The following is a 57,671-nucleotide window of genomic DNA, read 5'->3' on the forward strand; positions in this document are numbered from 1 at the left end:
AGTCTGAGTTCTGCGGTGAATAACATCAGTAATCTGCAACGCGATGCGCTGCAATGGAATGGTAATGCTTATGATGCCAGCCATGGCTCCGGCGCTGCCCAGAAGATTACTAACGTGGCCAACGGTACACTTAGCAGTGGCTCTACCGATGCTGTTAACGGTGACCAGCTGTATAATCTGTCCACCTCACTGAGCAGCAATCTTTCCACTGTGACTGCCGGTAACAATACCGGACTCTCCACTACCAACAGTAATGTCTCTACTTTGTCTAGTAGTCTGAGTTCTGCGGTGAATAACATCAGTAATCTGCAACGCGATGCGCTGCAATGGAATGGTAATGCTTATGATGCCAGCCATGGTTCCGGCGCTGCCCAGAAGATTACTAACGTAGCCAACGGTACACTTAGCAGTGGCTCTACCGATGCCGTTAACGGTGACCAGCTGTATAATCTGTCCACCTCACTGAGCAGTAGTCTTTCCACTGCGACTGCCGGTAACAATACCGGGCTCTCTACTACCAACAGTAATGTCTCTACTTTGTCTAGTAGTCTGAGCTCGGCAGTGAATAACATCAGTAATCTGCAACGCGATGCGCTGCAATGGAATGGTAATGCTTATGATGCCAGCCATGGTTCCGGCGCTGCCCAGAAGATTACTAACGTAGCCAACGGTACACTTAGCAGTGGCTCTACCGATGCCGTTAACGGTGACCAGCTGTATAATCTGTCCACTTCACTGAGCAGCAGTCTCTCCACTGTGACTGCCGGTAACAATACCGGACTTTCTACTACCAACAGTAATGTCTCTACTTTGTCTAGTAGTCTGAGTTCTGCGGTGAATAACATCAGTAATCTGCAACGCGACGCACTGCAATGGAATGGTAATGCTTATGACGCCAGCCATGGTTCCGGCGCTGCCCAGAAGATTACCAACGTGGCTGCCGGTCAGCTGGCAGACGGTTCTACTGATGCAGTCAATGCCGGACAGTTATACAGTATTTCGTCTTCCATCATTAGCAGTGTATCAAGCTCAGTTGATCAGGTAGTTACTGAGAGCAGGACAACGATAGAAACGATGAACAAAGATATCAAAGCTGCTCAGGATGATATTAAAACTGCTCAGGATGATATTAAGACCTCAAAACGTTTGATTGACGAATTGCAGAAGAACTCAGTACATTTTGACGATGGTACAACAGCCTTCTCAAATCAGCTGACTCGTGACGCAAGCAACGAAAGAACCATTAGTGGAGTTGCAGACGGACGAGTAGACGCAACGTCTAATCAGGCAGTAAATGGTCGTCAGCTCTATTCGCTGTCCACTTCCACCTCAACCAGTCTGTCCAGTCTGCAGGATCAGCTTCACCTTGCTTCCGGCACCATACCGGCAGGAATATCCACAACATTGAGCTCATTACAGCTTAATGCCCTGCAATGGAACGGGTCAGCTTACGATGCCAGTCATGGCTCCGGCACTGCCCAGAAAATTACCAATGTTGCTTCTGGTGATACAGGCCAGAATTCAACAGAGGCAGTGAATGGCAGCCAGCTGTGGCAAATGAAAAATGAATGGAAACAGGATTTACAAAGTCTTTCCAGCTCAGTGGATAGCAAGCTGGCACAAAACAGTGGCGGCGGTAATGCTTCTGCGATCAATGAAGCAACTGAAAAAGCCAATCAGGCTATTTCTGATACCCAGAAACTGTCTGCTTCAACAGCTGATGCGCTGTCTGCAGTAGCAGCCAGCCTGGGCGGTAATGCCAGCTACAACCCGCTCACCAGAGCCGGCACAGGTGGTTTCACTGCACCAAGCTATACAACCAGCAATGCTGATGGTACTGCGGTAACAGCCAATAATGTAGGCGATGCCATTAACAATCTGTATAACGGCGGCAGCAAATATGCAAAAGTTAATTCCACTCAGGCTGTGGCTTCAGCAAGCGGAAGTGATGCTATTGCTGTAGGCGGTGCAGCAGCTGCCAGTGGTAAGGCTGCTGTAGCTATTGGTTCACAAGCAGCAGCCAGTGCAGAAAACGGCGTAGCTATTGGTAATCATGCCAGCGTTACTCAGAATGGCGGAATTGCGCTGGGTGCCAACTCTGTGGCCAATACGGCAGCAGGTATTAATGGCTACATTCCGGTTAGTGCCACAGCACAACAGGCAAGAGCCATTCAGGCAACCACCAGCACTCAGGCCGCTGTGTCTGTGGGTGACGCCGCCAATGGTGTTTACCGTCAGATTACAGGAGTCGCTGCCGGTACTGCCGACACTGATGCAGTCAATGTGGCACAGCTGAAAGGCGTTAATGCCCGCATGGAAAATATCAACCGCTACGTCAATGATGTTAACGACCGCGTACATCGTGTAGAACGGCGTGCCTATTCCGGCACTGCTCTGGCCATGGCACTGTCTGGTGCTTATCTGCCACAGTTAAATGCCGGTGAACAGACAGTAGGTGTAGGCATGGGTTCATATCATGGTTATGCTGCAGTTGGTATTAACTACAAAGCCACAAACAATACCGGTAAGTTCTCATGGGGTGCAGGTGTCTCCACTACCGGACGTGAAACCGGCTTTAATGCAGGTATAGGCTATAAGTGGTAATCATCAGATAAATAGCTTCAAAATCGGGCATACACTGGTATGCCCGATTTTTTTGCTGAAAATAACAAATAAAAGCACTGAAAAATTATATTATCCTGATACTGAAGACTGAATGATGAAATATCAGTTTTTTTAGTTATATCAATCCACTTCTAATACCAATAAAACAACACTTTAAAAAATAAAACTCTTAACCGTTTATAAGAAATAATGCAAATACACTAAATCGAAAAATATGCTGCGAGTTTCTGTATATTACCTGTTTGTATTATTCAATAGTCATCACAGCCTGTTCAGCGAATATGGCTACAGCTAAAGATATTCTGTCCTGTATACAATAATTAATTACACAATCGTCTGCTTAATCTCGCATTTATCATAAAAATATGCAAAATATATAATAGCCGGCAATACATGCCAAACAAGTAAAAACTGGCTTTTCAGTCATAAAACAGACTTAATAATCCGGATAAACAAACCAATTTTACCCGGAATGAAAATGCATATCAGATAACTCATACATATATATGAGTCAATAATTGACAGTTCCCTGCTTTAGCGGCAAGATAAAGACGTTACGTTCAATAGCGTAACCAGCTTTGACAGGCTGAACAAAGAGGCAGACTTTTTGCTACTTACCAAAAAAGTAGCGTTTGTCTGTAAAAACCCATTGCCACCGCTTTTTTCATGGTGGACAGTGGCAGGGAGGCTTTACGCCTACCGGTACTCTTTGTCCGTCTGTCAACCCTGCCATTTGTCTGCCGCCATCTGTGTTTAACAGCACACTTGCGGTCTCATGATTAAAGAGAAGGGCAATGATATGAACATCTACAAAGCAAATCTCCCCTTTCAGAAACCACAATCTAACCTGTTTGTCCAAAAACTACTGACAATCAGGTGTCGTCCTGATACACAGATATACTACATACTTCATACAATTACTCATTCAGCATAAAATACAAAGGGAGAATAAACAATGAAACTTCTTGCGCCTGACAAGAATGCGCTATCCACAGCATTGCACGACAACCTACAACTGCAATACCCCTTTGCACTTTATTATATACAACAAACTACATCACTCGGCAGCCAATGGCATAACGAACCAGAGGAAATTACCGAATATACAGCCTATATCCTGTCACCCTATATCATCAAAGCCGACTCAGACTGGCAGGATAGCGGGTTGCTGGTTTTCAAGCCCTGTAACAGCATCATCAGTGCCGAAACCCTGGTATTTTCATTCTGCAAACAGCATAACTGGGAACCCCTGCTCTGGCAAGGGATAGAACCCATAGCACAACAAATATGGCAGGCAGTACACAGAACCTAATCATTTTCTGCTTATAGTAATTTCACCATAGGCGACTATTTTCGATAACTGTTTATTCATACCACCAAACCAGCCCGAACAGTTTTCTACTTCAAACTAACACATACCAATTAAAGTACTATCCGGAATCTGTTCCGGCTGATCATTTCCATAACCAGCGCTATCACAACCACAAGCTTAATTTAACATTACTTAACTTATATATCAATAGTTTGCCTACACCATAACAGCAAATAATTTAGAAATTCCTCCATCAGTTTTCCGGTTGGTAACGACCAGATTAAGATTGATAACAGCTGAAACCATTTCCAGCCGGCGTTTTCAGCTTTTTTAATCTATATATTTATTAATAAAGGATATATTCAATTGTCAATTTAGATTTGTTATTTATAAGACACTTTTACGGACAACCTCAAAAAATTACTGTTATTTGCACCACAATAAATAACAATAAACACCAGTAAAAAACATAATTTAATTATTTTCTAACATTGGTAAAAGGAGTATATTGATAATCCTTATCAATTGATATGCAGTCATATCTGATTCAATTTGTCTCAATATGAATAAAATAGGGAAATTATAAAATGCTGTTACAAAAAATTGCTATCGCCAGTGCCGCTCTTGTATCAATGGCAGCCTTTGCTCAGGAATACCCCATGGGCAAACCTATTATTAAAAACGGAATGGAAATTTCCGGTGTATATCTGCCGCCTATTACTATGGACACTGATGGCATGGATCACAGTAATATGCATTTGCCGGCCAGCAAATCCGACGTGCACATGGAAGCCGATATTCATGCAACAGAAGGTAATCCTAACGGCTTTGCCGAAGGAGACTGGATTCCCAATCTGAATATAGAATACTCCATTACCAAACTGACTAAAGGCAAATTCGAACATTCAGGTAAATTCATGTCTATGGTTGCCAATGATGGTCCCCACTATGGTGACAACATCAAACTGAATGGTCTGGGCAAATATCGTGTTACCTACCGTATCTCCCCACCAACAGCCAACCAGATGGCTCGCCATATTGACAAAGAAACCGGCGTAGCTCCATGGTTCAAACCATTTGAAGTCAGCTGGGATTTTGATTATGCCGGTGTAGGCCGCAAAGGCAGCTATTAATCGCATTTAGCTGGCTGTGATCAGGGATTATTCTAGCTTCAACTGGCTGAATAATCCCTTATTACATTATTACTGCCACAACACCTTTCACTGTAAGAATATCTGTTATGAAAAAATTTCTTCTTATCTTATTGGGTTTATGCAGTCTTATGTTTTCATTTTCAGCCATTGCTGACGATAAAGTCACCCTGGAACTGAAAATGAAAGATGGTGATCTGATTCCCCTGACCCTCAATGCACCAGCCAACAAAATTATTCGCATTAAGGTTACCAATATTGGCAAAGGTCCCGTCGAGTTTGAAAGTACTCAGCTGGTCAAAGAAAAAGTACTCGCCCCGGGTGCTTCATCAGTAGTCGTCATCGCCCCGAAAAAACCCGGTACCTATATCTTTTTCGATGACTTCCATCTGAACAAGCCCAAAGGGCAGTTAATAGTAAAATAAAAGCAGGAAATACAATGGGACAAACAATTTTTGTCGTCTGGCGTGAATGTTTCGAAGCATTACTGGTTGTCGGCATTATTTATGCATGGATTAAACGTAATCCTGACAGTAGTCATGGTATGCGTTATTTGTTTGGCGGTGTCGGGCTTGGCGTACTGATTTCTGTCATACTGGCATTAATCATCAACGGCGTATTCAAAGCGCTTACCGATGATCATCAAACCATGTTTATGATGGGCATGTCTGCTGTTGCCTGCATACTGATTGTGCAGATGGTGTACTGGATGAACAAACACGCCCGAAATATGAAATCATCCTTGGAACAGGAAATGGCACAACAGGTAGCCCGCAATTCATGGTGGGGAGCTCTGTTTATTATAGCCATTGCCATTGCCCGTGAAGGCAGTGAAATTGTCGTATTTCTGTCCGGCCAGATTATGCAGCTGAACAGTCAGAATTACTCCGGTTTCTGTCTCGCCGTACTTATCGGCATAGCAGTATCTGCCCTGACATTTTATGCTTTTATTCTAACCAGCCGCTTCATCCAATGGAAAAAGTTTTTTACCATAACCGGTATTGTCCTGTTATTTCTGGCCATTTCATTATTGCTGAGAGCTGTTGAAGACGGTACCAATATGCTGCTGGAGCATGATGTATCAATTCCTGATTTCCTCATTAGCCCGGCATGGGATACATCACATTTTATTGACGATAGCGGTCTGATTGGCAGTTTTGCTTCCTCACTGTTTGCCTACCGCTCCCAGCCAATGTGGATTAGCGTCATTACTTTTGGTGTATTCTGGTTATTAATGGCTATATTGTTTTTAAGGAAAAAATCCAAATAAGGCAAAACCTGCTACATATCTGATTTACTTACTTTGGGCATGTGCCGGTTATTTCTTCAGCATATGATTTACCGGCACCATTCAATCATGATTTGAGTGTTTTTATACAGCCTTATCCTTCTCTAGCATTACTGATAACTAGCTCAGGCTGAAAATCATGCCCCAGCACTTAACACCCTTACCAACCATATCTATTACTTGCTGCAATATGGTGAATACGAACAAAAGATATATCACGTTTGTCCCCCTTCTGTCACAATAAAAAGTAATCGGTGCAATGCTTCATCAGTTGCTACCATTGCACTGAAAAACCCTGTATAAATTTCAATCGGAACAGGTCTTTAATCAATTAATTTTAAAATAAAACGAGATATAGAATGGAACAAACCTTTTTTATTGTCTGGCGTGAATGCTTTGTAACACTGATTGTTGTCGGCATTATTTACTCATGGATTAAGCATAATCCGGACAGCAAAAGCGGAATGCGCCATCTGTTTAGCGGCTTGATACTTGGTGTACTGTTCCTGGCAGCAATTATCGGTGGTGTGTTCAGATATATTCCCGATAAAAATCAAAAAATGCTTATGATGAGCATATTGCTATTGATTACTTTACTGACATTTTTAGTAGTGTTTTTGATGTTTGACTATATCCTGAGCATGGGATCAGCACAGGAACAGATAAAAGCTCAGCAGATGGCACGTTCATGGACAGCAGCCATGTTCATAGCAGCACTTACCATTGCCTGTGCAGGCAATGAAGTTATCTTATGGTTGTCCGGTCAGATCAGACAGCTGAATAATCCTGATTATACTAATTTATGCCTTGCGGTCATTCTCGGCATTGCAGTATCTGCCCTGACATTTTATCCATTTGTTGTAATCAGCCGCCGCATGCAGTTGAAAAAATACCTTATCATAACCAGTATTATAATGTTAGTTCTGAATTTCCCCCCATATGTCAAAGCAGGTGTATATCTGTCGGCACACAATGAACCCCTTCCTGATATTATGATGTGGCCGGCAGTGAAAATCTCACATTTTATTGACAATAGCTTTCTGTCCGACAGCTTTCCTGACTTAATTTCTGCCTATAATTCGCCGCCTGTATGGTTTAGCATCATTTCATTTATTAGTATTCTGCTATTAATCGCCATACAGCTCTTCTTAAGGAAAATTTTAAATGACACAGAATAAGTTCTGTACACTATTTATTATTTGCTCTTTACTGGTGCCTGCCATTGCTGTAGCACATGGTTTAAGGGCACCAATTATCAATGATTCTAATGCTGTAGTCGCAAAAGGGGATATTCCCACTCCGGAAAAATACCAGTCAGCAATTCGTAATTATCAGCAGGAAGTTGTACTGCAACTAAAAACCACTCAGCAATATCTTAATGCGATTGAGAATGCCTGCAAAAACGGACAGCTGCAACAGGCGCAACAAAATTATATCCGTGCCCATCAGAGTTACGAACAAATACGGGTTATCGTTAAACTGTTTGGTAATGCCGACCAGAATATTAATTCGCGCGCTGATTATTATCTGCAAGGTACCGATGATCCGAATTTCAGCGGTTTTCACCGTTTAGAATATGATTTATTTAAACTCAAAGACCTACAGCAAGCACAGGCAGAAAACAGCAATCTGCAATATGAAATTATTGATTTACAAAAACGTGTAGCTGCCGATGATCTGGATATTGCCAAAATAGTTCAGTCAGCATCCGACTTTCTGGAAATGATTCTGCAAACCAAACTTGCCGGCAAAGAAAATCAGTATAGCCACAGTGATCTGGCCGATATCCATGCCAATGTAACCGGTTCAGCACAAATCATCCAGCATCTGCAGAGCTTTATTCCGGCAGAGCAGCGTAAAACACTGAATCATGGTTACCAGCAGATTTTTGCCATTCTGCAGCATTATCAACTGCCCCAGAACCAATTCCAAAGTTTCAGCCGGCTCAGCCAGACAGATCACGATATCCTGTACTCCTTACTAAGTACGCAGACAGCACGGCTGGCCCAGCTTAGGGCGCAACTAAATATACGTGTTTATTATAAATATCCTCATTAAGGTTCAAGTTATGTCTAAAAACACTTTCAGACATCAGCCTGTCTCAACTGCTTCGCCTGAAGACAATCCGGCCAGCACTACGCGACGCAATAGCATGAAAATGCTGCTGGCCGGAGGGCTGGGTTTCGCCAGTCTTGGCGCCGTCAAAGCAGCCAATGCGGCCGGCAACTGTACTCATGATTACAATCAGGCCGTTGATTACTGGGGTAGCCATCAGGCCGGCGTAATCACCCCCGACACCAAAGAAGCTATCTTTGTTGTCTTCAACATTACTGTAAAAAACAAAAAAGAGCTGCAACAGTTATTCCAGCGGATTTCACAACGTATTGCCTATCTCACCAGACCACAAACACTCACAGCAGGAAAAAATGACCAGCTTCCTCCGGCAGAATCCGGGCTGCTTGGTCATAATCTGTCTCCCGACTCACTGACAATTACCCTGGCCGTGGGTGCCAGCCTGTTTGACCAGCGTTTTGGTCTGTCTCTGCTCAAACCCAAAAAACTGATTCCTATGCCCCGCTTTCCCAACGACCGGCTGGAAAAAGCATGGTGCGGCGGAGATTTATCAATCCAGTTCTGCGCCAACAGCCGCGAAAGTGTCATTTATGCCCTGCGCGATCTGATTAGTCATTGTAATCAGTATATGGTGCCGGTATGGAAAATGGACGGATTTCTGCCGGCCAGAGATATCGACAATCACACTACCGCTATTAATCTGTTTGGTTTTAAAGACGGTACCGGTAATGGCTCCATTAGCGATAGCAAACTGATGGATGAACTGGTATGGGTAACCAAGAATAACCAGGAACCGGCATGGTGTCTGGGCGGCAGTTATCAGGCAATCCGTCTGATTCGCTTCAATCTCGAATTCTGGGACAGAACCCCGCTCGAAGATCAGGAAAATGATTTTGGCCGTTACAAAACCAGCGGAGCACCCATTGGTATGCAGCATGAAATGGATGACCCGAAAATGAACAGTGACCCTCATGGCGACCGCATTCTGTTTGATTCACACATGCGCCGTGCAGAACCACGTATTCCTGAACGGCACGTAGCCAAACTGCGCCGGCGCAGTTTCAGTTACTCGCTGGGTGTATTACCCAATGGTCAACTTGATATGGGTCTGATTTTTGTTGCCTATCAGAACGACCTGAAAAAAGGTTTTATTGATACCCAGAATCGCCTGAATGGCGAACCGATGGAACGTTATATCAAACCATTCGGCGGCGGATTTTTCTTTGTTTTACCGGGAATGGCCAAAGAAAATGACTATCTGGGCAGACTGTTGCTTGAAGGATAAACTGTACCAAAACAGATGCTTATAAAGCCTAAAAAATAAAATACTGAAATAAAAGAGCACTACAGCATTAACTGTAGTGCTTTCATTTATCTGAATTATCACTAAATAAATCAGCAATTCCTCAGCCACATAATATTTTATCTACAATTTCACGACTATCTTTGGACAGCCCGTCATGTTTTTGAATCCGCTGTAACTGCTCAGCCATCAAGGCTTTGCGTTGCGGTTCCAGCCTGTCGTACAGATTAAATGCCTGTACCAGACGAGAAGCCACCTGCGGATTAAACCCGTCAATGTGCAATATATGCTCAGCAATAAAACGGTAACCACTGCCATCGGCTGCATGAAAGTGCTGAATATTACGGCTAAAGCTACCCAGTAAAGAACGTACCTTATTCGGATTTTCTAAGCTGAAAGCGTGGTTCTGTAATGCTGCCTGCACCTGTTGCAGAGTATCCGTACGCTGGCTGCTGCCTATCAGAGTGAAATACTTATCCATGACCAAATCATCATGAGCATGGCGCTGAGCAAACTGGTCTAATAACTCATTACGCTTTGTATCAGCCAAATGATTAATGGCCAGAAGCATTCCGAATTCATGCGTCATATTGGTAGCACGCTGCGGATACTCGGCAGCAATGCTTTGCAATAATTCTGCTCTGGCCTGTACGCCCCATTGCAGTAAAGTATTGCGCAGGCTGCGAATACCGGCCAGATCAGGATGGTATTCCTGCGGGGCAGCATGTTTACTGTTCTGCTCCTGCTCATCAGCCCACTGACGCCAGTGTGTCAGTGTATCCTCCATACTGCAAGCCAGATCCTGCAACAGTGCCTGACGTGCACGAACATACAGCTCGGGATTAATACTCTGAGCATCTTCCCACAATTCTGCTTCAGCCGGCACCTGCAACAATACTGCCTTATACGCCGGATCAATATCAGCATTCAGTGCCGCCGTAATGGCCTGAGCCAGCGCAGCATGATGTGGTACAGGCTGACCAGCTTCAAGCGCAGCCAGATTTACCGTAATGGCACGCCGGTACAGAGTTTGTGCTGCTTCCCAGCGGGCAAAAGAATCACTATCATGCGCCAGTAACAGCATTAAATCAGCATCACTATAGGGATACTCCAGTCTCACCGGAGCACTGAATTCGCGCAATAATGACGGTATGACTTCTTGTGTTACATCATTAAAGACAAAAGTCTGCTCAGCCTGATTAAATACCAGTACTGTTTCTTCAACCACAGAATCACTGTTATCCAGCCGGAACGAAACTGGTGAGCCATCTTTACCGATTAAACCGGCTTTTACCGGAATCACCATTGGCTGTTTTTCATTCATATCCGGTGTGGGCGGAATAGATTGCTGCAAATGCAGACTAAATGTACGTTTTTCCGCATCATATTCACCACGTGCTTTAACCTGCGGTGTACCGGCCTGACTGTACCACAACGCAAACTGTTCCAGATTAACACCATTGGCATCGGCCATAGCCGCACGAAAATCGTCACAGGTAACAGCCTGTCCGTCATGCCGCTGGAAATAAAGCTGCATTCCTTTCTGAAAACCGGCTTCACCGAGAAGAGTATGGTACATACGTACCACTTCGGCACCTTTTTCATACACAGTCAGTGTATAGAAATTATTCATTTCCTCGTATGAAGCCGGTCGTACCGGATGTGCCATCGGACCGGCATCTTCCGCAAACTGCATACTGCGCAATACCCTGACATTATGAATACGGCGTACAGCCCTGCTGGCCCGGTCGGCTGAAAATTCCTGATCACGAAAAACGGTCAGCCCCTCTTTCAGCGACAACTGAAACCAGTCCCGGCAAGTGACCCGGTTACCTGTCCAGTTGTGGAAATACTCATGCCCGATTACACCCTCTATCGCCTCAAAATCAGCATCTGTAGCTGTATCACTGCTGGCAAGCACATATTTGGTGTTGAAAATATTCAGGCCCTTATTTTCCATGGCGCCCATATTAAAATCACCAACAGCCACCACCATAAAAATATTTAAATCATATTCCAGATTAAAGCGCTCTTCATCCCACTGCATGGCATGCTTCAGCGACTCCAGAGCAAAACCTGCCTTAGCACGGTCTTCCGGACGGGTATAAAATTTCAGCGCCACTTCTTTACCGCTACAGGTAGTAAAACTGCCTTCGAGCACCGCCAGCTTGCCTGCCACCAGAGCAAACAGATAGCTTGGCTTGGCAAACGGGTCACGCCAGCATACCCAGTGACGGCCATTATCCAGCTCACCACTATCAATCAGATTACCGTTAGACAGCATAACCGGATACTGTTCTTTGTCACCAATAATAGTGGTGGTAAACTGGCTCATGACATCCGGACGGTCAAAGTAATAAGTAATTTTACGGAAGCCCTCCGGCTCATTCTGGGTATACAGATTATCACCGGATTCATATAAACCCATCAGCGTTTTATTTTGTGCCGGATACAGTCTGGTCGTGATTTCCAGTACAAACTGTCTGTCCGGTACAGTATGAATAATCAGCTTTTCATCTTCCACAGCATACTCATGCGGATATAAGGATTTACCATTTAAAACAATCTGCAATAGTTCCGCACTGCCATCAAGCACACAAGGTTTTTGCGTCTGCTTTGGTACAACAGTCATACGATTGATTACTGTGGTATAAGCTTCGTCCAGAGTAAAAGTCAGATTAATATCTACCACCGCAAAATCCGGTGCCTGATAATCTTTAAGATAATGAACCACTTTTTCTTCACTCATCATTAACACTCTTTATTCAAATCTGTTTTGGTTATTGTACGACTGCCATCAATACAATCAACCTCATCATGCCCTGTCCGGCAACATAATTATCTTTAAATACGGCCATGTTCGCCGTTCTCAATTCCTGCCGGCTATTAATAGCAGAATTGGCAATTATTATTCATATTTAACCTGATAACGACCACCGTTATCAGAACTATCATTTTTTTTCAGCATAGATAACAATAAAGAGGCAGCTGCTGATAATGCCATCCATATAGCAACAAAACAGATAACCGGAAAATAACTACCGCAATATACCCGCAGCAAACCACCAAGCCAGGCGGTTAATAAACCGCTAATCTGATGAATCAGAAAAAATGCACCAAAAATAAAGCCTTTATACCGATAACCGAAAATAGAACCGGCCAGACGGGATATAATAATGACGGTTCCCATATAAGTTATTCCGAAAAAAATCCCGAACAGCGGTACCATCATTGGTTCCGACCACAGAGCCAGTGCCATGAGCGTTATACAACGCACGATATACAGCAGACACAGCAATAAAGGCAGAGATACTTTTTTAGCCACCAGATAACCAATCAGTACACTGCCCACGGCTTCCGCCAGCCCCAGCAAACTCAGTGAAGTACCGGTAAACAGATTGGCGGTTTCATTCTGGCTTAATATTTCCTGTATTGTCGGAACATAATGTACATCAATAAAAATCATTGACGTACCGCAGCCGGAAAAAGCTAAGGCAGACAGCACAAACCGACGGTCCAGATACCAGTAACGAGGTAAAGGTGTGGTAATATTCGGGCTGACCGGCTTAGGCTTAGGCTTAGGCTTAGATGATATATTTGCTGACTGCACTGCTACTTTTTCAGGCACCCAGATACCTTCCATCCAGTTCAGCAATGCCGGAACAATAGCCAAACAGGCAAATACACCGGCCAAAATAGCACAAAGCATCGGCCATGAAATAAACCCGTCCAGATAAATCCACAGAGGAGACAATATCATCAGACCGGCAGCGATGCCGTTAGTGGCCAGCACATACGCAAACTGGCGCCGCTCAGGTATTACATATCTGTCAATCAGAATACTGACCGGTACAAAAGTCAGTGCAGCAACCGCATATGCAGCCAGCAGCAGAAACCCCAGCACAAAAGTCATGAAACTGTTACTAGAGGAAAATAGTAAAAAGGCACAGGCAGCAGCCAGCATTCCCGATAACAGAACATGACCAGCACCACAACGGTCACATAGCTTACCGACTAATGCTGAGTAAATACCTTGCGCAAGGCCAAAAAAACCACCAACCAGAGCCATTGTTTCAATACTCACAGCATAATGATCTACCAGACTGGTAAAATAAACCTGATAAACCCCTTTTATGGCTGTGCTGATAAACATCACAATAAAACCATAGCCCACCACTAATCCGGTCTGGATTGCGCGCATGGACAAGCTCTCCTTCCTTATTTATCTGTTATTATGTCTTTTTATACCGGTCTAAAACCGGTAACACCATCACCTTAATACAACAGCCTCTCATTCTCAACAACTATATTCAGATATTGCCGGCAACAACAATAAACTGTGATAAAGTATTACAAATTCGAACCGGTATGTACCGGTAAAAATGCTTATATCAATAAATGTATATAAACATAGTGATGAACCAGTCTGTGGTTAGCAGCATATATATTTATCATAATTAACTTTATATCAACGTATACACTTCTAAAAATAAAACCATGTTTTCTATTTTTGTTTTGTTTTCCAGTCTGTAAAGGATACACCATGAGCCGACCACCTGAGTTAAAACGCACACTGAAAAACCGACATTTACAATTGATTGCTATTGGTGGCGCAATCGGCACCGGTCTGTTTATGGGTTCAGGCCGTACGATCAGCCTGGCCGGACCATCTGTGTTGTTTACCTATGTCATCATCGGCGCATTTCTGTTTTTTGTGATGCGTGCCATGGGCGAACTACTGCTGCACAATCTGCATTACAAATCTTTTGTCGATTTCACTACCGATATCCTGAATCCGACTGTAGGTTATTATGTAGGCTGGTCATACTGGTTTTGCTGGGTAGTGATTGGTATGGCAGATATCGTAGCGATTACCGGCTATACTCAGTTCTGGTGGCCGGAAGTGCCATTATGGCTGCCTGGCATTATCTGTATTGCCATCCTGCTGGCGCTGAATCTGTTATCTGTCAAACTCTTCGGCGAACTGGAATTCTGGTTTGCCCTGATTAAAATTCTGGCGATTCTCGCGCTTATCGGCTGTGGCGGCTATTTATTACTAACCGGCTTTACCAGCCCCAGCGGCATTCAGGCTAAAATCAGCAACTTATGGTCTTACGGCGGTTGGATGCCTCATGGCTGGTCAGGTTTTTTTGCCGCATTTCAGATTGCTATCTTTGCTTTTGTCGGCATTGAGCTGGTTGGTACTGCTTCAGCCGAAACAGATGATCCAAATACCACCCTGCCGGCTGCCATTAATAAAATACCGGTACGTGTCATTATTTTCTACGTACTGGCACTAACCATTATTATGACGGTTACCCCGTGGAATATGGTCGCCCCCGACCGCAGCCCGTTTGTCAATATGTTTACCCTGATTGGCATCAGTGCTGCGGCCACTATTATTAATTTTGTTGTACTCACCTCTGCACTGTCTTCCGCCAACAGCGGTATGTATTCTACCGGCCGTATGCTGTACGGCCTGTCGAAAAACGGCGTTGGCCCGAAAGCTTTTGCACAACTGTCCGCCAGCGGGGTACCGCAAAACGGTCTGTTATATTCCTGTGCTCTGCTGCTGATTGGTGTTGGTCTGCTTTATGCGGAAGGCGACGTGATGAAAGTATTCACGATTGTCACCACCGTATCCAGTATTTGCTTTATTTTTGTATGGGCAGTCATTCTGATTGCCTATCTGCGCTATCGCCGGCTTTATCCTGAAGCGCATGCGCGCTCAGTTTACAAAATGCCTCTGGGTATACCCATGTGTTATGCCACTCTGATATTTTTCGTTTTTGTCCTATATCTGTTCAGTCAGGATAAAGATACGCTTACCGGTCTGGTCGCCACACCAGTGTGGTTTATTCTGCTGACCATGTTCCTGCCTTTATATCGTCAGCAACTGAAAAAACGCATTACCTATACCGATACAGACCATCCGAATCATTAGTATCCAAAAATCTGTCCTGATTAATTACTATATGCATCAATTAAACAGGACAGAATAATCAATAAAAGACCTAAAGCGTATATACGCTTTAGGTCTTTTATTGAATACTAATCTTAATCCGCTTGCTGCTCTTCAATTCGAAATGTTATTGGGAGAATTCTCCTTATTCGGCAACTGTTAAGCAATAACCACTAAGCCATTTCACACATGCTCAGTATTCAGTAACAAATGAAAACATAGTTAAGCATAGTGCCAGAAAGGCTGTCCGACCTGAGGTGTAGAAGCCTGTGCATTGTCTCGCGGTACTACCGGCTCCGCTTCATAAGCCATTCTTCCTGCATTAATAGCCAGTGCAAACGCTTCTGCCATCATCACCGGCAAGCCACTACGTGAAACCGCGGTATTCAGCAATACCCCGTCAAAACCCCACTCCATTACTTTTGCCGCATGCGAAGGTAAGCCTAGCCCCGCATCAACAAGCAGAGGAATATCCGGTAAGCGTTCACGCAGGACATGCAAGGCATATTCATGCACTGGTCCCAGACCGGTACCAATCGGTGCAGCCCATGGCATCAGTGCCTGACAACCGGCATCCAGCAAGCGACGGCAGGCAATCAAATCTTCAGTACAATATGGAAGTACCTTGAAACCCTCTTTGATCAGGATTTCGGCTGCACGCACCAGCTGAAATACATCCGGCTGCAAGGTATCATCATCACCAATCAGTTCAAGCTTAATCCAGTCTGTCTCAAATACCTCGCGAGCCATCTGCGCAGTTGTTACCGCCTCATCTACACTCAGACAACCGGCAGTATTAGGAAGAATCGGTACAGCCAGCTCCTGCAACAATCCCCATAAACCCTGCCCATGCTCTGCCGAAGTTGCGCTCTGCCGGCGTAAAGCAACCGTAATCATAGCCGGCTGCGCTTTCCTTACTGCCGTACGCAGTACTTCGAGTGTGGGATAAGCAGCAGTGCCTAACAACAAACGACTATTAAACTCTTCATCATAAAGTTGTAAAGCCATATTCACTTCCCCCGTTAACATAAAAAATAAAAATCTTCTAACTACAAGCTATAAAGGCAAACTGCACAAAGTATTTATACTTTATAACAAAAACAATAACTTTTCACTTATTTTCACTTAAAACGACATTTGTTATTATTACCCAGTGCATATACATCTAATTATCATAATTAATATTTTTATTTTAAATATCAAAGCACCGCACACATAGCTTTTATCATGATAGGAAACAAAAACCCTGTGTAATAAATGTCATGGTAAATATCAGTCCTAATAAATGAAAACGTTTGCAGCTTCTCTTTCTGCCGGCATGGTTACGACAATTCAATTTATCCTAGCCATCAAGCAAAAAATTTCAGAAATATCTAAGAAAACAAATAAATTCTTAATTACTACAACCATCCGGAAAACAGCAAACACAGCCATTCATATCAATTTACCATAACAATACAATTCTGAAATTATTGACAATAATTTTCCTAGTCTATACTATAATTAACAAATAGTAAGGTCACTAACTAATTTATAGAAATAACCGTATGCAACTTGAAAACCGTTATTTATCCTTTTGTAACGTTCTGGAAAAAGAAAAAATTGCAGATCTGGATAAAATTAAGACATGCTTTACTCTATTATCAGTTGCAAACACTATTGATATTGAATGCGCCAAACGTCTGCAGCAATTTCATTTATCTGAAAGCAGGCTGATTATTTTAGTATTGTTAAAAGAATATCCTGAGCTGTCATTACAAGAAATTGCTAAATTATTAGGCATAACCAAAGCATCAACAACAACACTAATCAGCTCATTAGTTAATGAAAAACTGATTTCAAAAAGAACTGCCAGTCAGGATAAAAGAATTTCCCTCGTCTCATTAACTGATACCGGCACTAAACTGGTTAAAGAAATTCTGCATCAGCACAGCCAGTGGATAGAAAAAATAACCCAAAATTTATCTGCTGAAGAATTAACGATATTTAAAAAAATTCTGCAACAAATTCATCAAAACGTTTCACAACAGGAAAGTCATAATGAAAATAATTGAAGAACTAAAATCAATACAGCAAGATATGTTTACCCAGTTACCTGCAGAAGTATTGAATGTAATGGGAAATTCATTATCAGAAATGCTTACGCAGAATTTAGATTGCCATGCCATAAAAAGCGGAGATACCGCACCAGATTTTTCTCTGGTAGCGCCAAATAATCAAAAAATCGAACTCTATAAATTACTGGAGACAAAATCAGTCATTCTCAGTTTTTTCCGGGGCAGCTGGTGTCCGTTTTGTGTTAAAGAATTAGAACACTTTAACCAAAATCTGAAATTAATCCTCGATACTCAAGACGTTCACTTTATCGCTATTTCTCCGCAAAAACCTGATATCAGCGCTCAATTAATACAGGAACACAATATTAATCTGACTATTTTATCGGATACGGGTAATCAGATAGCCAAACAGTACGGTCTGGTATTTACCTTACCTGAGAATGTCAGAAATTTATACAAAAACTTAGGTGCAAATCTGCCTGATTTTAATGGCGATGACAGTTATCAGCTGCCCATACCAGCCACTTATATTATCGACCAAAATAAAAAAGTTATCTTTTCCTATATCAATGTCAATTACATGGAAAGAGCTGACACTTCGGAACTAATCAAAGCACTGAAAAAAGATTAAGCCTGCCATCATCATGATTTCATCCATCACAAAGCACCAAAGCCAGCAGGCTGAAGTGCTTAACATAATGCCCGTGCATGTCTGTATCATCAGGAATAGCGGCTAAATAATATTTTCCCGATTGTTACAGATATACACGGGCATCGTATCCTGTCTTAAGCATATAAGCCGGTACATCATGCATAAATCAGATGAGTTTTACTGAAACTCCGGATCCGGTTTTTCGGTTAGGCGGTTACGCAGATCGCGGCGGAAGATTTCAATTGTCCACATCCATAATAGCGTACCAACAAGTTCAGAAAACAATTCATCAAACGGCAGATTCCATGGTGCCGGAGATAAATTCAGCACCGGCAGCATAATACCGTGAAACAGAATGGTTACACCAATACCAAAAGCCAGACCCTGCCATAATTTAACTTTAGGAAAAATTTCAGCAGCCATACAGTAAATAATAGCCCATACAATTGAAAACAGAATATGTATGGTACTACCACCCCAGTTCACTAACTGATCTGAATAGATGTAAACCATGCTGTGAATATCAATACCCATATCCTGAATCATCTGAATGGGCGGTGCTATACGATCCGGGGTTCGTGGCGGCATTATTCCTTCCGTACCTGATTTCACAAATGCAGAAACCAGACCGCCCATAATACCGGCAAAAAAGGCTACACCGTAATTGCGACTGGATGGTTGTGTGCGAGTAAACAGATTAGACATAATTATTTCCTCTTAATGTAATAATGATTACTGTTTTTTTCTATTAATTAACCCAAAATTGGGGTCGCAAGTGTAAATGCATATTTAATGCTAAATCAAGTAAATTTACCCTCCGAATATCTCTCCAGCAGAGCATAAATAACTGTTTAAAAATCTGAATGGCTGTTTAATCAGCAATATACTGATTTTGTATACCGGAAAATCCAAATACCTCTCATCGAATTTTCACTGCTCAAATCACCAATTCATTTACAGATAAACAAAGTAAATTATTCTTCCCGGCAGATATATACTGGCTGTTGCCAGATAAGCAAAAACCCTGTATCAAACAGGGTTTTCAAAATAAAACTTAACTACCAGCGGGTACTACCCGCCCACTACCGGTCTGACAATATCCACTTTATCCTGCGGCTGCAACTGATAAACAGAATATTGTTTTTTAGATATAAAACAAGTATTTACAGAAACAGCAAATGGTGATTCCGGCATCAGCTGCTCCAATAGATCAGCCACAGTATTACCATTAAAATCAATTACATCATCATTAACACTAATATCCATTAATCTGTTTCTCCATTGTCATTTTCCGGTAAAACATCAATATGATAGCGTGCCGGCGCATCCGGAATGGATTGCTGCTGCATTAAGGCCTGTAATACCCGTACTGTCGCAATACTTACTGCCGGCGAAATCATAAAACCGTGCCGGAACAGACCATTTACAGCCACTACATGATTTTGCTTATCATAACGTATTTCCGGGCTCTCGTGATTAAGTGTCGGGCGCAGTTCGGCCATACTTTCCAGTATCCTTGCCTCACCGAATGCCGAATGAACAGTATGCAAAGCAGACATCAACTCCAGACCGCTGCGCACACTCAGATTACTGTCATCTTCACTTTCAATCTGTGTAGCACCGATAACAAACAACTTATTCTGTTTGGGTGCAATATAAATAGGATAGCGCGGATGCAATATCCGTACCGGACGATTAAGCTCAATATCAGGCGCATAAACCCGCAGCACTTCTCCCCGTACCCCGCGCAGACGGCTATGACCATGGCTATTCCAGTTACTTTTGCCGCCATAGCCGCGGCAATCCAGCGTCCAGTGAGCCAGACCGGCACATTCAGCCAGATCACTGCTCTGCTCCCAGTGACAGCTAACCTGCTTTTGCTCGAGCACATCGGCCAGAGCCAGTAATGTCTGGCGATTATCCAGCTGCCCCTCGGTCGGTAAAAACAATCCCTGCTTAAAACGACCGGCCAGCTGTGGTTCATGCTCACTGATTGCCTGTTTATCCCACATCTGCCAGACGCTGTTATCCTGATGGGCACGCTGCAAGTGATTAGTAAATTGCTTTGCTAAGGCACGATCCTGCGGATGCCATACAATCAATGAACCATTTTGCTGCATAAATACCGGTGTCGGAAACGAATCCACCCACTGGCGCCAGACGGGCAGACTGGTATAACCCAGTTGTACCACAAGCGGCGTTGCTTCTACTGCCTCGGCTGTAGGTGCCAGCATAGCTGCCGCTGCAAAAGCAGCAGCACCTTCACCATTACGTTTACCGGCATTAAATAATATTACTTTACAACCCTGCTCTGCCAATAACCAGGCAGTCAGACGTCCCAATAAACCGCCTCCCAGCACTGCAACATCATATTGTTTCATCGTGCACCCATTTTTGTTGACTAGAATCTGTATTCAATTTCAGTCTGCATCCGGTACCATCAGCACCTCATCCAGATAAAATATTACACGGTTTTCATTTAACCGTTCCTTGAATAAAACTATCTTAGCAGGTATAACTTCATATTAATCGTCACAAGTATGCATCATCATGGCCAAGGTTTTTCCGTTACACCCGAAACATCCCGAACGAATCTGCTGGGGTTGTGATAAATATTGTCGTGCTGATGATTTGCAATGTGGTAATGGTTGCATCCGTATTCCGCATCCCTGCGAAGATTTCGGCGAGCAATGGTATCTGGACGGAGACTGGTCTGGCTTGCTTTCAGAAGCACAGCGCGCACAGATTGCCGCCGCCGGTAAACCCTCTTTACCGGAAGAGAAACCACATAAACCCCATATCAAACTGGCGTTAAAAAAATAAGCTGTCCCTAATGTAACAGCAAATACATTTCCCTGTCAGAACCTATGTCGCAAAAAAACAATTTCTTTAATCCAGCTCATAATTTGATACACACAAGCATATGGTGCACATCATGCTAAGTTAATTCAGCATGAACCGGACTGACCATCAAACTAAATTTATGATTAAAAATCATATTGATATACTTGCAAACCAGATACAAGATTGAAAACATACCGGAAAAATTACCACGCTATCCATATTACAGAAAATAGTGGCTGTGCAATACAAAATAAAATGATTCTGAATGACGATATTACAGTATAAAAACTGTATTCTGGTAAAATTCCAAACCTGTATATATTATATTTATTTAAAATAGTAGATTCTTTCAGCTAAACCAATACCTGAAACAATATTGCAAATAGTGACCAGCAGCAGGCAGCAACCAAGCCGGCATGTGCGCACAGAAATGATTCTTAGTTCAAAATAACAGCAGATAAAAATAAAACGCCTGCAAATGTCTGCAGGCGAGTATTTAATACCGTAATATTTCCTCTATCTTCAAATTATGCCTCTGTATTCTTGGCTTTTTTCAGATCATCGTCTGTGTAATAGACTGTAATTTATGAATTCAATTTTGACAATAGTTTGTAAATATATAGCACCAAAAGACAACAATCTACCTTTTTATAACTAAAATTAGAAATAATATTTCTCAAAAGAATAGATTTATTAAAAGTTATTACCAAAAATGAAAAACAGACAAATGATATTACTATCATCTGCCTGCTATATAACAAAATTACAATGCCTGCGGGTTTGTAATATCCCGCTTAGTTCATCTGTACTGCCTGAATTGCCGTCAGTGCAATGGTATACACAATATCTTCAATCAGGGCACCACGTGACAAATCATTTACCGGTTTATTCAGACCCTGCAACATCGGACCAACACTCAGCACATGTGCACTGCGCTGTACTGCTTTGTAAGTAGTGTTACCCGTATTCAGATCAGGGAATACAAATACAGTTGCCTGACCGGCTACTTTGCTGTCCGGTGCTTTCTGTTTGCCCACACTTGGTACGCTGGCAGCATCATATTGTAAAGGTCCGTCAATATGTAAATCAGGACGTTTTTGCTGTGCCAGTTTGGTCGCTGCGGTAACAGTTTCAACATCAGAACCACTGCCGGATGAGCCAGTAGAATATGAAATCATTGCTACTTTGGGTTCAATACCGAATGCTTTAGCAGAATCGGCAGACTGAATAGCAATATCAGCCAGCTGTTCGGCTGTAGGATTCGGATTAACAGCACAGTCACCATATACCAGAACCTGATCCGGCATCAGCATAAAGAATACACTGGATACCAGACTGGCCCCCGGCGCAGTTTTAATCAGCTGCAAAGCCGGACGAATAGTATTGGCCGTTGTATGTACGGCACCGGATACCAGACCGTCTACATCACCGGTAGCCAGCATCATTGTGCCCAGAACTACCGTATCCTGTAACTGTTCAGCAGCCTGTTCCGGTGTCAGACCCTTGCTCTTTCTCAGTTCTACCATTGGAGCAATATAACGTTCACGGATACTGTCAGGATCAATAATTTCCAGAGATGCAGGCAAAGTGATGCCTTTAGACTGAGCCACTGCTTCCACTTCTGCTTTTTTGGCCAGCAGCACACAACGGGCGATACCTTTATTTTCACAAATTGCAGCCGCAGCAATAGTACGCGGTTCATTGCCTTCAGGCAGAACAATGCGTTTATTCGCCGCACGGGCACGTGCCATCATCTGATAGCGAAACGCTGCCGGTGCCAGATGTGTTGCTACAGGTTTCGCCAGTTCGCTACCCAGCACGTCTGCATTTAATTGTGCCGCTACCGCTTTAGCAGCTTCCTGTGCCTGTGCAACCTGTACATCTGCCGGTACAGTAACCAGACCGATACATTCCAGCTGCTTACCATGTTTAGCCAGTTCAGCCTGAACATCCGCCGCAAAACCGGCAGACGGTACATTCTGTGCATCAGCAGTTAAAATAAATCCACTGATTTCAGTATGTCCATGTGCATAATCATGCAAAGTCAGTTGTAATTGCGCAGCCACCTCCGTTGCTGTCTGACCGGCCACTGCTGCTACCAGAATTACCCGGGCATTCAGTGCAGCCGCAATTTTCACATTCTGTGCCGGCAGATATGTACGACCTGCTTCAGGTATTGCACCTTCAATAACAACCACATCGTGTTTAATTTCGTCCATCTCGTGGAAAGCAGCAACAAATTCTTCTACTACATCATCTGCCTGTCCCTGATATACACGTTCATCCAGACTGCTTAGAGATTGCGGTACCGGTAATTTCTGATTCAATACAGCCTGTACAAGTTCAGATGTATTATCCTTAGCCACATCTTCAGCAATTGGTTTAAAGTACAAAGGCACGTGACCTTTTTGTACAAATACCTGCGCCACGCCCAAACCTACAGCAGTTATATTTGTCTGAGTTCCTGTCGGCACCAGCAAAAATTGTGACATAAACATCCCTTTCATTTAAATTACACTAGCAGCAAATACTGCACTTATCTTATCGTTAACGATTATAATTTACTTCGCTGCGCTATATTATAAGTTACATCAACTTTTGCATGAAAAAACATAAGCCGGCCGGATATCACAGCCTGTTACCAATTTTTAAGCAATGAGCAGCATAATCATTACCAGCATAGTACCGTTAATTTCTATTATTAAAATGTCATATTAAACATTAGCTTAAACTAAAGAGAATCATCCATATCTGTAAAATGGATTTTCAGCTAATAAAAATTTATTAATAACACTGCATAAATGCCTATTGTTGCTATCGCTGAGTTCCTTCGCTGATATTTATTTTATATCGCTGATTTCGTATTTCTGTACTTTCTGTTTTTTGTGTACGCTTTTGATAGGTTCTATCCATGCATCATTTATGTACATCACTTTCAGAGCATGATTATGACAAACTATTAATCATTTATTTCTGATTTAACTTTTAGCAGGATACTCATGATGAAAAAACTCTCCTTATATACCATTGTTTTTGCTTGTCTTGCTTTATGTACTTTATATTTATACGGAAGGAGTAATATGGTCAGTTCAACAACCGGAGCAACTGCATCTAAAACATCAGCAGATAATACTGCCGGATTAACCACCGTAGCAGCTTCTTTTGATGCGCCCACAGGCATTGCTTTTGATAGCTCAGATGCCATGTATGTTACCAACTGGTCTGGCAATTCAATCACTAAAATAACCGCCAACGGTGAGCGTAAAACTATTTATTCCAATATTTCTTCTCCTGCCGGTATTGTAATTGATGCAGAGGATAATATTTACGTATCATCATACAGTGATGACTATATTCTCAAAATAACTGCTGACGGCAAAGCTGAAAAAATTTCTGATGGCTACCATACCCCGACAGGTATTGCTTTTTCCAATTCGGGAAAATTACTGATTACCAACCGTTCCACCGGAGAAATTGTGGCTCTTGATTTAAATAACGGTCGCAAAGAAATTATTGCACGCGGCCTATCCACACCCGTTGGAGTAACACAGTTACCCGATAACAGTCTGGTAGTTTCCCAGTATAGCGGCCGCCTGACCTTAATCAGCCCGGATGGTCAGCAAACAGAGCTGGGTAAAGATTTCACCCGGCCGGGAGTAGGTATTGTCACCGTTTCGCCGAATATGGTTGCCGTGATTGATAATGGCGCTGATATGGTTCGCACAGTTGATATTAAAACCCGCACAGTACGTAAATTAGTTACCTCTTTACCGGGGGCAGTAGCGTTGGCTTTACATCATAATCGCTACTACATAGGTACATGGCAGGATGGTACTGTTTATGCTTTTAATCCTAAATAGTTCAAACCAGACATTAGTTTCAATAACTGTTCAAACCAGTTTCTAAAACAAAACCTGAATGGCTTTATTAGCCATTCAGGTTTTGTTCTTACATAAGTATCTTTTAATCATCAGATACCGATCCGGAAATTTCCTGATCACAGAATTGTTACGTATGTATTTCCGGTTGTCTGATAATTAAAAATAGTTTTTAAACAACTATAGATTTGCCAGTGCTCTGCTCATTTCAGTAAAGTCTCCGCGCATCTGATACCACAGATTACTACGTGCCTCACTAAACTGCTCTTCACGACTAAGCAATGTACCTTCTGTAAATGCTGTGTATTTTCTGGGAACATGTCCGTCAAACCAATAATAAGTTTGCGATGAAGTACTTTTTCCTCTATAGCTGCGGTTTAGTTCATATAGTCCGCTAGTATGCACTTCAGCATTCATTACCGCTTCATTAATCGTCTTCACACTATATTGTTTGAAATAAAAATCTTCATAAACAGATTGCTCAACCATATTACCATTTTCATCAGCTACCTTTTTTGTACCCACTTTCAGATTTTCATATTTATCATCCGTCTCAATATTATCCTTATACTGCTGAAAATGACCGCGGGTCATATTTACATCAATCACCAGATTAGCCGATCCAGGGCTGTTTACAAAGCTGACATAGCTTGCCTGGAGTACGGAACGTATCTGGTAGGCCAGATAGTCATTTCCGCGGATAAATATCTGTACCTGTCCTTTTTGTTCATATACACCAGCCTGTCTGGTAGAATCTTTATAGGTGTTACCATAAGGACTATACACATCACTGGCCGCACGGAACAAAGCCGCTGCCTGCCGGTATTCACTCAGTAGTCTTGCTTTGCGCACAATACCCTGCGCTTCCTGATAGTGACTTTCCGCTTCAGCAGTACGCCATTTTTTTTCATAAATAGCAGCTAATTTGGCACTGTCCTTATAATTGCCCAAAGGCAGATAAACATCATGAGCTTTGCGAAAATTATTCGCTGCCTCTTTATAATTTTTGTCTCTGACATTAGCCTGTGCTTCAGTGTAATATTCCTGAGCAGCAGTTTTATAATACATGTTCTGATTATCATCAGCGCGCTTTTTAATATCCTTATAATTAAAATACTCATAGCCCTGACGGTATAATTTAGCCTTGCGCAAATAATCTGCACTGTTTGAAGCTACAATTTCATTAGCCTGCTGATAAAACTGTATAGCCAGAGATTCTTTCAGACCATCTACTGTATACAGACTTAAATATTTTTCAATATAAGTGCTGTAACTTTTATCTGCCAGCTCAGTTTTCATCGCCAGTAACAGCTGATAGCTTTTAATCCGTAAGTCATAATCAGAAACGGTAGCCTGTTTAATATTTTTTTGCGCCATTTCCACTAAACCGCTAACAGTAACCTGCAAATACAGAATATCCTTGTCCTTCCATGGCTTATTCTTTTGCTCAAGCTTCTTAGCCTTAGTGTTGAAATTATTAGCCAGAACTTTCACTCCGCCTACATAATCACCGGTTTTGAACTTGTCCTCCGGCTTAACCGGTAATGTACAGCTTGCCAGCAACAGACATAAAAAGACCAGTAAAATTTTTTTCATTTTTCGATCTCCAGAGGCGCGAAAACAGGCGCATGATAAAATACAAAAGGCGCATATTAACACTAGTTAACAAAACAAACAAATGCCTTTACTTTTATCCTGATTTCATTCTGTGTATAACATCATCCCACCGTCGCAATTTCGGTATATCTACCTAAATGATTTATAATTAAGTTAAAATAGAAACTGCAAACAGCATTAAAACATTTAAACTGATAATATATTGCCGTAGCTGTATCAGCTAAAGACAACAGATAATGCTATTTAAGAAAAGAAACCCATATTACAATCCGGCTAAAAGTCATCATACACCTTATGGTTTCTGCAATCTGGAACCTACAGTCATCAAACCCCTGGAAGTCTATCGCTGGAACTGGGAAAGGCATATCCATCATCTGCCTAAACCGCCGCAAAACGGATATGAGCATTTTGCACGCGACTGGTATCAGAAACCGGACTTTACACTGAGCGGCAACCGGCTGTGGTGGATCAGCCATGCCACACTGCTCATACGTTTACAGCAATGTACCATTATTACCGATCCGGTATTTTCACAGCGGGTATCACCAGTAACATTTGCCGGCCCCAAACGCCGTACTCAGCCTGCAGCCAGTATTGCCCAACTGCCTTCAGTGGATGTTATCGCACTGTCACACAACCATTACGATCATCTGGATAAGGCAAGTATCCGCCAGTTAGCCGAACGTTTTCCGTCCATCACTGCCATTGTTCCCCTAGGTTTGAAAAATAAACTGGAACATATGGGCGTACGTAATGTCATTGAACTGGACTGGTGGGAACAGGTGACGATTAAAGATATCCGGTTTCATGCTGTACCGGCACATCACTGGAGCCAGCGCGGCATTTTCGACCGCAATCATACTCTGTGGTGTGGCTGGATAATGCAGACAGCCGCGGGAAGTACTACCTATTTCAGCGGAGATACAGGTTTCAGCGAGATGATGTTCCGGCAGATTGCCGAGCGATTTGCCCCAATAGACATGGCTGCAATCCAGACAGGAGCTTATGCACCCCGCTGGTTTATGCATAATCAGCACATAGATCCTTATCAGGCAGTAACAATTTTTCAAATACTACAATGCCGTCAGGCCGTTGGCATGCACTGGGGTGCATTTGAACTGGCAGATGAACCCATAGATGAACCACCACAGCTACTAGCTCAGGCCTGTGAACAACAGCAGCTGGACAACAGCCGTTTTGAAAGTATAAAAATGGGAGCCAGCCGTCCCATTCCTGATTTAATTAAACAATAATAAGAAATTTCATCCCCAGCATATCGTTCTGAACGGAACTCACAGATTGTAAAATAAAAAATATTATCTTAATTTTATTTAAATTTCAGTCTGCTACACCTAAAATACGGACTAACCAATTGATTGCCGTAGTAATCAGTGCAACTTTATAAATATATATGCAAAATAGTATGCATTCTTAACTTGAACAAATGAATACTGATAAAAACTATCACATTAAAAATTCTGTTTAAGCTAAACCACTTTATTTATTTTTATTTTCACACCTGATTACGCAAATCATTCATCATGCGACTGAATTCTTCCCGGTAGGCAGGGGCAACATAAGGTCGTAACAGAGTCAGAGTCTGGTGAGTACCACGAAATTTAGAAGCTTCAGTCAGTTTGCGTTCATACAAAGCACTGTCATAATCACACCAATATTTGGTAATCAGCCAGATATTCACCGCCATTTCCTTGCGGGCAACTTCGTCTGTTTGTATAAAACCAATATCAGTCAATTGCTGCAAGAGATTTTGCAGTAACGGTGATACACGAACCCGGGTGAAATTATTGTGTTCACCCAATAATTCGGCACTGCGTGAAAGCATTGCATTTAAATCACTGAATAAAAAACGGTATTGCCACATTACATCATAAACACCAAGCATATAGTTCTTAATCGCTTCTGTGTCCTGTGGCGGACTGACCTGCTGCAGATAACACAGCAATTTCTCACTGTAGCGTTTGAATAACTGCATAATAATTTCATCTTTATTACGAAAATGATAATAAAGATTGCCCGGACTGATGCCCAGAAAAGAAGCAATATGATTAGTACTGATGTTGCGTTCACCCTCTTCATTAAACAGTTTCAGACTGGCATCAATAATGCGGTTATACGTATTGGGGCGTGATTCTTTCACCATATTAATTTCTTTCTGATTATGCAGTTTATCACCGGGCAAAGCATACAGATATTCTCTTAACCAGCCGCATGCGGCAAAACTTCCGGCAGCCAGACCGGTTCCGGTTCGAGCAATACCTGAAAATGCTGTGCTACACAGTTACGAACATATTTAGCCAGAGCAACTACATCGGACGCGCTGGCTTGTTTTTTATTAACCAGTACCAAAGCCTGCTGTTCATGAACTGCCGCACCGCCAAGCTGATAACCTTTCAGGCCGCACTGGTCTATCATCCAGCCTGCTGCCAGCTTTACCTGCCCGTCAGGCTGTGGATAATGCGGCAAAGCCGGATATTGTTTTAATAGGCTTTCTGCCAGTTCAGCCGCCACAACAGGATTTTTAAAAAAACTACCGGCACTGCCAAGCACTCGCGGATCAGGCAGCTTCTGCCGGCGGATACGGCACACTGCCTGTGCAACGATACTGGCGGTTAAAGGCTGCCCCTGTGCCAGCTCTGTGGCCACCTGAGCTAAATCACCATAATGCAGTTGTGGTGTAAAACTGCGGGATAATACAAACCGTACCGCCACAATGACATAACGCCCTTGCCGTTCATGCTTAAATACACTGTCCCGGTAAGCAAAGCTGCATTCATTCCGGCTGAGCCAGCACAGTTGCTGACTTTCAAGATCAAAACATTGTACAGCCTCAATACAGGATTGTACTTCAACACCATAAGCGCCGATATTCTGTACGGGTGCCGCCCCTACTGTACCCGGAATCAGACTCAGATTTTCCAGGCCGCACCAGCCCTGTTCCAGCGTATACTGAACAAAATCATGCCAGTTTTCACCAGCCGCAGCTTCTACGATAACCTGTACACCATCATCCGTCACCAGCCTGATACCACGATTGGCCATACGCACCACCAGTGCCGGATAATCCGCACAAAACAGAATATTACTCCCGCCACCCAGCCACAGCACACTTTGCCGTTCAAACTGAGGCAGTACCAGAATATCCGGCAACTGTTCAGTGTTCGTTAATGTGACCAGCCAGCGTGCCCGTACCGGCAGAGCAAAAGTATTTAGCGGCTGTAAATCTGCATGTTCAATCACACTTATCATGATTTGCCTTCTGCATCTGTCAGCATAAATTTTTCACTTTTCCGGTGCAGATACCACACCAGAGCCACAGCCGCACCTGTCAATGCCAGCACCAGAGCCAGCCAGAAACCATAAAGTGCCATACCGAAATACAAACCAAACAGACAGCCGAAACCCAGACCCAGACCCCAGAAACTGAATGCATGAATCACCATCGGAATCTTAGTCAGCTTATAGCCGCGCAAGGCATAAGAAGCAATTGTTTGTGTTGCATCAGACAACTGGAAAACTGCTGCAAAAATCAACAGCGTACCGCCGAGTAAAATCACTTCCTGATCAGCTGTATATAAGCCTACCCAGAAATGCCGGAACAAGAGCAGCATTACCCCGGTAAAGCAGGCACCAAGCAGTCCCATACACAACCCCACTCCGGAAACAAAGCGGGCACGCTGCCAGTTACGTGCTCCGACTGCCTGACCCACACATACAGCCAGCGCAATGCCCACACTTTGCGGCAACATATAAATTAAAGAAGTAATACTGATTACCACCTGTTGCGCTGCCACCTGAGTGACCCCGAAACGGGCAATCAGCAAACTAATAAAAGTAAACAGACTCACTTCCAGAAAAAACGACATTCCGATCGGAATACCCAGACGCAACAAAGAAGCCTGTGTACGCCAGCGCGGCCACTCAAAGCGCGCGAACAGAGCAAAAGGTGCAAAATACCGCTGCCGTATAATATATATGCCTAGTGCAATGGCATTCAGCCAGAAACAGATAGCTGAGGCCAGACCACAGCCGGCTCCACCCATCTGCGGCATCCCGAATTTTCCGTAGACAAAAATATAATTAAGCGGAATATTCAGCAATAGTGCAATCAGACTCACCACCATAATAGGTTTGGGGCGGTTTAAAGAAGAGGCAAAAGCATAAAATGCCCGGTGAATCATCGCTGCCGGCATACCCAGTGCAATATAGAACACAAACTGACCAAATACTGCATCCACATATGCACCCATATTCAGCCAGTGCTGCATTGGTATAATCATTGCCCACAGCAACAGCATACCCAGAACACCGAGAAACAGTCCGAACCATATTCCCTGCCGTCCCTGTTCTCCGATTTCCGTTGTTTTACCGGCGCCGTATAACTGTGCCAGTATCGGCTGTAATGCCGTCATCACTCCCAGAAAAGTAATATACAGCGTAATAAATACATTCGAACCCAGAGCCACGCCAGCCAGGTCGTTGGCACTGGCATGACCGGCCATTACAGTATCGACTACGCCTACACCTACCTGCGCTACCTGTGCAATAAGAATCGGCAACGCCAGCCGCAGCAATCTGCGACATTCAGCCAGCAACTCGCCCCGGCCGTGCTGATTCAGTTCAAACAACATGTTTCACCTACAAAATTAAACAATACAAACAACAAAATACCGTAGATCATCACATTCATCAGGCAGTTTACTGCTGCGATGCCAACAATAAAACAGGCTGCCTGAAATCATTCAGACAGCCTGCCAGCAAGAAAATCAATTAAGCGCGTTTACGGAATTCAAAAGTACGTGAATCAATTTCCACTTTATCGCCATTTTCAATATAAGCAGCTACCTGAATCTCGGCACCACCTACCAAACGTGCATTTTTCATTACTTTGCCAGAAGTGTCACCTTTTACTGCCGGTTCAGTATATTCCACTTCACGCACGATAATAGTAGGCAGTTCTACAGAAATAGCGCGACCGTCATAGAACGTTACTTCGCATTTTTCTTCCATGCCGTCTACAATAAACTTGATGGCATCGCCGATGTTTTCTGCTTCCACTTCATACTGATTGAATTCATCATCCATGAAAACATACATCGGATCAGCAAAATAGCTGTAAGTGCACTGTTTGCGATCCAGCACTACCACATCAAATTTCTCATCGGCTTTATAAACCGTTTCTGTAGCAGCACCAGTCAACAGGTTTTTCAATTTCATTTTTACCACGGCAGCATTACGACCGGATTTATTGTATTCGGACTTCTGCACCACCATCGGATCATTGCCCACCATAAATACATTACCCGGGCGCAATTCTTGTGCGGTTTTCATCTTTAATCTAACTTCCAAAAATGTTCAGCAAATAATAAGTATATTATTTTAGCGGAAGATGGCTGAATCTGGCTAGTTTTTCCAGCGCATTGTCCTGCCTATGCAGCATTTCTGACCACGCAGCGGCTGATTTTACCCAACTTTGCCAATGCGCGCACAAATACTGCCAAGCCTGTTCACGTTTTAACGAACTCACAGCCCCTGCACCGTTCAGATCATCCGACAAAACAGTAAACGCCTGTCTGAGCTCTGCCGGCCAGCCTTGCATCGCCTTAAACCAGAATGAATGCAGCTTTTGCAGATGGACATCATCATCCTGACGGTAAATATGCCAGAAAAACGGTAATCCTGCCCATAATGCCCGGACAAAACTGTCTTCACCGCGCACAATAGCCGCATCTGCCAGCCACAGCAAACGGTCAAAGGCCGCCTGTGGTACAAACGGAATACGTACCAGCGTCACATTCCCCAGCTCACAGCTATCCCCTTCCTGCTGCAGCTCCTCCGGTGCAATTAATTTTGCCGCACGTAAACTTTCAATGACCTGTCCGCCGGCGAGCCACAACGTTACCGGCGTATCCGCCTGCTGCCACATAGCCATCCATTGTGCCCACTGACCGGAAGTATAAGCAAATACCAGCCATAACTGCCCTGTATACTGTAACGGCAAACCATATTCCAGCCTGAATGCCTGCTGAAGTTGCGGCTGTTGTCTGAATTTTTCCCGCTCAGCCAGATAATCCGGTTCCCGTAACAAACCGCCACTGTCCGCATCAATACCCATAAACCAGAAATACTTTTCCAGACCATTAGGCTGCAACGATGACATAGCATGTAAACCGACCGCCCAGTCTTCGGCGGTCAGATACTCCCAGTTCAGCCACAATGGCCGGCACTGCCCCATTCTTTCCAGTACCTGGGGCGGAAGCTCACAACCAAACGTTTCTATTACCAGTACCGGATCGGCAGCAGCAGACAGCTGTTGCTGCATCATGGCATCGCCCTGCCATGCTTCGATAGTAATCCGTGCCTGTTTTTCCGGTGCCGGCACTAGCTTATTAAGTGCATCAGTATCATCAATCCACAAACGCACATGCATGTGCAGATATTCAGCCAGCAGACAGCTTAGCCGCCAGCCTACGCCCGCATCACCATAATTATCAATTACCCGTACAAATACCCATGCCTCTGCCATAGACTCATCCGACAGCATAGTTTCAGGTAAATTTAAAACATTCATTAAAATTTCCTTACACACAGCACAACTTACTCACACATTCTCACTCTTTATCCTTTTGTCAACCATAAAACAGACTTGACAAACTGATTTTATCCACATGAATTAAGCAACGCATACTGAACCCTATAAAAAGCAAAAATAGCTGCGCACATGCATTTTATTTTTATAAATAATTGTTTTTAAACAATTTTATTTTAAGGCTTATTTTTTAAGCAAGCACATGCAAGTCTTGATTTATAGGCAATTATGCCTGCTCATCTTTCATTTTCCACAGATTTATCCACAAATATTGTGGGCATATCTTTAACCCCTTTAACAACAAGGTTTTTTATGCCAGATCATCTGCGTCATGAAAAATAATCAGAAACTAATCACCATTATGGTAAAATAAACCATGCTCTCTAAAGTAGTAAAGCCATTATGTCTGATGCACTTTTTGCCAAAGAAACCATAGCAGTATCACTTGAAGATGAAATGCGCAGTTCCTATCTGGATTACGCCATGAGCGTGATTGTAGGACGAGCCCTTCCTGATGTACGCGATGGGCTGAAACCGGTTCATCGTCGTGTGCTGTATGCAATGAACGAAGCGAATAACGACTGGAACCGGCCTTACAAAAAATCTGCGCGCATTGTCGGCGATGTTATTGGTAAATACCATCCGCACGGCGATACAGCAGTTTACGATACTATCGTACGTCTGGCGCAGGATTTTTCCATGCGTTATCTGCTGGTCGACGGACAGGGTAATTTCGGTTCCGTTGATGGCGACAGTGCAGCTGCTATGCGGTATACCGAAATCCGCATGACAAGAATTGCGCATGAGCTAATGGCTGATATCGAACAGGAAACTGTTGACTTTGTCCCGAATTATGACGGCAAAGAACAAGAGCCGGCGGTATTGCCGACACGTATTCCGACATTACTGATTAATGGTTCTTCCGGTATTGCCGTCGGTATGGCTACCAACATTCCGCCGCACAATATTAACGAAGTGATAGGCGGTGCCAAAGCCCTGCTGGCTAATGAAAATCTCAGTATTGACGAGCTTATCGATCTGATTCCTGCCCCGGATTTTCCGACTGGCGGTATTATTTACGGACTTTCAGGCGTGCGTGAAGGTTATCGTACCGGTCGCGGTCGCGTCATTATTCGTGGTAAAACCCATATCGAACCTATTGGACATCATGATGAACGCGAAGCAATCATCATTGATGAAATTCCGTATCAGGTAAATAAAGCCAGACTAGTCGAAAAAATCGGCGAACTGGTACGCAATAAAATTCTCGAAGGTATTTCAGACCTGCGCGACGAGTCGGACAGATCCGGCATGCGTGTGGTTATCGAGCTTAAACGCAATGAAAATAGCGAAGTTGTTCTTAATCAGCTGTATAAATTAACTCAGCTTCAGGACAGTTTCGGCATCAATATGGTGGCTCTGGTAGACGGTCAGCCGCGCCTGCTGAACCTGAAACAGATTCTGAATGAATTTCTGCGCCACCGTCGCGAAGTTGTTACCCGGCGTACCATGTTTAACCTGCGTAAAGCACGTGAACGCGGTCACCTGCTCGAAGGTCTGGCAGTAGCTCTGTCTAATGTCGATGAAATCATTGCCCTGATTAAATCATCTCCTACCCCTTCTGAAGCCAAAATCGCTTTAACCTCACGGGCATGGCGTCCTGATCTGGTTAAAAACATGCTCGTACGCAGCGATATTGATGCAAAATTAATCAAGCCACAGAATTTACCGGAAAATACCGGTCTGAGTGCTGACGGCTATTTCCTCTCCGAAGCGCAGGCACAGGCCATTCTCGAAATGCGCCTGCAACGTCTTACCGGTTTGGAACAGGATAAAATTGTCGATGAATACAAAACTATCCTTGATAATATTATCGACTTACTTGATATTCTTGCCAAACCGGCTCGTATCAACCAGATTATTCATGATGAGCTGACTGCCATCCAACAACAATTCGGAGATGAACGTCGCAGCGAAATCAACACTTTTGGTGGCGACATTGCCGATGAAGACCTGATACCGAAACGTGACATGGTGGTTACACTGACTCACGGCGGCTATATCAAAACCCAGCAGGCAGATGACTATCAGGCACAACGGCGTGGCGGTCGTGGTAAACAAGCTACTGCCACCAAAGATGAAGACTTTATTGAAACTCTGTTTATCGCCAATACACACGACTACCTGCTGTGTTTCACCAGCCTGGGTAAATGCCACTGGATTAAAGTATACAAACTGCCTGAAGGCGGTCGCAACAGCCGTGGGCGGCCGGTTAACAACCTGATTCAGCTTGAAGAAGGTGAAAAAATTAACACCATTCTGCCAGTACGTGAATTCAGCGAAAATGAATACGTCTTTATGTGTACCGAACAGGGTATCGTTAAGAAAACCTCACTAATCGATTTTTCACGTCCGCGCTCAGCCGGCATTATCGCCCTCGGACTGGATGAAGGTGACCATCTGATTGGTGCGGTTAAAACTGCCGGTAAACACGACATCATGCTGTTTTCCAATGGTGGTAAAGCAGTACGTTTCAGTGAAGACAATGTTCGTCCGATGGGACGCAGTGCCCGCGGCGTACGCGGTATGAAACTGGCTGAAAATAATCAAGTAATCAGCCTGCTGGCCTATGATGCAGAAGAAGATAGCGACAAACTGGTACTGACCGCCACAGCCAACGGCTTTGGTAAACGCACTGCTGTTGATGACTACCGTCGTTCCGGCCGTGGTACTCAGGGTGTAATTGCCATCGATACCGGTGAACGTAATGGTGACCTCGTAGCCGCTACACTCGTAGCCGATAGCGACGACCTGATGCTGATTACCAGTGGCGGTGTACTGATTCGTACCAAAGTCGATCAGATCCGTTCTACCGGTCGTGCCGCTGCCGGTGTTAAACTGATTAACCTGGATGAAGGCGAAAAACTGGTCAGCCTCGAACGTATTGCTGAAGCAGAAGAAAACAGCGATAACGAAGTAGATATACTGGATACACCAGAAGCTTAATTCCGACATTTAAAAGCATAAAGCCGACTTTCCCAGTCGGCTTTATTTTTACCGGTATAAACATAATCAGCTTTCAGACAGCATAAAATCCACTACTTGATAATAATAATGAAATCCACTATCATCTTTACCCACAAAAGAAACCAAACACACACAAAGGACAAAACATGTACGTTTGTCTGTGCAATGCCATTACTGATCGCCAGATAAAAGAAACTGTTGCTGCCGGCGCCTCAAGTCTCACTGATTTACAGGCTCAGCTTGGTGTAGCCACTTGTTGTGGCTGCTGTGCTGATTTAGCCAGCTCATTCCTGTCCTGCCATCAGGATCGTCAGATTAATTGCACCAAAGCGGACAACACATAAAAATTTGGTACTCATACGAATAATTAACCGCTATTTTCTTTACTGCATTATTTATTTATCAACCAATTCATATTTTTATCTTTTAACTAAATATAGATAAATTATTTATAATTATTTGCGCTACCCAAATCAACAAAACCATATATTTTACATAAATCAACAAATAGGCATATAAGAATACATAAGCCCTTTGGTTTGTTTATTATGTTCAATGTTTTGTTTTTTACTTAAAGGGAGCAATAAATGAAAAAGAATAATCTGATAAAACACTATTTTCTTACATCAAGCTTAGCAATATTAATTACATTAGCATTACCTGCTACTGCAAAAACCACTACCAGAGTTAATAAAGCTGAAATTGATCGTTTATCGAATTATTTTGTAGCTCAGGATAAATCAGTCAGCAGCAAAATAGATTTTGATGGTTACATGAAATTAGCCGAAGAAGTAAAACGATACAGAGCTAAAAGACTTCTTCCTTTAAACCAATTTTTGGCCAAATCCAAAAATTCAAAAACCATTATTTTGGACTCCAGATCCAAAGAAATGTATGACAGAAAACATTTAAAAGGAGCCATTCATCTGAATTTCTCCGACTATAACCAGATTAGCCTATACAGATTAATTCCAGATAAAAATACAACCATTCTCATTTATTGCAATAATAATTTTATAGATGACCAGGAAAACTTTGCCAGTAAAATGGCAGTAACACCAACAGACCTGAACGGACTGCCATCTTATCGTGATAAGATCAGTTTAGCCCTTAATATACCTACCTTTATCAATCTATACGGATATGGTTATCGTAATGTTTACGAATTAGGAGATCTCGTTTCTGTTAACGATAAAAGATTAAAATTTGAAGGTAGCGAAGTTAAATAAATCATTTATCCGCACAAATCATTAAACCCATCTATTCTGACTATTCACATGAATAGTCAGAATAGATGGCCGTACTTACTTTTCTCTCTCTGTTAACTGAAACCATACTAAGTTATTAACTTGCAGGCAAATACCAATATTATTTTCAGGAGCAAAACAGGAATCCGTCATCATAGCTTTGCCCTTATTTTGTGATTATCTGCCAAGCCATCATGATGTCCCACTGCACTGATATCTGAAAAACACTGTTTCTGCCAAACCTGCCTGTCCGGCACCCGGCACGACAAAAGAATAATCAATAGCAACGAACTGTATTTACTATCATAACGGTTTCTTTAAAACCCATGCAGATGTATGAGCAGTAAAACCGATATGACCATAATAGTCGACAGCCTGTGGGGCAGCAATTAAAACAATTCCGGCATTCTCTCCAGTATTTTTCTGAATTTCCCGAATCAACTGCTTACCAATACCCTGCTTTTGATAGCGCTCATCAACAGCCAGATCAGCCAAATAAGTAATATAAACAAAATCAGTTAAACAGCGCGCAATACCTACCAGCTTCTGTCCGTCCCATGCTGTAATAATTAAATTTGCATTATTCAGCATAGACTGAAAACGGGATTTATCCGTAATCGGACGCCGTTCCCCCAGACTGCAATTTCGGTAAAGATTCAGCGTTTCTTCGAGTTCGGGTTTGATATTACAACGGTAAGCAATATTATTCATACATAATACCTCCAGTAAACGAACAAAGTATTAACTTCACATACAGATACAGTGAAAAACTAATTTGTACAGATGAAACCAACTAATAACCCTGTTCATGGTTCAGCATACTTTAAAATTTGTTTAGAAACTCAATATAATCAGCAGCACTTTGATTGATTGCCTGCGGAGTAATTGTTACTAATAAAGCATCTGTATTAGCGCCAAACAAAGAAAATGCACCCTGATAATCTGCTTTAACATAATGTAAAGTCATTTCATACGGACGCAGAACTGCCGTTAAATCATAAGATGCCTGATAATCCTGTTCCAAACTTCCCATAGAAACAGCCAGACCGATTTTTCGATCTTTAAGCTGAGTCCCGCGGGAACCATATGCCCATCCGTAGGTTAAAACATCATCAAACCACTGTTTCATTAGTGGCGTGCAGTTAAACCAGTAAACCGGAAATTGCCAGATCAGACTACCATATACCTCTACCAAAGCCTGCTCTTTCTCCACATCAATCTTACCGTCCGGATAAGACTTATACAGCTCATGCACCGTAATTTTTTCCGGAAATTTTTTTACTTCTTCAATCCAGCGTTTATTGACTAAAGAATGTTCAATATCAGAATGCGCTACAATAATCAGTATTTTTTCATTTTATTTCCCTTGGTTGTTTGATTACTAAATATAAATAAAAATTAGCTTATCCGAACACATCCGAATTTCAGTTTACAGTACAGCCTGCACTTTAGCCAGACAGAGCACAGTATTACAGACTATGGCCGTTGCTGATTAAATATTCAGCAAAACTCACCTGCTCAGATAAAAGACCCTGCTGCCGTCGCTGATACCATTCAATCTTGTCATTCAAAATCTGCAGATGTTTTTGCAGTTTTGCCTGCTGTTGCAAAAAATCATCACGGGTCTGTAACAACAACTCCAGCCGCTCAGTAATAGTTATATCCCCCTGACTGCGCAGCAACACATACTGCTGAAGCTGTTCCATACTCATACCGGTATTTTTCAGATGCAAAATAAAACGCATCCAATCAACGTCCTTTTCGGTATAGAAACGACGCTGATTGACAGAGCGCTGCGGAGAAATCAGCCCAAGACTTTCATAATACCGGACAGTTGCCGGCGTTAATCCGAATATATCCGCAAAAGCACGGATACTGTATTGTTGTGACTCTGTCATTCTTATTCCCATCACTAAAATAAAGCTCAAACAACTTAAAATATCATTTCATATTAAAAACTAAGTAATAGCAAATCAGGCAAAACAAACAGACTGAGCAATAACTTGCCTGCCTAACCTTTTTAATGCGTAAAATAAATAATCAATTCGTATAAAAATAGTAATAAAATTTTGATAATGAATAAAAAATATAATTCGAAATAGATATTCAGATAATAATACAGGAAAGCATATGCTTAATATATTGCTAAGGTATAATCAAACCACCACAGCAAAATCAGACAGTACTGGTAACCGTACTTAATTTTTACCAGAGATTAACACCATACATAAAACTCTAAAATATTAAAAATCTGAAAAATAATGGAATACCTGAATAATATTAATTGCCAACACTTTCCATTGGTATGGGATAACCATAAAACCAGTATTTATCAGTTTTTACTCCCTTATCAAAACGCGGATAAACTTCCCGAAACGGCCAAAATTCTGCCTGATCACTCCTTAGATAGTAGAAAAATAAAACAGGCAGCAAGAATGAGGGATGGAATTACAAATTATCATAGTGCCTCTGCAGAACAAAGTTGTGTAGAAAAAATTTTAGCATTACTCACCAAAATAACTGCGCAACCTAATCAATCCGATATTGAAACACTTTACACCCTAGTCCAAACAGGACGAACCTTAAGTTATATTGAAGATTTAACTGAGGAAATACTTAAACTCATTATTGATTTTGATAAATTATACGAATTTATTTATTGGCTAGCACTTAATAGTCCGGATCGTGAAATCATTAAATTCAGTATTGCCATATTAGGATGTTTTACTACCGAACAAACAGAATTATTTTTGTTATTTGGTATGCATGAAGAATTTTCATTATATTCTGCTGGCGCATTACAAAATACACTATCATCTGAAACCGATATTGAAAATGCCTTGCTGACATTAGCAAAAAAAATTGATGGTTGGGGACGTATTCATATCATTTATCGCTTAGTAACATATCCGTTATCATCATCAACAAAAGACTGGTTACTAAGATCCGGCTATCGAAATAGTTTGATGAATGAATATCTTGCTTATACCTGTGCAATGTCAGGTGAATTAGATAAAGCTTTAGCGCATGAAACCATTGATAGTGAATTAATCAGCTCCACAAGTGAAATTATTGAAGCGCTGATAAACGGCGGACCCACTCAGGATATGCATAACTATGCTGCTGGTGCTAAAGTCTGTCTAAATTATTTAACTCATTTACTCAATCTACCAAATTTAACGGATCTGAAAATATTACGAACCGTTTGGTTATTACACGATTTTGTGGTTAATAAAGTAAACCATTATCATCCTAACTGGGATACGCAAATCAAAAATCAAATAATCAACAAAGCAAATGAGGTTATTAAGCAAGATAAATGGTTAGACTTGATTAAAAATACTTTGACAACTAATGATACGGAACAATTTCAGCTAGCTGCAAACCTTTATACACAATATGGCTTTGATGCATGGGAAGCACATTTTAAACATCAAAAAAATTATCATAGCGATCAGTGGCCTTATTTACTACTAAGTGATTCATTACCGAGAATAAAGCAAGTTATTCAATTAGCTAATCAACAATATGATTTTGCTAAAATCGCAACAGGCCCTGCATTAATCCATGAATATGAAACAGAAATTGACACACATAATTTATTAGATTTGATTTTACAAGAACTCAATCATTTTCCCGGTGTTGGAGAAGACTTAATATTAATCGGCTTGAATAGCCCGATAATACAAAACCGCAATATAGCATTAAATACTATAGAAGCCTGGGATCAGTCATCTTGGTCAGAAAGAATCAAAACCGCAATTCAAGAACTGGAAATTATTGAACCTGATGAAAAAACTAAACACAGAATCATCACATTATTAACTTAAGATAATGATTAATAGCCTTATTATTAAAACAATCTTTATAAAATTAATTAATAGTGATATTTATTACATAGGCAAAACCGTATTAAACAGAACTGACTGAATTAAAGCAGCAAAATAATATCAAAATTATTTTGCCTGCGAATCTGGCAGCCTCACTTAGGGGTTTTCTTCACCAAGTAGTGATTATGATGTGGGTTTTATATATGTTCATCCGTTTGCTAAATACTTATTAATTGATAATCCGGCTTCTCTTTTGACTCTTCCATTTAATGATAAATGGGATATACATGGTTTGGATTTGAAAAAAATCTTACAACTGCTTCAAAAATCGAATACTACGCCTTTTGAATAAAAGATTGAGCAAACCTATCAATATAATAAATCAGTCCGAATGGTCAAAAAAGATAGTAGACAAAATCTCAAAGAATAAGAAATTCGAGGCACTAAATATATTTAAAAAGCATACTTTCGTTATATCTATGATTAAGATAGATATTCTTGAAACAACTGCTATACTTCTAAAACTAAATCTACAATCTTATAACTTTAATCTTTGCATAATTAAAACTATATCTAAAGTTAATGGTTCTGGTTCAATACAAAATAACTCTTGAGTTAAAGTTAACTTTAAGTTTTATACTCAAATACTGAAACAACAGGAGTAAGCCATGTCTACAGCATTCAAACAGATCTTTCCGCAAGGCAAGATTAATATTAATTATGCACAATATTTTATCGGCCAAAGCTATTTATCTAATTTAGCCGCTATCGATGAACAGGTAGATGTCGATGTTAGCAATGTTACTTTTGAGCCGGGCTGCCATAATCACTGGCACAAACATCTGCATGGCTATCAGATTCTGCTTGTAACAGCAGGACAAGGCTGGTATCAGGAAGCAGATAAACCAGCGCGACTGCTAAATCCCGGGGATTCGGTAGTCATTCATGCCGGAGTCAAACACTGGCATGGTGCCACTAAAGACAGCTGGTTCAGCCATATAGCCATTACTAAAGGTCAAAGTGAATGGCTGGAACCGGTAGACAGCAGTGATTACAACAATCTTTAACTTATCTTTTTTAATCTATAGGAGAAAATCATGAAAAAACAGACAGCAGGCCATGATTTATTAGGTGATTTTGCCCCCCAGTTTGCACATTTTAATGATGATGTGCTATTTGGAGAGGTGTGGTCTCGCGAACAGCAATTACCAGCGCACCAGCGTAGTATGATTACTATTGCCGCACTGATCAGTGCCGGTAACTTTGAGCAGTTACGCGCGCATTTAAACATCGGACGACAAAACGGTATTACTGAAACTGAAATCGTTGAGATTATCACTCATCTGGCTTTTTATGCTGGCTGGCCCAAAGCATGGTCAGCATTTAATCTGGCTAAAGAAATATATCACGATACTAAAAAGTAATCTGTGCAATAATCATCATATCAAACAAATTAATTGTCAGATTATAGACTTATTTGCAAATTATTCTGATTTGTTTGAAGACAGTAAATGCCGGTTTATTAAATTTTCTGCCGGTAATGTTCAATTTTACAATCTGCAAAGGAATAAATATGAGTGTTCAGAATAAGGTTGTTATTATTACCGGTGCATCATCCGGTATTGGTGCGGCAACAGCCCGCTTACTGGCTCGGAACGGAGCTAAAGTTGTTCTGGCAGCACGCCGTGAACAGCAACTGCAATTATTGCAACAGGAAATTACTCAATCTGGCGGTCAGGCAGTTTATCAGGTTACAGATGTGCGCCAACCGGAACAACTGCAGACACTGGTCGAACTGGCACAAAAACATTTTCAGGGCGTTGATGTGATATTCAATAACGCCGGAATCATGCCTAACTCACCAATCAGTGCCGTTCAAACTCAACAGTGGAATGACATGATTGATATTAATCTGAAAGGTGTGCTAAACGGTATAGCTGCAGTGATGCCAATTTTTACTAAACAAAAATCGGGACATATTATTACCACCTCTTCTATAGCCGGTATCAAAAGCTTTATGGGTTGTGGTGTTTATGGAGCCACCAAATTTGCTGTACGCAATCTGATGGAAGTGATCCGGCAGGAAAGTGCAACCGAACAAACCAATATTCGCACCACTACCCTATATCCGGCTGCAATCAATACCGAGCTTTTACAAAGCATTACCGATACTGCTGTTTTACAAAGTATGACTGAACTCTATAAACAGGTAGGCATCAGCCCTGACGCCATTGCGCGCGTAGTAAATTTTGCTATTGAACAACCTGAAGATACCAATATTAGTGAATTAACTATTTATCCGACTAAACAAGCATAGAAGTTAAATGTGATTTACCAACAAGAGTGTAATATTCATCTGTTTGAGCCGATATTACACTCTTATTACGTGAGCTGATACGGAGTGAATCACGATCATTTATATTTTTTCTTCATATATAGCATAGTTGCCTGTATGCAATAAAATATTCAGCATAATCAGATACCATTAAACAACTAAATGATGTATATCTAATGAATTCATTGTTGATAACATTCGATTGAATCTGTGCAGATATAAAAAGCCCGGACAAATTGTCCGGGCTTTTCAACATCTCAGTCAGGCAATCAGATAGTTATAGATTGATTGCCATCAAAGTTGTTTATTTTCGATGCGTGCGCAAATAGTCCAGCGTTTTCAGTTGGGCAATTGCCGCAGCTAAAGCCACATGTGCTTTTACCAGAGAAACATCATCTTTGGCTTCATGTATACCTGATTCTGCTGCTTTTTTAGCCTCTTCGGCACGCTGCTGATCCATTTCTTCACTGCGAACGGCCACGTCCGCCAACAGCGTAAGCTTATCCGGCTGTACTTCCAGGACACCACCTGATACGGCTACCAGAATTTCTTCTTTCTGGCCAGGCACTGTCAAACGCAGGGCACCAGGACGCACCAGGCTCATAATGGGTTCATGGCGAGGAAAAATACCAAGCTCACCTTCCAGAGTAGGCACGACTACAAAACTCGCTTCTCCGGAGTAGATGCTTTCTTCATTACTCACCACTTCCACTTGCATGGTACTCATCAAGTGCTCCTTAGTTTAGGGTTTTCGCTTTTTCAGCAGCTTCTTCGATATTGCCTACCATGTAGAAAGCCTGTTCCGGCAAGTGATCATATTCACCGCTCAGAATAGCCTTAAAGCCGGCAATAGTATCACGCAGAGATACATATTTACCCGGCGCACCGGTAAATACTTCCGCTACGTGGAAAGGCTGTGACAAAAAGCGCTGAATTTTACGCGCACGGTTTACAGTCAGCTTGTCTTCATCAGACAATTCATCCATACCCAGAATTGCAATAATATCGTTTAATTCTTTGTATTTTTGCAGAGTAGTCTGTACACCGCGTGCAACATCATAATGTTCCTGACCGATTACAGCAGGATCAAGCTGACGAGAAGTGGAATCCAGCGGATCTACAGCAGGATAAATACCTAAAGAGGCAATATCACGGCTCAGCACGACTGTAGCATCCAAGTGGGCAAAAGTAGTAGCCGGAGACGGGTCAGTCAAGTCATCCGCAGGTACATATACGGCCTGAATAGACGTGATAGAACCAGTTTTAGTGGAAGCAATACGCTCCTGTAAGCGTCCCATCTCTTCAGCCAGTGTCGGCTGATAACCCACAGCAGACGGCATACGTCCTAATAATGCAGATACTTCAGTACCGGCCAGTGTGTAACGGTAAATGTTATCGATGAACAGCAATACATCGCGACCTTTACCATTTTCATCTTTTTCATCACGGAAATATTCCGCCATGGTCAGCCCGGTTAATGCCACACGCAGACGGTTACCTGGTGGCTCATTCATCTGACCATACACCATCGCTACTTTATCCAGTACGTTGGAATCTTTCATCTCGTGATAAAAGTCGTTACCTTCACGGGTACGTTCACCAACGCCGGCAAACACAGACAAACCACTGTGTGCTTTAGCAATATTATTAATCAGTTCCATCATGTTTACGGTTTTACCCACACCGGCACCACCGAACAGACCAACTTTACCGCCTTTAGCAAACGGGCACAGCAAATCAATCACCTTGATGCCGGTTTCCAGCAATTCAGTAGAGCTGGAAAGTTCATCAAATTTCGGTGCCTGCTGATGAATAGAACGGGTAGTATCGGTTTTGATTTCACCTGCCTCATCTACCGGGTGACCCAAAACGTCCATAATCCGGCCCAGAGTCGCTGTGCCTACCGGTACGGTAATCGGAGCACCGGTATTGATTACGGCCATACCGCGTTTCAGACCATCGGAAGTACCCATCGGAATGGTACGTACAATACCATCACCCAGTAACTGTTCAACTTCCAGAGTTAAATCAGTATCAACCAGTTTAAGAGCGTCATACACATTGGGGATAGTATCATGCGGAAATTCAACGTCCACTACCGCACCAATGATTTGTACGATTTTGCCTTGGCTCATTATCGCATCCTAAGTTTATTTGACCTGTTCTGCTTAAACAGCAGCAGCACCGGCCACAATTTCTGACAACTCTGTGGTAATCGCTGCCTGACGCGATTTGTTATATATCAGACGCAATTCTTTAATGGCATTACTTGCATTATCAGTAGCAGCTTTCATCGCTACCATACGTGCAGCCTGTTCGGCAGCCATATTTTCAGATAAGGCCTGATAAACCACAGACTCTAAATAACGGCGGACTAAAAATTCCAGCACCTGCTGTGGTGATGGTTCGTATACATATTCCCAGCCGAACTCTTTGCTTTCAGATACTTCATCCAGAACATTCTGACCAATCGGCAACAGGGTTTCCAGACGTGCTTCCTGACGCATAGTATTTATAAAACCTGCATAAACCAGATAAATAGCATCCAGTTTACCTTCGGCATAGCGCTGAAAAATTTCCGTTAACGGACCTAATAATGTAGCTACTTTGGGTGTATCACCCAAACCCACAGCACTGGCAATGACATTCAAACCCACACGGTTACAGGCTGCCAGCCCTTTACCGCCCAGACACACAATCTCTGCATCCAGACCATTCTGCTCACATTCCTGCACCTTATGAAAGAATGCTTTTAAAATATTTGCATTCAATCCGCCGCACAAGCCTTTATCTGTGGTAATAACAATAAAGCCAACACGCTTGCTATCATTATTACTGCGCAATAAAGGTACGTTATGAGTAGAGTGGGTTTGTGCCAGATGGCTCATCACCAGACGAATTTTATCGGCATACGGACGCGCCTGACGCATCCGTTCCTGAGTCTTCCGCATTTTAGAGGTTGACACCATCTGCATCGCTTTAGTGATCTTTTGAGTATTCTGAACACTGCGAATTCTGGTGAGAATCTCTTTTCCTACTGCCATTTCAGACTCCTTTCAATAACACGCTTACGCAAAGCTGTAAGACGATTTGAAGGTCTTCATGGCGTTGTCCAATGCTTTGGCATTATCATCGCTCAAAGCGCCGGTTGTATCAATGTCCTGTAACACATTCGGACACTGGGTACGCACATAGCTTAAAAATTCTGCTTCAAAGGCCAATGCTTTTGATACCGGCACATCATCATAAGAGCCGTTATTAATCGCCCACAGTGTCAGCGCCATTTCACCTGTGCTCAGTGTACTGAACTGCTTTTGTTTCATCAGTTCCGTCACAACTTCACCATGACGCAGCTGTTTACGGGTAGCTTCATCCAGATCAGAAGCAAACTGCGAGAATGCAGCCAATTCACGGTACTGTGCCAGTGCCAGACGAATACCGCCGCCCAGCTTTTTAATGACTTTAGTCTGTGCTGCACCACCTACACGGGATACTGAAATACCGGCATTGATAGCAGGACGAATACCAGAGTTAAACAGGTCTGTTTCCAGGAATATCTGACCATCTGTAATCGAAATTACATTAGTAGGTACGAATGCAGATACGTCACCGGCCTGAGTTTCAATAATTGGCAAAGCAGTCAGAGAACCAGTTTTACCTTTAACGGCACCTTTGGTCAGTTCTTCTACCTCATGTGCATTAATGCGGGAAGCGCGTTCCAGCAAGCGTGAATGCAGATAGAATACATCACCCGGATAAGCCTCACGACCTGGCGGACGACGCAAAAGCAGGGAAATCTGACGATACGCCACAGCCTGTTTAGACAGGTCATCGTATACAATCAGCGCATCTTCGCCGTTATCACGGAAATATTCACCCATACTGCAACCGGCATATGGCGCAATATATTGCAGTGCAGCTGCTTCTGATGCAGTGGCAGCAATAATGATGGTGTGATCCATGGCACCATGTTCTTCCAGTTTACGTACTACACTGGCAATGGAAGAAGCTTTCTGACCGATAGCAACATAGATACAGATAACACCGGTATCTTTCTGATTAACAATGGCATCAAGTGCCACGGCTGTTTTACCAGTCTGACGGTCACCAATAATCAGCTCACGCTGACCACGACCAATCGGTACCATTGAGTCAATGGCTTTCAAACCGGTTTGCATTGGCTGATCTACAGACTGACGCGCAATCACCCCGGGAGCAATTTTTTCTACCGGAGCGGTGTGTGTAGTATTAATCGGACCTTTGCCATCGATCGGGCGGCCAAGTGCATCAACTACGCGACCAATCAGTTCACGGCCAACCGGTACTTCCAGAATTCGGCCGGTACAGGTAACTTCGTCACCTTCCTTAATATGTTCTGATTCACCCAGAATCACGGCACCTACAGAATCGCGCTCCAGGTTCATAGCGAGACCAAATGTATTGCCGGGAAACTCGAGCATTTCACCTTGCATCACGTCTGATAAGCCGTGAACGCGCACAATCCCGTCAGTTACAGACATTACAGTACCGCGGGTACGTAATTCTGAATCAACGTTCAGGTTTGCGATTTTAGCTTTAATCAAATCGCTAATTTCAGCAGGATTAAGCTGCATGAAAACTCTCCTAATTCATCAATGCCGTATGCAGGCTGTTTAATCTGCCTTGCACCGACAAATCCAATACTTGGTCACCAACTTCTACTTTTACGCCACCAATCAATTCCGGGGCAACCACCTGACGCGCTTTCAACCGGCTTTTGAAATGGGCTTCCATATCTAAAACGACTTGTGTAAATTGTTGTTCGTCAATGGGATAAGCCGTGTATACAGTGGCCTCTTTTATGTCGTTTAGGGACAAAGCATAGTCTTGGAATAACGTATAAATTTCTGGCAAAACTGTTAAGCGTTTGTTCTGCGCTAACAGAAAGATGAAATTTTTTAATTCATCAGCCGGCGTAAAATCCACTAATGACAGGATTTGTTTTGCCTTTTCTGTGTATTCGCTTTCCGGCTCGTCAATCAGTAACTGCACTTTGGGTTGCAGAATAATTTCAGCCAGTGTTTTCAGTTCGTCCAACCAAGACTCAATCTGATTCTGTTCTTGTGCCAGACTGAATAATGCCTTTGCATATGGTCTGGCTATGGTTGCGAACTCAGCCATGGGATTACAGCTCCTGTTTCAGGTTCGCCAGTAAATCAGCGTGACGTGAAGGATTAACTTCGCTGCGCAGGATAGATTCGGCACCTTTAACAACCAAATCAGCTACCTGTTGACGCAATGCTTCACGGGCTCTGTTGGCTTCCTGCTCAACATCAGCTTTTGCCTGAGCCATGATACGGGCAGCTTCTTCTGATGCCTGCGTTTTGGCATCTTCAACAATCTGCGCGGCACGCTTTTCTGCATTGGCCACCATTTCGGAGACCTGACTGCGACCCTCGGCTAAGATATCAGCAACGCGTTTTTCCGCCTGAGCAAAATCGTTTTTCCCGCGTTCGGCAGCAGCCAAACCTTCGGCAATTTTGTCGGCACGGGCATCAAGTACTTTGACAATGGGTGGCCATACGAATTTCATCGTAAATAGCACAAACATGATAAAAACGAGTACTTGTGCGATTAGGGTTGCATTGATATTCACGATTAAACCTTTAGAATTTGTGTTTATTAATTAAAACAGTTAACAACCAGCAAATCCAAGTTTATCAGCCACCAATTTTGATAAAGTATAAGAATGATACGCCCAGGGAGATAATGAACGTAGCATCAATCATACCCATGATAATGAAGAATTTACCCAGCAATGAGCCCATTAATTCAGGCTGACGGGCAGAAGATTCCATGTATTTTGCACCCAGCATACCAATACCGATAGAGGCACCCATTGCAGAAATACCAATCATCAGACCACAAGCGATAGCGATTAAACCACCCATTTACTTAACTCCTTAAATATAAAAAAAGAGAATACTACAACAAATAAACTGACCCTTAATGGGAATCGTGAGCCTGACCCAGATAAACAAAAGTCAGTACCATAAAGAGATAGGCCTGCAGGGCGATTACCAGAATATGGAATATAGCCCATGCCAGACCTGCAATAATCTGCAGGATAAACAGCATAACATCACTGACACCGGCGGCACCGGACACACCCCATGCACCACCCATTAAGGCAATAACCATAAACAGAATTTCACCGGCATACATATTACCGAACAGTCGCATACCATGTGAAAGGGTTTTGGAGAAAAACTCAATAATATTCATCAGAAAGTTTGGGATAAACAACCAAACTTTGTTACCGAACGGCACACTGAATAATTCATGAATCCAGCCACCCAGTCCCTTGATTTTAATATTATAAACAAAACATAAAAACAAGACTGAAATCGCCATGGCCATGGTTGCATTCAGATCGGCAGTAGGTACTACACGCAAATAGGCATGATGATCACCGGTAGCATGCTGCCATGCCCATGGCAGTAAATCTACCGGCAATAAATCCATGATATTCATGAAGAGAATCCACATGAATACAGTCAGCCCCAGAGGAGCAATAATCTTACGAGATTTCTCGTTATGAATCATATCTTTGCAGGCACTGTCAACGAATTCAATCAGCAATTCAATTGCAGCCTGAAAACGGGTTGGCACGTCTGCTTTCATACGTTTTGCTGCTATAAACAAGATAGCAGAAGCGATTACACCGGTCAAAATGGAAAAGAATAGTGTATCCAGATCAAGAAATGAGAAATCAACCAGATTTGTCTGATAATCTGGTGATTTCTGGGTGTAATTAATTAAATGATGGCTAATATATTCGCCCGGAGTCATCTCTGTGCCGCTCATAATAACAATCTTTTTCTAAATGTGAACAATCCAGCCTGACTGACCAGTATTAGTCCTGTCAGGAAAGCAAACCAGTTAACAGCGGAATAGCATAAATACACCAATAACATCATCAGGCATATCATCAGAATTTTGCTAATCTCGGCCATTAACAGTGTTGCAGGTAATAGCGCCGGTAATTTTTTTGCAGCAATAATAGTTAATATCGCCAGTAATGTAGGTATCAGGTAACTCAGCCCACCTAATACTGCTGACCAGATAGCAGAATAATTCCACAACCATGCGGACACGCAAACTGCGGCAAACAACATGACTGTTTGCCAAAACATGATCCACTTCATTCTGTTACCCTGAAAAACACTTCGGTAAGCTGCAATAATATAATCAACTAATACAATATCGTCAAGTAATTTTGTGAAATTTTGTTAAATTAACTACACCTAATTAATTAATTTTTCTATATATTTCTACAATATTGCTTAAACTGATAACCCAACTAAACAATTTTGCCACAGTTAATTTCTGTTTGCAGGAATTATTCTAGTCCTAATTTCTGTAATAAATGACTTAAAGTTTCCGGATTATCAAACTGTAGAATAATCCGGCCGCTGCGCTGATTTTTACTTTGTACCTGCACTGGCACAGAAAAACGCTGCTCAAGCGCCGCTTCTATTTGTTGAACTTCACAGCTTTTTTCTGCCGGATGGCGTTTGGTAGCCTCCGGTTTAGCCTGAATTTGCTGACAGCGACGCTCAACTTCCCGTACTGACCAGCCATTTTGTACTGCTTTCTGTGCCAGGTCAATTTGCTGGATAACCGGCAAAGTTAATAAAGCTCTGGCATGTCCCATTTCCAGCTGACGGCCATACATCAGGTCCTGAACCGGTTGAGGAAGATTAAGTAAACGGAGACTGTTAGAAATACTGCTGCGGCTACGGCCAACTGCTTTGGCTACTGTATCATGTGTAAGACCGAATTCATCTACCAGACGTTTCAGCCCCTGGGCTTCTTCGATAGGATTCAGGTTCTGCCGCTGAATATTTTCAATCAGTCCCATTGCCAGCGCAGCTTCATCGGTAATACTTTTAATGACTACGGGTATTTCCTGCAACCCGGCAAGCTGAGCAGCACGCCAGCGACGCTCACCAGCGATAAGTTCGTACTGATGCAGCCCCATTTCACGTACGATAACTGGCTGAATAACGCCCTGAGCACGAATTGAATCAGCCAGTTCCTGTAACCCTTCATCATCAATCTGGGTTCGTGGCTGATAACGCCCGGGAATAATATCTGTAACTGCTACTGTTGTTAAACGATCCCCTCCGGTAATATCGCTACCGGAACCAAGCAGGGCATCCAGTCCTGCACCCAAACCTTTTGCTTTTACCATGTATCGCTCTTTAATTTCCGGATTAACACCACATTGTGGCAAAGGCTGTTATTACATAAATACATTTAATTTATGCTTATTAACTGCTTATTTGCTGGTACGCAGCAATACCTCATCAGCAAGTGCCAGATAGGCTCTGGTACCAGTGGCACGAGGATCATATTGCAAGGCCGGCATGCCATGGCTTGGTGCTTCTGCCAGACGTATATTACGCGGAATCGGTGTACTGAACAGCTTATCGGGAAAGTGGGTACCCAGCTGTTCGTCCACCTGTTTAGCCAGCAAACTGCGCGGGTCGTACAGGGTACGGACAATACCTAAAATATCCAGTTGCGGATTGATGGCCTGGCGGATTTTGCGCACGGTGGCAATCAGATCGGAAATACCTTCCAGTGCATAATACTCACACAACATGGGTACAATAATGTGCTGTGCTGCAACCAGACCGTTAATGGTTAATAAAGTCAGTGTCGGCGGGCAGTCAATGATAATGTAATCGTACTGATCTGCCACTTGTGCCAGTGCATTTTTCAGGCGCATTTCCCGCGCCAATTCCTGCACCAGCTCCACCTCAGCACCTGCCAGAGCACGATTAGCAGGCAAAACATCAAAGCCGCCATGCTGAGCAGAAGTAATGGCCTGCTGAATAGTTTCATTACCAAGCAACACAGCATAGACTCCGCTGGTTACATTGGCTTTATTAATGCCACTACCAGTCGTGGCATTACCCTGAGGGTCGAGATCAACTATCAGAACTCTGGACTTTTTTTCCACCAGCGAAGCGGCCAGATTAACTACGGTTGTAGTTTTACCTACCCCGCCTTTCTGGTTGGCTACTGCAATAATATGCGCACTCATGCACTTTCTTTCTTGCGTACCAGAACCATATGCCGCTCTGCATCCAGATGCGGTACGCTGAGTTTATCTACCCGGATCAGTTCTGTATTTTCAGGTAACCGTTCAATTTCTTCATAGGGATAAACTCCCTTCATAGCCGCCCAGTAACCGCCTTTTGCCATCAGCTGTTTAGTGATGGTAACAAAATCATTCAATTCAGCAAAAGCCCTGCTGGTAATGACATCGAACTGCTCACCAACCATGGCTTCTACCCGTGCCGTTATAACTTGTACATTACTTAAGCCCAGCTCGATTACTGCCTGTTGCAGGAATGATGTTTTTTTGCTGTTAGCATCAAGCAGGGCGACAGCCAAATCAGGGCGTGCTATAGCTACGGGTATGCCCGGCATACCACCGCCGCTGCCTACGTCAATCAGGCCTCTGGCATGCTCTACATAAGGCAAAAGAGTGAGGCTGTCGAGAATATGATGACTGATAACATCCTGATCATTGCGCAGTGCAGTCAGATTGTAGGTACTATTCCATTTTTTCAACAGCTCTACGAAGGCCAGTAATTGTAATTGCTGCGGAACAGTCAGTTCGATATTCATCTGCTGCAAACCTTGTTGCAACATGGTTTTCATGTCATTCATATTTTTTTGCTCCCTCAAAACCCCGTTTCAGATGCACCATCAGTAATGCGACTGCCGCCGGTGTGATACCGGATATACGTGAAGCCTGTCCAACTGTTTCGGGACGAAATTGATTCAGTTTTTGTTGTACCTCTGCGGAAAGGCCTTTTACCAGCGTGTAATCAATGCTGGCCGGTAATTTTAGTTTTTCCAGATTCTGACGGTGACTGATTTCTTCATTTTGCCGTTCAATATAACCCTGATATTTGACCTGAATTTCTACCTGCTCAGCCGCATCGGCTTCAAGTACTTCTTGCTGTGCATTAGGTAAAGTCATTAAGTCAGCATAGCTGACATTAGGCCGGCGCAGCATATCCAGCAAACTGGATTCTTTACTCAGTGGCTGACCCAGCACCCGCTGCTGATCACTCAATGGCAGATTCAATGGTGTATACCATGTGTGGCTCATGCGTTGCAGTTCGCGCTCAACTGCTTCCTGTTTTCGCTGAAATATTTGCCATTGCGCATCATTGACCAGACCAACAGCTCGCCCCAGACCGGTCAGACGCATATCAGCATTGTCTTCACGCAATTGCAGACGGTATTCGGCACGACTGGTAAACATGCGGTATGGCTCAGTAACGCCTTTAGTAATCAGATCATCCACCAGTACACCTAAATAAGCCTGATCACGTTGCAATACCAGTGGTTCTGCTTCACGCAGATATAATACAGCATTGGCTCCGGCAAGTAAGCCCTGAGCGGCGGCTTCTTCATAGCCGGTAGTACCGTTAATCTGTCCGGCAAAAAATAGTCCGGCTATATTTTTGGTTTCGAGACTGGCCTTGAGATTACGCGGATCAAAATAATCATATTCAATGGCATAACCAGGGCGCAGGATATGTGCGTTCTGCAATCCGGGCATTGAATGCACCAGCTTTAACTGAATATCAAACGGCAGACTGGTAGAAATACCGTTCGGATAATATTCGTGTGTTTTCAGCCCTTCAGGTTCCAGAAAAATCTGATGGCTTTCTTTATCGGCAAAACGATTGATTTTATCTTCTATAGAAGGACAGTAACGTGGACCGACTCCTTCAATCTTACCGGTAAACATCGGGCTGCGGTCGAAACCGCTACGGATAATATCGTGGGTGTGACTATTAGTATGAGTAATCCAGCAGGAAATCTGCTGCGGATGTATCTCCCGGCTGCCACGTACTGAAAATACTGGTGCCGGATTGTCGCCTGGCTGTTCTTTAAGCTGGCTGAAATCAATACTGCGGCCATCAATCCTTGGCGGGGTACCGGTTTTCAAACGTCCCTGCGGTAAATTCAGCTCTTTTAGGCAGCCTGATAAACGCTGGGCAGCCTGATCACCGGCGCGACCACCGGCATAGTTTTCCAGACCAATGTGAATTTTACCAGCCAGAAAGGTACCAGCCGTCAGCACCACTGTACGACTACGGAACATAACGCCCATTGCCGTCATTACTCCGACAACACGGCCATGTTCCACAACAATATCTTCTACCTGCTGCTGAAATAATTGCAGGTTCGGCTGATTCTCCAGCATGGAACGGATAGCTGCTTTATACAGAATGCGGTCGGCCTGTGCCCGTGTTGCACGTACTGCCGGTCCTTTTGATGCATTCAGGCGACGAAATTGAATACCTCCGTAATCAGCAGCCAGCGCCATTGCCCCGCCCAGTGCATCCAGTTCGCGCACCAGATGACCTTTGCCGATGCCGCCGATAGACGGATTACACGACATTTGTCCCAGAGTTTCGATATTGTGGGTAAGTAATAATGTTTGCGCACCCATACGCGCAGCGGCCAAAGCCGCCTCTGTACCGGCATGTCCGCCGCCCACCACAATTACATCGTATTCAATCGGATAATTCATTTGACAACAGTTGATTCCATAGCATTGTTTTTTCAAGAAACAATGCCTGAGCAAAATAGTGCTATTTTACGCGAGCTGTTGCCATTTGTCAGGCATGTAAAAATGCAAAGAGATTTTTCACCCCGGCAGTTATTGCAGTCTGTCTGTTTTAACGGCCGTGCACACCCTGCCATGCGGCATCAAGTCTGGTACCGGCTGCCTGTAATGCAGCATCAGCCTGCTGGCGCTGAACATCAGCCTGATTAAAATCATTTTGCAGACGAGTAACATTATCCTGTGCATTTTTCAGCTGTAACTGCGCCGATTGCAACTGAGTTTGCAATTGCAATGCTTTACTCTGGCTGGCACTTTGTGCTGACAGTGCCGCCTGATAAGCTTTCTGAGCACTGAGTAATTCAACATCGGCAGGAGATTCAGCCCATGCCGTAACCGCCAGACCTAAAATCAACCACAAGCTATATTTTACTTTCATGCCTGCTAACTTTCTTAATCAGAATTAATCTTAATTAGAATTAATGTGCACATACATGCTGATATTGCTGTTCGGAAGCTGAACCACTGGTAATACCCATCGGGCGCAAGTCTGTTTCACCGAAATGATCCTGACGGATCAGTTCACCATGCGCATCCAGCAACTCTACATCAAGTACCCGGAATATTTTACGACTACAGTCAATCTGTGTTGTACTCAGTGCGGTTTTATAAGCCGGTGTGTTACTGTAATACTGCTGTTTAGGGTCGATAACGGTTTTACGATCGCGGAAAGTAACCAGATTACCCTGGCGTTTAATACTGCCGCTATCAAGCGCATACTGGATATTACCACTGGCGGATACACCAAGCTCAACCCAGCTGCCACTGGCTTTCGGAACATTGGTGGTAGTACATGCAGCCAGAATAGCACAAACAGCCAAACTGGTTATCAGGTGACGGAAATAAATGATTTTCATGCTAATTCCTTGCAACAGCCATCAGGTAACTGTCGGAAATAAAGGTAAATTGCAGTACAATACCCGTTTCAGATTAAATGTAACAGGTGTTTTGTGACCCATGCCGAGCAAATTTTACACGATGTTTTCGGCTATCCGGAATTTCGCGGACAACAGGCAGAAATTATCGACACAGTAGCCAGCGGTCATAATGCACTGGTACTGATGCCTACCGGCGCGGGCAAGTCTTTATGTTATCAAATTCCGGCATTAATGCGCGATGGTGTCGCTATTGTGATTTCACCACTGATCGCACTGATGCAGGATCAGGTTACAGCTCTGAATGTCAATGGTATTTCTGCCGCCTGTGTACACGGAGGCACCAGTGGTGAAGAGATACAGCGCATTGCTGATGAAATCGCGGCTGAGCATCTGAAGCTATTATATGTAGCACCGGAACGTCTGGTTATGCCGCGTTTTTTACAGTTTTTACACAATACCCGTATTAGCCTGTTTGCGATTGATGAGGCTCATTGTGTCAGCCAGTGGGGACATGATTTTCGTCCTGAATATCAGCAACTGAGCATTCTGGCAGACGAATTTGCCGGTATTCCGCGTATTGCCCTTACTGCCACAGCAGATAATGCCACCAGAGCAGATATTCAGCACTATCTGGATTTAACAGACGCACGATTATTTGTTTCCAGCTTTAACCGCCCGAATATTGACTATCAGGTTATTGAAAAAAACAACGGTAAGAAACAGTTATTACAATTCATCCGCAGCCAGATGTCCGGAGAGAATGGTATTGTTTACTGTCTGTCACGCAAGCGTGTGGAAGATATTGCTGCTTTTCTAAGCGAAAACGGTCTGACTGCCCTGCCCTATCATGCCGGACTGGACTGGGAAATACGCAGCCGGAATCAGCGCCGCTTCACACAGGAAGATGGCATTATTATCGTAGCAACAGTAGCTTTCGGTATGGGTATAGATAAACCGGATGTACGTTTTGTTGCCCATCTTGATATGCCTGTCAGCATTGAACATTTTTATCAGGAATCGGGGCGTGCCGGCCGTGACGGCCTGCCTGCCACCAGCTGGCTGTGTTATGGTCTGAATGACTGGGTACTATTGCGCGAACGGATTGAGCTTGCTGAGCGCGATGAAGCGCAAAAACGCATTGATTTACAAAAACTCGATGCCATGCTGGCCTTTTGTGAGACTGCAGACTGCCGCCGCCGGCTCTTGCTGCGCTACTTCGGAGAGGAAGGTGAGTCCTGCGGACATTGCGACAACTGCACCGACCCGCCCAGCAGATTTGAC

At 43.0% G+C, this 57,671-nt stretch carries 55 protein-coding genes and 1 pseudogene (1 of these 56 running past the window's edge); 25 read left to right on the forward strand and 31 right to left on the reverse strand.

All coding sequences use genetic code 11. The features are described 5' to 3' along the window. From H3V00_RS06600 to efeB, 9 genes are all read left to right on the forward strand, one after another. On the forward strand, positions 1-2,604 hold a 2,604-nt coding region (locus H3V00_RS06600), incomplete at its 5' end, for a YadA family autotransporter adhesin (RefSeq protein ID WP_198231796.1). Between the two features lie 653 nt (positions 2,605-3,257). Next, on the forward strand, positions 3,258-3,404 hold the full coding sequence (locus tag H3V00_RS06605) for a hypothetical protein (RefSeq protein WP_198207230.1): 147 nt from the start codon (positions 3,258-3,260) through the stop codon (positions 3,402-3,404). Between the two features lie 176 nt (positions 3,405-3,580). Further along, positions 3,581-3,937, forward strand: coding sequence for a hypothetical protein (locus H3V00_RS06610; RefSeq protein WP_025331585.1), 357 nt, complete (start codon positions 3,581-3,583; stop codon positions 3,935-3,937). Positions 3,938-4,524: 587 nt separating this feature from the next. Continuing rightward, complete coding sequence (locus H3V00_RS06615; protein ID WP_025331586.1) at positions 4,525-5,070, forward strand: iron transporter; 546 nt, start codon at positions 4,525-4,527, stop codon at positions 5,068-5,070. Between the two features lie 107 nt (positions 5,071-5,177). Next, the gene (locus H3V00_RS06620; protein ID WP_025331587.1) at positions 5,178-5,513 is read left to right on the forward strand and encodes a cupredoxin domain-containing protein; all 336 of its coding nucleotides are present in this window, start codon (positions 5,178-5,180) and stop codon (positions 5,511-5,513) included. A 14-nt stretch (positions 5,514-5,527) separates the two neighbouring features. Then, positions 5,528-6,358 carry an FTR1 family protein gene (locus H3V00_RS06625; protein ID WP_084551402.1) on the forward strand — a complete coding sequence of 277 codons (831 nt, stop codon included), beginning with the start codon at positions 5,528-5,530 and terminating at the stop codon, positions 6,356-6,358. A 377-nt stretch (positions 6,359-6,735) separates the two neighbouring features. Then, positions 6,736-7,554, forward strand: coding sequence for an FTR1 family protein (locus H3V00_RS06630; protein WP_198207232.1), 819 nt, complete (start codon positions 6,736-6,738; stop codon positions 7,552-7,554). Continuing rightward, complete coding sequence (locus H3V00_RS06635; protein WP_198207234.1) at positions 7,541-8,434, forward strand: EfeM/EfeO family lipoprotein; 894 nt, start codon at positions 7,541-7,543, stop codon at positions 8,432-8,434. Before H3V00_RS06630 ends, H3V00_RS06635 begins: the two co-directional genes overlap by 14 nt. A gap of 10 nt (positions 8,435-8,444) precedes the next feature. Then, positions 8,445-9,734, forward strand: coding sequence for an iron uptake transporter deferrochelatase/peroxidase subunit (gene efeB, locus H3V00_RS06640; protein ID WP_198207236.1), 1,290 nt, complete (start codon positions 8,445-8,447; stop codon positions 9,732-9,734). Between the two features lie 121 nt (positions 9,735-9,855). Here the strand turns inward: efeB and pepN are convergent, their stop codons facing one another. After that, positions 9,856-12,501: an aminopeptidase N gene (gene pepN / locus H3V00_RS06645; RefSeq protein WP_198207484.1), complete on the reverse strand. Its 2,646-nt coding sequence runs from the start codon at positions 12,499-12,501 to the stop codon at positions 9,856-9,858. Positions 12,502-12,660: 159 nt separating this feature from the next. After that, positions 12,661-13,953, reverse strand: coding sequence for an MFS transporter (locus H3V00_RS06650; RefSeq protein WP_198207238.1), 1,293 nt, complete (start codon positions 13,951-13,953; stop codon positions 12,661-12,663). Positions 13,954-14,295: 342 nt separating this feature from the next. Between H3V00_RS06650 and H3V00_RS06655 the strand changes: the two genes are divergently transcribed. Further along, positions 14,296-15,696 carry an amino acid permease gene (locus tag H3V00_RS06655; protein ID WP_198207240.1) on the forward strand — a complete coding sequence of 467 codons (1,401 nt, stop codon included), beginning with the start codon at positions 14,296-14,298 and terminating at the stop codon, positions 15,694-15,696. Positions 15,697-15,936: 240 nt separating this feature from the next. On the opposite strand, the gene H3V00_RS06660 is transcribed toward H3V00_RS06655, so the two are convergent. After that, positions 15,937-16,722, reverse strand: a complete 786-nt coding sequence (locus tag H3V00_RS06660; RefSeq protein ID WP_084587422.1) for a thiazole synthase — start codon at positions 16,720-16,722, stop codon at positions 15,937-15,939. Positions 16,723-16,999: 277 nt separating this feature from the next. Here H3V00_RS06660 and H3V00_RS06665 point away from each other — a divergent pair, with 277 nt between their 5' ends. From H3V00_RS06665 to H3V00_RS06675, 3 genes are all read left to right on the forward strand, one after another. Continuing rightward, complete coding sequence (locus H3V00_RS06665) at positions 17,000-17,167, forward strand: hypothetical protein (RefSeq protein WP_157785011.1); 168 nt, start codon at positions 17,000-17,002, stop codon at positions 17,165-17,167. A gap of 94 nt (positions 17,168-17,261) precedes the next feature. Continuing rightward, positions 17,262-17,768: a MarR family winged helix-turn-helix transcriptional regulator gene (locus tag H3V00_RS06670; protein WP_025331596.1), complete on the forward strand. Its 507-nt coding sequence runs from the start codon at positions 17,262-17,264 to the stop codon at positions 17,766-17,768. Beyond that, a complete protein-coding gene (locus tag H3V00_RS06675) occupies positions 17,755-18,402 on the forward strand; it encodes a peroxiredoxin (protein ID WP_096765851.1) in 648 nt (215 codons plus the stop codon). The genes H3V00_RS06670 and H3V00_RS06675 overlap by 14 nt, the downstream gene beginning before the upstream one ends. A gap of 198 nt (positions 18,403-18,600) precedes the next feature. On the opposite strand, the gene H3V00_RS06680 is transcribed toward H3V00_RS06675, so the two are convergent. From H3V00_RS06680 to H3V00_RS06690, 3 genes are all read right to left on the reverse strand, one after another. Beyond that, positions 18,601-19,128, reverse strand: a complete 528-nt coding sequence (locus H3V00_RS06680; protein WP_038649059.1) for a DUF1440 domain-containing protein — start codon at positions 19,126-19,128, stop codon at positions 18,601-18,603. Between the two features lie 366 nt (positions 19,129-19,494). After that, positions 19,495-19,689, reverse strand: coding sequence for a sulfur carrier protein ThiS (thiS, locus tag H3V00_RS06685; protein WP_025331599.1), 195 nt, complete (start codon positions 19,687-19,689; stop codon positions 19,495-19,497). Continuing rightward, positions 19,689-20,804, reverse strand: coding sequence for an FAD-dependent oxidoreductase (locus H3V00_RS06690; protein WP_100126293.1), 1,116 nt, complete (start codon positions 20,802-20,804; stop codon positions 19,689-19,691). Before H3V00_RS06690 ends, thiS begins: the two co-directional genes overlap by 1 nt. A 169-nt stretch (positions 20,805-20,973) precedes the next feature. Between H3V00_RS06690 and H3V00_RS06695 the strand changes: the two genes are divergently transcribed. After that, the gene (locus H3V00_RS06695; RefSeq protein ID WP_025331601.1) at positions 20,974-21,246 is read left to right on the forward strand and encodes a DUF3079 domain-containing protein; all 273 of its coding nucleotides are present in this window, start codon (positions 20,974-20,976) and stop codon (positions 21,244-21,246) included. 815 nt (positions 21,247-22,061) lie between these two features. Here H3V00_RS06695 and pta read toward each other — a convergent pair. Further along, positions 22,062-23,759 (reverse strand): phosphate acetyltransferase, encoded by a 1,698-nt coding sequence (gene pta / locus H3V00_RS06700; protein ID WP_198207242.1) that lies wholly within the window; start codon positions 23,757-23,759, stop codon positions 22,062-22,064. A 507-nt stretch (positions 23,760-24,266) separates the two neighbouring features. Between pta and H3V00_RS06705 the strand changes: the two genes are divergently transcribed. After that, the gene (locus H3V00_RS06705) at positions 24,267-25,127 is read left to right on the forward strand and encodes a serine/threonine protein kinase (protein ID WP_144236356.1); all 861 of its coding nucleotides are present in this window, start codon (positions 24,267-24,269) and stop codon (positions 25,125-25,127) included. 198 nt (positions 25,128-25,325) lie between these two features. Here H3V00_RS06705 and H3V00_RS06710 read toward each other — a convergent pair whose 3' ends face one another. Continuing rightward, on the reverse strand, positions 25,326-26,741 hold the full coding sequence (locus H3V00_RS06710; protein ID WP_084562787.1) for a hypothetical protein: 1,416 nt from the start codon (positions 26,739-26,741) through the stop codon (positions 25,326-25,328). Between the two features lie 257 nt (positions 26,742-26,998). Between H3V00_RS06710 and H3V00_RS06715 the strand changes: the two genes are divergently transcribed. Beyond that, entirely contained in the window at positions 26,999-28,015 is a 1,017-nt protein-coding gene (locus H3V00_RS06715; RefSeq protein WP_198207244.1) for an MBL fold metallo-hydrolase, read from the forward strand. 260 nt (positions 28,016-28,275) lie between these two features. Here H3V00_RS06715 and H3V00_RS06720 read toward each other — a convergent pair whose 3' ends face one another. The 5 genes from H3V00_RS06720 to earP all read right to left on the reverse strand — a co-directional run bounded on the left by H3V00_RS06720 (position 28,276) and on the right by earP (position 33,351). Beyond that, positions 28,276-28,929 (reverse strand): TetR/AcrR family transcriptional regulator, encoded by a 654-nt coding sequence (locus H3V00_RS06720; protein ID WP_096765862.1) that lies wholly within the window; start codon positions 28,927-28,929, stop codon positions 28,276-28,278. A 50-nt stretch (positions 28,930-28,979) separates the two neighbouring features. Beyond that, entirely contained in the window at positions 28,980-30,029 is a 1,050-nt protein-coding gene (gene murB, locus H3V00_RS06725; RefSeq protein WP_198207246.1) for a UDP-N-acetylmuramate dehydrogenase, read from the reverse strand. Further along, positions 30,026-31,411, reverse strand: coding sequence for an MATE family efflux transporter (locus tag H3V00_RS06730; protein ID WP_037394777.1), 1,386 nt, complete (start codon positions 31,409-31,411; stop codon positions 30,026-30,028). The genes murB and H3V00_RS06730 overlap by 4 nt, the downstream gene beginning before the upstream one ends. Positions 31,412-31,550: 139 nt before the next feature. After that, complete coding sequence (gene efp / locus H3V00_RS06735) at positions 31,551-32,111, reverse strand: elongation factor P (protein WP_025331610.1); 561 nt, start codon at positions 32,109-32,111, stop codon at positions 31,551-31,553. Between the two features lie 43 nt (positions 32,112-32,154). Then, positions 32,155-33,351 (reverse strand): elongation factor P maturation arginine rhamnosyltransferase EarP, encoded by a 1,197-nt coding sequence (gene earP / locus H3V00_RS06740; protein ID WP_232335952.1) that lies wholly within the window; start codon positions 33,349-33,351, stop codon positions 32,155-32,157. Positions 33,352-33,771: 420 nt separating this feature from the next. Between earP and gyrA the strand changes: the two genes are divergently transcribed. The 3 genes from gyrA to H3V00_RS06755 all read left to right on the forward strand — a co-directional run bounded on the left by gyrA (position 33,772) and on the right by H3V00_RS06755 (position 37,625). Continuing rightward, on the forward strand, positions 33,772-36,375 hold the full coding sequence (gyrA, locus tag H3V00_RS06745; RefSeq protein ID WP_198207248.1) for a DNA gyrase subunit A: 2,604 nt from the start codon (positions 33,772-33,774) through the stop codon (positions 36,373-36,375). Positions 36,376-36,542: 167 nt separating this feature from the next. Then, positions 36,543-36,740, forward strand: coding sequence for a (2Fe-2S)-binding protein (locus tag H3V00_RS06750; protein WP_078475503.1), 198 nt, complete (start codon positions 36,543-36,545; stop codon positions 36,738-36,740). Between the two features lie 243 nt (positions 36,741-36,983). Then, positions 36,984-37,625, forward strand: coding sequence for a rhodanese-like domain-containing protein (locus tag H3V00_RS06755; RefSeq protein WP_198207250.1), 642 nt, complete (start codon positions 36,984-36,986; stop codon positions 37,623-37,625). A 321-nt stretch (positions 37,626-37,946) separates the two neighbouring features. Here H3V00_RS06755 and H3V00_RS06760 read toward each other — a convergent pair whose 3' ends face one another. From H3V00_RS06760 to H3V00_RS06770, 3 genes are all read right to left on the reverse strand, one after another. After that, complete coding sequence (locus tag H3V00_RS06760) at positions 37,947-38,354, reverse strand: GNAT family N-acetyltransferase (protein WP_084551381.1); 408 nt, start codon at positions 38,352-38,354, stop codon at positions 37,947-37,949. A 112-nt stretch (positions 38,355-38,466) separates the two neighbouring features. Then, positions 38,467-38,991 (reverse strand): NAD(P)H-dependent oxidoreductase, encoded by a 525-nt coding sequence (locus tag H3V00_RS06765; RefSeq protein WP_198207486.1) that lies wholly within the window; start codon positions 38,989-38,991, stop codon positions 38,467-38,469. 121 nt (positions 38,992-39,112) lie between these two features. Beyond that, positions 39,113-39,541: a MerR family transcriptional regulator gene (locus tag H3V00_RS06770; protein ID WP_100126115.1), complete on the reverse strand. Its 429-nt coding sequence runs from the start codon at positions 39,539-39,541 to the stop codon at positions 39,113-39,115. Between the two features lie 363 nt (positions 39,542-39,904). On the opposite strand from H3V00_RS06770, the gene H3V00_RS06775 reads away from it, so the two are divergent. From H3V00_RS06775 to H3V00_RS06795, 5 genes and pseudogenes are all read left to right on the forward strand, one after another. After that, a complete protein-coding gene (locus H3V00_RS06775) occupies positions 39,905-41,473 on the forward strand; it encodes a hypothetical protein (protein ID WP_198207252.1) in 1,569 nt (522 codons plus the stop codon). A 172-nt stretch (positions 41,474-41,645) separates the two neighbouring features. Further along, positions 41,646-41,825, forward strand: a pseudogene (locus tag H3V00_RS11660) (DNA polymerase beta superfamily protein); the annotation flags it as partial. Between the two features lie 316 nt (positions 41,826-42,141). Beyond that, positions 42,142-42,540, forward strand: a complete 399-nt coding sequence (locus H3V00_RS06785; protein ID WP_084554680.1) for a cupin domain-containing protein — start codon at positions 42,142-42,144, stop codon at positions 42,538-42,540. Between the two features lie 30 nt (positions 42,541-42,570). Then, the gene (locus H3V00_RS06790; RefSeq protein WP_232335953.1) at positions 42,571-42,897 is read left to right on the forward strand and encodes a carboxymuconolactone decarboxylase family protein; all 327 of its coding nucleotides are present in this window, start codon (positions 42,571-42,573) and stop codon (positions 42,895-42,897) included. A 149-nt stretch (positions 42,898-43,046) separates the two neighbouring features. Next, the gene (locus tag H3V00_RS06795; protein WP_084565262.1) at positions 43,047-43,790 is read left to right on the forward strand and encodes an SDR family oxidoreductase; all 744 of its coding nucleotides are present in this window, start codon (positions 43,047-43,049) and stop codon (positions 43,788-43,790) included. Positions 43,791-44,112: 322 nt separating this feature from the next. Here H3V00_RS06795 and H3V00_RS06800 read toward each other — a convergent pair whose 3' ends face one another. The 15 genes from H3V00_RS06800 to H3V00_RS06870 form a co-directional block, all read right to left on the reverse strand. Continuing rightward, entirely contained in the window at positions 44,113-44,535 is a 423-nt protein-coding gene (locus tag H3V00_RS06800; protein WP_025331621.1) for a F0F1 ATP synthase subunit epsilon, read from the reverse strand. 10 nt (positions 44,536-44,545) lie between these two features. After that, on the reverse strand, positions 44,546-45,943 hold the full coding sequence (gene atpD, locus H3V00_RS06805) for a F0F1 ATP synthase subunit beta (RefSeq protein ID WP_025331622.1): 1,398 nt from the start codon (positions 45,941-45,943) through the stop codon (positions 44,546-44,548). 33 nt (positions 45,944-45,976) lie between these two features. Then, positions 45,977-46,852 (reverse strand): F0F1 ATP synthase subunit gamma, encoded by an 876-nt coding sequence (atpG, locus tag H3V00_RS06810; RefSeq protein WP_025331623.1) that lies wholly within the window; start codon positions 46,850-46,852, stop codon positions 45,977-45,979. Positions 46,853-46,876: 24 nt separating this feature from the next. Further along, positions 46,877-48,421 (reverse strand): F0F1 ATP synthase subunit alpha, encoded by a 1,545-nt coding sequence (gene atpA / locus H3V00_RS06815; RefSeq protein WP_025331624.1) that lies wholly within the window; start codon positions 48,419-48,421, stop codon positions 46,877-46,879. A 10-nt stretch (positions 48,422-48,431) separates the two neighbouring features. Continuing rightward, positions 48,432-48,968 carry a F0F1 ATP synthase subunit delta gene (locus H3V00_RS06820; RefSeq protein WP_025331625.1) on the reverse strand — a complete coding sequence of 179 codons (537 nt, stop codon included), beginning with the start codon at positions 48,966-48,968 and terminating at the stop codon, positions 48,432-48,434. A gap of 4 nt (positions 48,969-48,972) precedes the next feature. Then, entirely contained in the window at positions 48,973-49,443 is a 471-nt protein-coding gene (locus tag H3V00_RS06825; RefSeq protein WP_078475493.1) for a F0F1 ATP synthase subunit B, read from the reverse strand. Between the two features lie 64 nt (positions 49,444-49,507). Further along, positions 49,508-49,738 (reverse strand): F0F1 ATP synthase subunit C, encoded by a 231-nt coding sequence (gene atpE / locus H3V00_RS06830; RefSeq protein ID WP_078475492.1) that lies wholly within the window; start codon positions 49,736-49,738, stop codon positions 49,508-49,510. 55 nt (positions 49,739-49,793) lie between these two features. Next, positions 49,794-50,654 carry a F0F1 ATP synthase subunit A gene (atpB, locus tag H3V00_RS06835; RefSeq protein WP_084586237.1) on the reverse strand — a complete coding sequence of 287 codons (861 nt, stop codon included), beginning with the start codon at positions 50,652-50,654 and terminating at the stop codon, positions 49,794-49,796. After that, positions 50,651-50,983, reverse strand: coding sequence for an ATP synthase subunit I (locus H3V00_RS06840; RefSeq protein ID WP_171991531.1), 333 nt, complete (start codon positions 50,981-50,983; stop codon positions 50,651-50,653). Before H3V00_RS06840 ends, atpB begins: the two co-directional genes overlap by 4 nt. Before the next feature lie 206 nt (positions 50,984-51,189). Then, positions 51,190-52,044, reverse strand: coding sequence for a ParB/RepB/Spo0J family partition protein (locus H3V00_RS06845; protein WP_198190408.1), 855 nt, complete (start codon positions 52,042-52,044; stop codon positions 51,190-51,192). 87 nt (positions 52,045-52,131) lie between these two features. Next, the gene (locus tag H3V00_RS06850) at positions 52,132-52,902 is read right to left on the reverse strand and encodes a ParA family protein (RefSeq protein WP_025331630.1); all 771 of its coding nucleotides are present in this window, start codon (positions 52,900-52,902) and stop codon (positions 52,132-52,134) included. Continuing rightward, positions 52,899-53,534 carry a 16S rRNA (guanine(527)-N(7))-methyltransferase RsmG gene (gene rsmG, locus H3V00_RS06855; RefSeq protein ID WP_025331631.1) on the reverse strand — a complete coding sequence of 212 codons (636 nt, stop codon included), beginning with the start codon at positions 53,532-53,534 and terminating at the stop codon, positions 52,899-52,901. The genes H3V00_RS06850 and rsmG overlap by 4 nt, the downstream gene beginning before the upstream one ends. Further along, positions 53,527-55,419, reverse strand: a complete 1,893-nt coding sequence (gene mnmG, locus H3V00_RS06860; RefSeq protein ID WP_198207254.1) for a tRNA uridine-5-carboxymethylaminomethyl(34) synthesis enzyme MnmG — start codon at positions 55,417-55,419, stop codon at positions 53,527-53,529. Before mnmG ends, rsmG begins: the two co-directional genes overlap by 8 nt. Positions 55,420-55,567: 148 nt before the next feature. Next, positions 55,568-55,891: a hypothetical protein gene (locus H3V00_RS06865; protein WP_025331633.1), complete on the reverse strand. Its 324-nt coding sequence runs from the start codon at positions 55,889-55,891 to the stop codon at positions 55,568-55,570. Between the two features lie 40 nt (positions 55,892-55,931). Further along, a complete protein-coding gene (locus H3V00_RS06870; protein ID WP_037394744.1) occupies positions 55,932-56,369 on the reverse strand; it encodes a surface-adhesin E family protein in 438 nt (145 codons plus the stop codon). A gap of 93 nt (positions 56,370-56,462) precedes the next feature. Here H3V00_RS06870 and recQ point away from each other — a divergent pair, with 93 nt between their 5' ends. After that, positions 56,463-57,671 carry the 5' portion of a DNA helicase RecQ gene (gene recQ, locus H3V00_RS06875; RefSeq protein WP_198207256.1) on the forward strand. Its footprint extends 582 nt past the window's final position, so 1,209 of the gene's 1,791 nt are visible here — the first part of the coding sequence; its start codon is at positions 56,463-56,465; its stop codon lies beyond the right edge, outside the window.

This window comes from Snodgrassella sp. W6238H11 (genome assembly GCF_016100525.1).
In the GTDB taxonomy this organism is placed as follows: Bacteria; Pseudomonadota; Gammaproteobacteria; order Burkholderiales; family Neisseriaceae; genus Snodgrassella; species Snodgrassella alvi.

What these genes read in the sequence shown, in the direction of transcription:
- gyrA (WP_198207248.1), top strand. Translation starts at nt 33,772, where the DNA reads ATGTCTGATGCACTTTTTGCCAAAGAAACCATAGCAGTATCACTTGAA.
- pepN (WP_198207484.1), bottom strand. Translation starts at nt 12,501, where the DNA reads ATGAGTGAAGAAAAAGTGGTTCATTATCTTAAAGATTATCAGGCACCG.
- H3V00_RS06705 (WP_144236356.1), top strand. Translation starts at nt 24,267, where the DNA reads ATGATGAAAAAACTCTCCTTATATACCATTGTTTTTGCTTGTCTTGCT.
- mnmG (WP_198207254.1), bottom strand. Translation starts at nt 55,419, where the DNA reads ATGAATTATCCGATTGAATACGATGTAATTGTGGTGGGCGGCGGACAT.
- H3V00_RS06610 (WP_025331585.1), top strand. Translation starts at nt 3,581, where the DNA reads ATGAAACTTCTTGCGCCTGACAAGAATGCGCTATCCACAGCATTGCAC.
- rsmG (WP_025331631.1), bottom strand. Translation starts at nt 53,534, where the DNA reads ATGAATGACATGAAAACCATGTTGCAACAAGGTTTGCAGCAGATGAAT.
- earP (WP_232335952.1), bottom strand. Translation starts at nt 33,351, where the DNA reads ATGAATGTTTTAAATTTACCTGAAACTATGCTGTCGGATGAGTCTATG.
- H3V00_RS06680 (WP_038649059.1), bottom strand. Translation starts at nt 19,128, where the DNA reads ATGTCTAATCTGTTTACTCGCACACAACCATCCAGTCGCAATTACGGT.
- H3V00_RS06820 (WP_025331625.1), bottom strand. Translation starts at nt 48,968, where the DNA reads ATGGCTGAGTTCGCAACCATAGCCAGACCATATGCAAAGGCATTATTC.
- H3V00_RS06665 (WP_157785011.1), top strand. Translation starts at nt 17,000, where the DNA reads ATGAAAACGTTTGCAGCTTCTCTTTCTGCCGGCATGGTTACGACAATT.
- pta (WP_198207242.1), bottom strand. Translation starts at nt 23,759, where the DNA reads ATGTCACAATTTTTGCTGGTGCCGACAGGAACTCAGACAAATATAACT.
- atpA (WP_025331624.1), bottom strand. Translation starts at nt 48,421, where the DNA reads ATGCAGCTTAATCCTGCTGAAATTAGCGATTTGATTAAAGCTAAAATC.
- H3V00_RS06695 (WP_025331601.1), top strand. Translation starts at nt 20,974, where the DNA reads ATGGCCAAGGTTTTTCCGTTACACCCGAAACATCCCGAACGAATCTGC.
- H3V00_RS06760 (WP_084551381.1), bottom strand. Translation starts at nt 38,354, where the DNA reads ATGAATAATATTGCTTACCGTTGTAATATCAAACCCGAACTCGAAGAA.
- H3V00_RS06755 (WP_198207250.1), top strand. Translation starts at nt 36,984, where the DNA reads ATGAAAAAGAATAATCTGATAAAACACTATTTTCTTACATCAAGCTTA.
- H3V00_RS06650 (WP_198207238.1), bottom strand. Translation starts at nt 13,953, where the DNA reads ATGCGCGCAATCCAGACCGGATTAGTGGTGGGCTATGGTTTTATTGTG.
- atpG (WP_025331623.1), bottom strand. Translation starts at nt 46,852, where the DNA reads ATGGCAGTAGGAAAAGAGATTCTCACCAGAATTCGCAGTGTTCAGAAT.
- H3V00_RS06620 (WP_025331587.1), top strand. Translation starts at nt 5,178, where the DNA reads ATGAAAAAATTTCTTCTTATCTTATTGGGTTTATGCAGTCTTATGTTT.
- murB (WP_198207246.1), bottom strand. Translation starts at nt 30,029, where the DNA reads ATGATAAGTGTGATTGAACATGCAGATTTACAGCCGCTAAATACTTTT.
- H3V00_RS06635 (WP_198207234.1), top strand. Translation starts at nt 7,541, where the DNA reads ATGACACAGAATAAGTTCTGTACACTATTTATTATTTGCTCTTTACTG.
- efeB (WP_198207236.1), top strand. Translation starts at nt 8,445, where the DNA reads ATGTCTAAAAACACTTTCAGACATCAGCCTGTCTCAACTGCTTCGCCT.
- thiS (WP_025331599.1), bottom strand. Translation starts at nt 19,689, where the DNA reads ATGGATATTAGTGTTAATGATGATGTAATTGATTTTAATGGTAATACT.
- H3V00_RS06660 (WP_084587422.1), bottom strand. Translation starts at nt 16,722, where the DNA reads ATGGCTTTACAACTTTATGATGAAGAGTTTAATAGTCGTTTGTTGTTA.
- H3V00_RS06870 (WP_037394744.1), bottom strand. Translation starts at nt 56,369, where the DNA reads ATGAAAATCATTTATTTCCGTCACCTGATAACCAGTTTGGCTGTTTGT.
- atpE (WP_078475492.1), bottom strand. Translation starts at nt 49,738, where the DNA reads ATGGGTGGTTTAATCGCTATCGCTTGTGGTCTGATGATTGGTATTTCT.
- H3V00_RS06790 (WP_232335953.1), top strand. Translation starts at nt 42,571, where the DNA reads ATGAAAAAACAGACAGCAGGCCATGATTTATTAGGTGATTTTGCCCCC.
- H3V00_RS06770 (WP_100126115.1), bottom strand. Translation starts at nt 39,541, where the DNA reads ATGACAGAGTCACAACAATACAGTATCCGTGCTTTTGCGGATATATTC.
- H3V00_RS06630 (WP_198207232.1), top strand. Translation starts at nt 6,736, where the DNA reads ATGGAACAAACCTTTTTTATTGTCTGGCGTGAATGCTTTGTAACACTG.
- H3V00_RS06655 (WP_198207240.1), top strand. Translation starts at nt 14,296, where the DNA reads ATGAGCCGACCACCTGAGTTAAAACGCACACTGAAAAACCGACATTTA.
- H3V00_RS06800 (WP_025331621.1), bottom strand. Translation starts at nt 44,535, where the DNA reads ATGAGTACCATGCAAGTGGAAGTGGTGAGTAATGAAGAAAGCATCTAC.
- H3V00_RS06615 (WP_025331586.1), top strand. Translation starts at nt 4,525, where the DNA reads ATGCTGTTACAAAAAATTGCTATCGCCAGTGCCGCTCTTGTATCAATG.
- H3V00_RS06845 (WP_198190408.1), bottom strand. Translation starts at nt 52,044, where the DNA reads ATGGTAAAAGCAAAAGGTTTGGGTGCAGGACTGGATGCCCTGCTTGGT.
- H3V00_RS06865 (WP_025331633.1), bottom strand. Translation starts at nt 55,891, where the DNA reads ATGAAAGTAAAATATAGCTTGTGGTTGATTTTAGGTCTGGCGGTTACG.
- atpB (WP_084586237.1), bottom strand. Translation starts at nt 50,654, where the DNA reads ATGAGCGGCACAGAGATGACTCCGGGCGAATATATTAGCCATCATTTA.
- H3V00_RS06730 (WP_037394777.1), bottom strand. Translation starts at nt 31,411, where the DNA reads ATGTTGTTTGAACTGAATCAGCACGGCCGGGGCGAGTTGCTGGCTGAA.
- atpD (WP_025331622.1), bottom strand. Translation starts at nt 45,943, where the DNA reads ATGAGCCAAGGCAAAATCGTACAAATCATTGGTGCGGTAGTGGACGTT.
- efp (WP_025331610.1), bottom strand. Translation starts at nt 32,111, where the DNA reads ATGAAAACCGCACAAGAATTGCGCCCGGGTAATGTATTTATGGTGGGC.
- H3V00_RS06750 (WP_078475503.1), top strand. Translation starts at nt 36,543, where the DNA reads ATGTACGTTTGTCTGTGCAATGCCATTACTGATCGCCAGATAAAAGAA.
- H3V00_RS06625 (WP_084551402.1), top strand. Translation starts at nt 5,528, where the DNA reads ATGGGACAAACAATTTTTGTCGTCTGGCGTGAATGTTTCGAAGCATTA.
- H3V00_RS06675 (WP_096765851.1), top strand. Translation starts at nt 17,755, where the DNA reads ATGAAAATAATTGAAGAACTAAAATCAATACAGCAAGATATGTTTACC.
- H3V00_RS06775 (WP_198207252.1), top strand. Translation starts at nt 39,905, where the DNA reads ATGGAATACCTGAATAATATTAATTGCCAACACTTTCCATTGGTATGG.
- H3V00_RS06710 (WP_084562787.1), bottom strand. Translation starts at nt 26,741, where the DNA reads ATGAAAAAAATTTTACTGGTCTTTTTATGTCTGTTGCTGGCAAGCTGT.
- H3V00_RS06670 (WP_025331596.1), top strand. Translation starts at nt 17,262, where the DNA reads ATGCAACTTGAAAACCGTTATTTATCCTTTTGTAACGTTCTGGAAAAA.
- H3V00_RS06795 (WP_084565262.1), top strand. Translation starts at nt 43,047, where the DNA reads ATGAGTGTTCAGAATAAGGTTGTTATTATTACCGGTGCATCATCCGGT.
- H3V00_RS06850 (WP_025331630.1), bottom strand. Translation starts at nt 52,902, where the DNA reads ATGAGTGCGCATATTATTGCAGTAGCCAACCAGAAAGGCGGGGTAGGT.
- H3V00_RS06715 (WP_198207244.1), top strand. Translation starts at nt 26,999, where the DNA reads ATGCTATTTAAGAAAAGAAACCCATATTACAATCCGGCTAAAAGTCAT.
- H3V00_RS06785 (WP_084554680.1), top strand. Translation starts at nt 42,142, where the DNA reads ATGTCTACAGCATTCAAACAGATCTTTCCGCAAGGCAAGATTAATATT.
- H3V00_RS06690 (WP_100126293.1), bottom strand. Translation starts at nt 20,804, where the DNA reads ATGAAACAATATGATGTTGCAGTGCTGGGAGGCGGTTTATTGGGACGT.
- H3V00_RS06840 (WP_171991531.1), bottom strand. Translation starts at nt 50,983, where the DNA reads ATGTTTTGGCAAACAGTCATGTTGTTTGCCGCAGTTTGCGTGTCCGCA.